Annotated in this window: 50 protein-coding genes and 2 pseudogenes; 11 read left to right on the top strand and 41 right to left on the bottom strand. The window is 43.7% G+C overall.

Annotated features, from left to right (window positions below):
* Positions 1 to 221: 221 nt before the first annotated feature.
* The gene (locus ACTNBR_RS10725; RefSeq protein WP_427807595.1) at positions 222 to 953 is read left to right on the top strand and encodes a TraX family protein; all 732 of its coding nucleotides are present in this window, start codon (positions 222 to 224) and stop codon (positions 951 to 953) included.
* A gap of 130 nt (positions 954 to 1083) precedes the next feature.
* A complete protein-coding gene (locus ACTNBR_RS10720) occupies positions 1084 to 2259 on the top strand; it encodes a M20 metallopeptidase family protein (protein WP_441018109.1) in 1176 nt (391 codons plus the stop codon).
* Positions 2260 to 2382: 123 nt separating this feature from the next.
* On the opposite strand, the pseudogene ACTNBR_RS10715 reads toward ACTNBR_RS10720, so the two are convergent.
* The 3 genes and pseudogenes from ACTNBR_RS10715 to ACTNBR_RS10705 all read right to left on the bottom strand — a co-directional run.
* Positions 2383 to 2826: pseudogene (locus tag ACTNBR_RS10715) on the bottom strand (glucuronate isomerase); the annotation flags it as partial.
* Positions 2827 to 3198: 372 nt separating this feature from the next.
* Positions 3199 to 3543, bottom strand: coding sequence for a hypothetical protein (locus ACTNBR_RS10710; protein WP_441018113.1), 345 nt, complete (start codon positions 3541 to 3543; stop codon positions 3199 to 3201).
* Between the two features lie 15 nt (positions 3544 to 3558).
* Positions 3559 to 3927: pseudogene (locus ACTNBR_RS10705) on the bottom strand (glycosyl hydrolase); the annotation flags it as partial.
* A gap of 71 nt (positions 3928 to 3998) precedes the next feature.
* Between ACTNBR_RS10705 and ACTNBR_RS10700 the strand changes: the two are divergent.
* Positions 3999 to 5456 carry a DDE-type integrase/transposase/recombinase gene (locus ACTNBR_RS10700; protein WP_441018115.1) on the top strand — a complete coding sequence of 486 codons (1458 nt, stop codon included), beginning with the start codon at positions 3999 to 4001 and terminating at the stop codon, positions 5454 to 5456.
* Between the two features lie 112 nt (positions 5457 to 5568).
* On the opposite strand, the gene ACTNBR_RS10695 is transcribed toward ACTNBR_RS10700, so the two are convergent.
* The 3 genes from ACTNBR_RS10695 to ACTNBR_RS10685 form a co-directional block, all read right to left on the bottom strand.
* On the bottom strand, positions 5569 to 5775 hold the full coding sequence (locus tag ACTNBR_RS10695; protein ID WP_441018117.1) for a helix-turn-helix domain-containing protein: 207 nt from the start codon (positions 5773 to 5775) through the stop codon (positions 5569 to 5571).
* A gap of 128 nt (positions 5776 to 5903) precedes the next feature.
* Positions 5904 to 6227, bottom strand: coding sequence for a helix-turn-helix domain-containing protein (locus tag ACTNBR_RS10690; RefSeq protein WP_427819598.1), 324 nt, complete (start codon positions 6225 to 6227; stop codon positions 5904 to 5906).
* 30 nt (positions 6228 to 6257) lie between these two features.
* Positions 6258 to 7106: a patatin-like phospholipase family protein gene (locus ACTNBR_RS10685; RefSeq protein WP_441018121.1), complete on the bottom strand. Its 849-nt coding sequence runs from the start codon at positions 7104 to 7106 to the stop codon at positions 6258 to 6260.
* Positions 7107 to 7411: 305 nt separating this feature from the next.
* Here ACTNBR_RS10685 and ACTNBR_RS10680 point away from each other — a divergent pair, with 305 nt between their 5' ends.
* Both ACTNBR_RS10680 and ACTNBR_RS10675 read left to right on the top strand, forming a co-directional pair.
* Positions 7412 to 8131: a gamma-glutamyl-gamma-aminobutyrate hydrolase family protein gene (locus ACTNBR_RS10680; protein WP_427819597.1), complete on the top strand. Its 720-nt coding sequence runs from the start codon at positions 7412 to 7414 to the stop codon at positions 8129 to 8131.
* A 395-nt stretch (positions 8132 to 8526) separates the two neighbouring features.
* Positions 8527 to 9396, top strand: a complete 870-nt coding sequence (locus tag ACTNBR_RS10675) for a hypothetical protein (protein WP_441018172.1) — start codon at positions 8527 to 8529, stop codon at positions 9394 to 9396.
* A gap of 129 nt (positions 9397 to 9525) precedes the next feature.
* Here ACTNBR_RS10675 and ACTNBR_RS10670 read toward each other — a convergent pair whose 3' ends face one another.
* From ACTNBR_RS10670 to tig, 5 genes are all read right to left on the bottom strand, one after another.
* On the bottom strand, positions 9526 to 10053 hold the full coding sequence (locus tag ACTNBR_RS10670) for an alpha/beta hydrolase fold domain-containing protein (RefSeq protein ID WP_441018123.1): 528 nt from the start codon (positions 10051 to 10053) through the stop codon (positions 9526 to 9528).
* A gap of 462 nt (positions 10054 to 10515) precedes the next feature.
* Complete coding sequence (locus tag ACTNBR_RS10665; RefSeq protein ID WP_427819595.1) at positions 10516 to 11607, bottom strand: M42 family metallopeptidase; 1092 nt, start codon at positions 11605 to 11607, stop codon at positions 10516 to 10518.
* 22 nt (positions 11608 to 11629) lie between these two features.
* The gene (locus ACTNBR_RS10660) at positions 11630 to 12406 is read right to left on the bottom strand and encodes an HD domain-containing protein (RefSeq protein ID WP_441018125.1); all 777 of its coding nucleotides are present in this window, start codon (positions 12404 to 12406) and stop codon (positions 11630 to 11632) included.
* A 71-nt stretch (positions 12407 to 12477) separates the two neighbouring features.
* Positions 12478 to 13128, bottom strand: a complete 651-nt coding sequence (locus ACTNBR_RS10655) for an HAD family hydrolase (RefSeq protein WP_441018127.1) — start codon at positions 13126 to 13128, stop codon at positions 12478 to 12480.
* Positions 13129 to 13155: 27 nt separating this feature from the next.
* Positions 13156 to 14226 carry a trigger factor gene (gene tig, locus ACTNBR_RS10650; RefSeq protein WP_427819592.1) on the bottom strand — a complete coding sequence of 357 codons (1071 nt, stop codon included), beginning with the start codon at positions 14224 to 14226 and terminating at the stop codon, positions 13156 to 13158.
* A gap of 247 nt (positions 14227 to 14473) precedes the next feature.
* Between tig and ACTNBR_RS10645 the strand changes: the two genes are divergently transcribed.
* Positions 14474 to 14926, top strand: a complete 453-nt coding sequence (locus ACTNBR_RS10645) for a hypothetical protein (RefSeq protein WP_427819591.1) — start codon at positions 14474 to 14476, stop codon at positions 14924 to 14926.
* A gap of 26 nt (positions 14927 to 14952) precedes the next feature.
* On the opposite strand, the gene ACTNBR_RS10640 is transcribed toward ACTNBR_RS10645, so the two are convergent.
* The 12 genes from ACTNBR_RS10640 to ACTNBR_RS10585 form a co-directional block, all read right to left on the bottom strand.
* A complete protein-coding gene (locus ACTNBR_RS10640) occupies positions 14953 to 15453 on the bottom strand; it encodes a DUF1934 domain-containing protein (protein WP_427819590.1) in 501 nt (166 codons plus the stop codon).
* A 21-nt stretch (positions 15454 to 15474) separates the two neighbouring features.
* The gene (gene pfkA, locus ACTNBR_RS10635) at positions 15475 to 16452 is read right to left on the bottom strand and encodes a 6-phosphofructokinase (protein ID WP_427807623.1); all 978 of its coding nucleotides are present in this window, start codon (positions 16450 to 16452) and stop codon (positions 15475 to 15477) included.
* 84 nt (positions 16453 to 16536) lie between these two features.
* On the bottom strand, positions 16537 to 20013 hold the full coding sequence (locus ACTNBR_RS10630) for a DNA polymerase III subunit alpha (RefSeq protein WP_427807625.1): 3477 nt from the start codon (positions 20011 to 20013) through the stop codon (positions 16537 to 16539).
* A 163-nt stretch (positions 20014 to 20176) separates the two neighbouring features.
* Complete coding sequence (locus ACTNBR_RS10625; protein WP_427807627.1) at positions 20177 to 20410, bottom strand: polya polymerase; 234 nt, start codon at positions 20408 to 20410, stop codon at positions 20177 to 20179.
* A gap of 143 nt (positions 20411 to 20553) precedes the next feature.
* Positions 20554 to 21375 carry a CvfB family protein gene (locus ACTNBR_RS10620; RefSeq protein WP_441018129.1) on the bottom strand — a complete coding sequence of 274 codons (822 nt, stop codon included), beginning with the start codon at positions 21373 to 21375 and terminating at the stop codon, positions 20554 to 20556.
* Positions 21376 to 21472: 97 nt separating this feature from the next.
* Positions 21473 to 22174, bottom strand: a complete 702-nt coding sequence (locus ACTNBR_RS10615) for an acyl-[acyl-carrier-protein] thioesterase (RefSeq protein WP_427807631.1) — start codon at positions 22172 to 22174, stop codon at positions 21473 to 21475.
* Positions 22175 to 22199: 25 nt separating this feature from the next.
* Positions 22200 to 23375, bottom strand: a complete 1176-nt coding sequence (locus ACTNBR_RS10610; RefSeq protein ID WP_441018131.1) for a cation diffusion facilitator family transporter — start codon at positions 23373 to 23375, stop codon at positions 22200 to 22202.
* 149 nt (positions 23376 to 23524) lie between these two features.
* A complete protein-coding gene (gene spoIIR, locus ACTNBR_RS10605) occupies positions 23525 to 24205 on the bottom strand; it encodes a stage II sporulation protein R (RefSeq protein ID WP_441018133.1) in 681 nt (226 codons plus the stop codon).
* Positions 24206 to 24299: 94 nt separating this feature from the next.
* Positions 24300 to 24971, bottom strand: a complete 672-nt coding sequence (locus ACTNBR_RS10600; RefSeq protein WP_427807637.1) for a GntR family transcriptional regulator — start codon at positions 24969 to 24971, stop codon at positions 24300 to 24302.
* A gap of 2 nt (positions 24972 to 24973) precedes the next feature.
* Positions 24974 to 25849: a 4-(cytidine 5'-diphospho)-2-C-methyl-D-erythritol kinase gene (gene ispE, locus ACTNBR_RS10595; RefSeq protein ID WP_441018134.1), complete on the bottom strand. Its 876-nt coding sequence runs from the start codon at positions 25847 to 25849 to the stop codon at positions 24974 to 24976.
* 35 nt (positions 25850 to 25884) lie between these two features.
* The gene (locus ACTNBR_RS10590; RefSeq protein WP_441018136.1) at positions 25885 to 27444 is read right to left on the bottom strand and encodes a DUF3794 and LysM peptidoglycan-binding domain-containing protein; all 1560 of its coding nucleotides are present in this window, start codon (positions 27442 to 27444) and stop codon (positions 25885 to 25887) included.
* A 3-nt stretch (positions 27445 to 27447) separates the two neighbouring features.
* Positions 27448 to 27870, bottom strand: coding sequence for a protease complex subunit PrcB family protein (locus ACTNBR_RS10585; protein ID WP_441029823.1), 423 nt, complete (start codon positions 27868 to 27870; stop codon positions 27448 to 27450).
* A gap of 209 nt (positions 27871 to 28079) precedes the next feature.
* Here ACTNBR_RS10585 and ACTNBR_RS10580 point away from each other — a divergent pair, with 209 nt between their 5' ends.
* Genes ACTNBR_RS10580 through ACTNBR_RS10560 form a run of 5 tightly spaced genes read left to right on the top strand, consistent with a single transcriptional unit; the run spans position 28080 to position 33607 of the window.
* Positions 28080 to 28814, top strand: a complete 735-nt coding sequence (locus ACTNBR_RS10580) for a lysophospholipid acyltransferase family protein (protein ID WP_427807645.1) — start codon at positions 28080 to 28082, stop codon at positions 28812 to 28814.
* 30 nt (positions 28815 to 28844) lie between these two features.
* The gene (locus ACTNBR_RS10575; RefSeq protein WP_427807647.1) at positions 28845 to 30299 is read left to right on the top strand and encodes a nicotinate phosphoribosyltransferase; all 1455 of its coding nucleotides are present in this window, start codon (positions 28845 to 28847) and stop codon (positions 30297 to 30299) included.
* Between the two features lie 45 nt (positions 30300 to 30344).
* Positions 30345 to 31400: a D-alanine--D-alanine ligase family protein gene (locus tag ACTNBR_RS10570; RefSeq protein ID WP_441018138.1), complete on the top strand. Its 1056-nt coding sequence runs from the start codon at positions 30345 to 30347 to the stop codon at positions 31398 to 31400.
* A 16-nt stretch (positions 31401 to 31416) separates the two neighbouring features.
* Positions 31417 to 32796 carry a UDP-N-acetylmuramoyl-tripeptide--D-alanyl-D-alanine ligase gene (locus ACTNBR_RS10565; RefSeq protein WP_441018140.1) on the top strand — a complete coding sequence of 460 codons (1380 nt, stop codon included), beginning with the start codon at positions 31417 to 31419 and terminating at the stop codon, positions 32794 to 32796.
* Between the two features lie 4 nt (positions 32797 to 32800).
* Positions 32801 to 33607 carry a Cof-type HAD-IIB family hydrolase gene (locus ACTNBR_RS10560; RefSeq protein ID WP_441018142.1) on the top strand — a complete coding sequence of 269 codons (807 nt, stop codon included), beginning with the start codon at positions 32801 to 32803 and terminating at the stop codon, positions 33605 to 33607.
* 71 nt (positions 33608 to 33678) lie between these two features.
* On the opposite strand, the gene ACTNBR_RS10555 is transcribed toward ACTNBR_RS10560, so the two are convergent.
* From ACTNBR_RS10555 to ACTNBR_RS10470, 18 genes are all read right to left on the bottom strand, one after another.
* Positions 33679 to 34050, bottom strand: coding sequence for a transposase (locus ACTNBR_RS10555; RefSeq protein ID WP_441042706.1), 372 nt, complete (start codon positions 34048 to 34050; stop codon positions 33679 to 33681).
* 177 nt (positions 34051 to 34227) lie between these two features.
* Positions 34228 to 35193 carry a substrate-binding domain-containing protein gene (locus tag ACTNBR_RS10550; protein WP_441018144.1) on the bottom strand — a complete coding sequence of 322 codons (966 nt, stop codon included), beginning with the start codon at positions 35191 to 35193 and terminating at the stop codon, positions 34228 to 34230.
* 61 nt (positions 35194 to 35254) lie between these two features.
* On the bottom strand, positions 35255 to 36217 hold the full coding sequence (locus ACTNBR_RS10545; RefSeq protein ID WP_441018146.1) for an ABC transporter permease: 963 nt from the start codon (positions 36215 to 36217) through the stop codon (positions 35255 to 35257).
* The gene (locus ACTNBR_RS10540; RefSeq protein WP_441018148.1) at positions 36210 to 37712 is read right to left on the bottom strand and encodes a sugar ABC transporter ATP-binding protein; all 1503 of its coding nucleotides are present in this window, start codon (positions 37710 to 37712) and stop codon (positions 36210 to 36212) included. The genes ACTNBR_RS10545 and ACTNBR_RS10540 overlap by 8 nt, the downstream gene beginning before the upstream one ends.
* Positions 37713 to 37730: 18 nt before the next feature.
* Positions 37731 to 38129 carry a D-ribose pyranase gene (gene rbsD, locus ACTNBR_RS10535; RefSeq protein ID WP_441018150.1) on the bottom strand — a complete coding sequence of 133 codons (399 nt, stop codon included), beginning with the start codon at positions 38127 to 38129 and terminating at the stop codon, positions 37731 to 37733.
* An 11-nt stretch (positions 38130 to 38140) separates the two neighbouring features.
* Positions 38141 to 39061 (bottom strand): ribokinase, encoded by a 921-nt coding sequence (gene rbsK, locus ACTNBR_RS10530; RefSeq protein WP_441018152.1) that lies wholly within the window; start codon positions 39059 to 39061, stop codon positions 38141 to 38143.
* Positions 39062 to 39072: 11 nt separating this feature from the next.
* Positions 39073 to 39708 carry a deoxyribose-phosphate aldolase gene (gene deoC, locus ACTNBR_RS10525; protein WP_441018154.1) on the bottom strand — a complete coding sequence of 212 codons (636 nt, stop codon included), beginning with the start codon at positions 39706 to 39708 and terminating at the stop codon, positions 39073 to 39075.
* A 106-nt stretch (positions 39709 to 39814) separates the two neighbouring features.
* Entirely contained in the window at positions 39815 to 40837 is a 1023-nt protein-coding gene (locus ACTNBR_RS10520; protein ID WP_441018176.1) for a LacI family DNA-binding transcriptional regulator, read from the bottom strand.
* A gap of 340 nt (positions 40838 to 41177) precedes the next feature.
* A complete protein-coding gene (locus ACTNBR_RS10515; RefSeq protein WP_427819577.1) occupies positions 41178 to 42134 on the bottom strand; it encodes a carbohydrate kinase family protein in 957 nt (318 codons plus the stop codon).
* A 14-nt stretch (positions 42135 to 42148) separates the two neighbouring features.
* Positions 42149 to 42421 (bottom strand): TIGR04076 family protein, encoded by a 273-nt coding sequence (locus tag ACTNBR_RS10510; RefSeq protein ID WP_441018156.1) that lies wholly within the window; start codon positions 42419 to 42421, stop codon positions 42149 to 42151.
* Positions 42421 to 43239: a pyridoxamine kinase gene (locus tag ACTNBR_RS10505; RefSeq protein WP_427819574.1), complete on the bottom strand. Its 819-nt coding sequence runs from the start codon at positions 43237 to 43239 to the stop codon at positions 42421 to 42423. The genes ACTNBR_RS10510 and ACTNBR_RS10505 overlap by 1 nt, the downstream gene beginning before the upstream one ends.
* Before the next feature lie 216 nt (positions 43240 to 43455).
* Positions 43456 to 45504, bottom strand: a complete 2049-nt coding sequence (locus ACTNBR_RS10500; protein ID WP_441018158.1) for a glycoside hydrolase family 31 protein — start codon at positions 45502 to 45504, stop codon at positions 43456 to 43458.
* A 139-nt stretch (positions 45505 to 45643) separates the two neighbouring features.
* Positions 45644 to 46177: a P1 family peptidase gene (locus tag ACTNBR_RS10495; protein ID WP_441018160.1), complete on the bottom strand. Its 534-nt coding sequence runs from the start codon at positions 46175 to 46177 to the stop codon at positions 45644 to 45646.
* Complete coding sequence (locus ACTNBR_RS10490) at positions 46156 to 46374, bottom strand: hypothetical protein (protein ID WP_441018162.1); 219 nt, start codon at positions 46372 to 46374, stop codon at positions 46156 to 46158. The genes ACTNBR_RS10495 and ACTNBR_RS10490 overlap by 22 nt, the downstream gene beginning before the upstream one ends.
* Positions 46375 to 46426: 52 nt before the next feature.
* A complete protein-coding gene (locus ACTNBR_RS10485) occupies positions 46427 to 46621 on the bottom strand; it encodes a hypothetical protein (protein ID WP_441018164.1) in 195 nt (64 codons plus the stop codon).
* A 247-nt stretch (positions 46622 to 46868) separates the two neighbouring features.
* A complete protein-coding gene (locus tag ACTNBR_RS10480) occupies positions 46869 to 48017 on the bottom strand; it encodes an amidohydrolase family protein (protein WP_441018166.1) in 1149 nt (382 codons plus the stop codon).
* Positions 48017 to 49132 carry an amidohydrolase family protein gene (locus ACTNBR_RS10475; RefSeq protein WP_441018168.1) on the bottom strand — a complete coding sequence of 372 codons (1116 nt, stop codon included), beginning with the start codon at positions 49130 to 49132 and terminating at the stop codon, positions 48017 to 48019. Before ACTNBR_RS10475 ends, ACTNBR_RS10480 begins: the two co-directional genes overlap by 1 nt.
* An 89-nt stretch (positions 49133 to 49221) precedes the next feature.
* A complete protein-coding gene (locus tag ACTNBR_RS10470; RefSeq protein ID WP_441018170.1) occupies positions 49222 to 50925 on the bottom strand; it encodes a peptide ABC transporter substrate-binding protein in 1704 nt (567 codons plus the stop codon).
* Positions 50926 to 51059 lie beyond the last annotated feature (134 nt).

Below are 51059 nucleotides of genomic sequence, written 5' to 3'. Positions count from 1 at the left end.
AGATAAACATACGATAACTTATCAACAATCAACTAAATACGAGCGGCCGTTCTGCTCCGCATAGCGGCCGTTGAAAAACGCATTTGCGACCGCCAGAGGGCGCAAACTGCACAAAAAGACGGATTCATCATTTTTCGCTTTCTTTTTAACACTTCATACTGTATAATGGAGCCACTATCCAAAACTTTTTAACATTTTTACTTGAATACCATGAAAATAATATGAAAGAAAAAATCAACAATCTATGCAGCAAAGTTCAGTTTCTTTCGGGGGCATGGCTAAAGCTGATCGCCATCACATCCATGCTTATTGACCATGTAAACAAAGCACTGATTTATCCAAATCTGACTTCAAATGACGGAGTCCTTACTGTTGTGAGTAATCTATTTGACATTATCGGCAGAATTGCATTCCCATTGTTTTGTTTTTTGCTGGTTGAAGGTTATTTCAAAACCCGAAGCCGAAAGAAATATCTGTTTAATTTACTGTTATTCGGTGTAATATCAGAAGTACCTTTTGATATGTTTACAACGGCATGTTTTTTTAATATGAACTGGAATAACGTCATGTTCACCCTGGCGTTTGTTCTCATGACAATATGGAGTATAGACATTTTAAAAGAAAAAATGCAGAAGCTGCCAAAAGTGCTTTGGTATTTTGTATCGTGGATTATTATTATCATAATGTGCATAGCTGCCATATATTTGAGTCTTGATTATGAGCACCACGCTATTTTAATCGGTTATTTCTTTTATCTGTTCCATGATGTGCCGCTCTTTGCCATTCCTTTTGGTTACGCTTCCATGTATACACAGCCTTGGTCACTTTTAGGCTTTGGTCTGACACTTACATATAACGGCGAGCGTGGCAAACAGAATAAAATGCTTAACTATTGGTTTTATCCTGCCCATTTGCTCATCCTTGGAATACTCCGCCTTTACCTTGGTATTTAGTACAATGAAATACCATCGCTGCTCCGTTACACTCTTAAGGACTTATTATATTATAAAAATTTTATAATTGTACCCTGCAAATTGTGCTACAATACAATTGTTCACCAATTTAAGAACAGGAGGAGATTTCATGATGGGAAATGAATTATTAAAAGAGGCTGCCGAACTGCAGGGACAACTTGTTGAATGGAGAAGATCGCTTCATCAGATTCCGGAGACGGGAACAACTCTCCCTCAGACAATTGCATTTATCAAAGCGAGATTAGACGAGATGGGAATTTCATACAAAGTATACGAAGATATTTCATGCATTGAAGCAACGATCGGTTCGGGGAAAAAGTGCTTCATGCTCCGCAGTGATGTAGACGCACTTCCTGTGACGGAGGAAGCTGATGTACCGTTTAAATCCACCAATGGCTGCATGCACGGATGTGGTCATGACATGCACGGAACTTTCTTGCTGGGTGCGGCAAAGCTCTTAAAAGCGCATGAAGATGAATTAAAAGGAACGGTTAAATTGTTATTCCAGTCAGGAGAGGAAGTATTCCAGGGTGCTAAAAAAGCTGTAGCGGCAGGTGTGCTGGAGAATCCGCATGTGGATGCTGCTTTTGCAATGCATGTAATCGCAATCATTCCGAAGGGTATTATCATGACCGGCAAAGAGCCAATGTCTTCTGTAGACGGTTTTAAAATCACACTGATCGGTCATGGCGGACACGGCTCTATGCCGGAAGCTTGTGTTGATCCGATCAACGCAGCCGTTCAGGTCTATCTTGCCCTTCAGTCACTGATCGCACGTGAGATCGGCGGAACGGAAGAAGCTGTTCTTACAATCGGCCAGCTTGCTGCAGGCGATGTATCGAATGTAATTCCTGAGCGTGCCGTTCTTCAGGGAACTCTTCGTACCTTTAAGAAAGAGGTTCGCGAAAGACTTGTTAAACGAATTGAAGAGGTTGCCAAAGGTGTTGCCATGACTTACCGCTGCCAGATGGAATATGAAACCTTAAGTTCGTGCCCAAGTGTCGTTACAGATGATGCCGTAACTGCTCTGGTAGAGGATACCGTTAAATCCATGCTGCCGCAGATTCAGGTCATTCGTGGCGGCCACGGAATGGGCTCAGAAGATTTCGCTGAAATTACCGATAAAGTGCCTGGTTCTTACTACATGATCGGTGCCGGACCGGAAGATCCTTCCAAACGTGTTGGGCAGCACAATCCAAAGGTTTTATTTAACGAGGATATCTTATCCACAGGTGCGGCAATCTACGCTCAAGTAGCAATGAACTGGCTAGACAAGAACGCATAAATTCTTTGTAATTTGAATAAAAAAAAATTTCCTTGCAGGCCATTTTGAATCATGGCTGCAAGGAAATTTTTATTTACCGGTCTTCTCTCCCCTCATTTTTCCTTTCGTCATATCCTGCATGGTTTATAACTCAAATCCAAAGTATTTTACTGCATTATTATAAGAAATTCCGCATACGATCTTTTCCAATGCCTTGTAGTCCGCCGGGTATTCTCCGTTTTCTACCCATCCTCCGATCAGTTCGCGCATGATTCTATGGAAATACTCATGTCTTGTGTAGGACAGGAAGCTTCTGGAATCTGTCAACATTCCCACAAAGTTTCCGAGCAGCCCGAGATTTGCCAGGGATGTCATCTGCGCGATCATTCCCTGCTTGTGATCGTTGAACCACCATGCACTTCCCTGCTGGATCTTGCCGGCAGCCTCTGTTCCCTGGAAACATCCGAGGATCGTTCCGATCGCCTCATTATCATTCGGATTCAGGGAGTAGAGAATCGTTTTCTGAAGTTCATCCGTCGCGATCAGTGAATTCAGGGAATCTGCCGTCTCGGAACTTGGCGCATGGGAGAAATAGGGACGTTGCATCTTGACACGATGTTGGGGGCAAAAGCCATGTCTTTAAACAAATGTATTAATTGTTTGTGAATTGCACGAAATATTACGTCAAAATCCTTTGCAACGTCCCTATTTCTCTCCTTCCGGAAAGATAATCTTGAATACAAAGAAGAAGATTACCATGGAAACTCCTCCTGTAATGAAGGTTACGAGCAGATTATAAACTGCAGGCGGAACATATGCTGATGCGATCGGCATCCATAAATTATTGAATCCGTTACATACCAGCGATATTACTACCCATGCGATAAAGTACCACATTGCCTGGTAAAAAGGATTTCCTTTACTCTTAAAAGTGATATTTCTCTGCAGAGGAAAATTAATTCATTGCGCAAGAAATGAACCCGTTTCGTAACTGATAAAATATCCAAGTCCGCCCCCTATCATAACCGCTCCGCTGGCATCACGAAGTACGTTATATCCCAAAAGGCTCCATGTAAAATCCACTCCGAAGAGATGCATTTCTTTTTGTGGCCACATGAATTCTGTTCCGGCAAGGCCGATTCCGAGGATCCCCGGCATGAATGTGAAGACCAGATACTGGAATACGGTAACGCCCATGCTGAACACAAAGAAGTAAAAAATCTGATATACCCATTTTGCCAGTTTGGGATGTTTTTCTTCAAATCCACCCCAAATGCTCATCCATTTTTCTTTCAAATTACCCATTTTTATACCTCACTTTTACTTACGGGAAATTTTTGCTGTGTAGGCTTTATTTTCCTTTGAATTTTTAAAGAAGCCTGATATGATCTGTTTCATTCCCCGGAAGAAATGTCCGTTGACTGCTGTCACCATTCCTCTGACCATGTCCATGCTTACCATTCCGTTTGTCATTTTGGCAATTCCACGGAGCGGCATATTGTAAATGAAGAGAATATTCAGATCCGGTTTTCCTTTCTCTTCACTTTTTTTCTTAAGGTTGGTTAATATCTTATATATCAGGCGTGCGGCCGGACTCTTTGCGTAATACATCTGACAAATCGCATCGTTCATTCCCAATTCTCCGCCCCATTTTCCGTCCGGAATCTCATGCCCGAGAAGTTTTTTGAAGAGCATTGACCTCCCTTTTCGTGTATAATGAGTTCACCACAAATCCATTACCTCAAAAGGAGCCAATGCTCATGGACATTATACAATACTTACTCTCAATTATTCAATATCTTTACCAGCAAAACTGCTGGCTTCTCAACTTTATCTGCAGATACATTCCTCTTAAGCAATGGGCTTTTGATGATTCCCATTCTCCCAAATACCAAAAGTTCAAGATTGATGAACTCCCTCTGATCACCGACTTCCGCCAGGACTGGACTTACAAGGATCTAATCCCTTACTACGAAAAACGTTATGGTAAGAAGATTCGCCCTGTCATCCGCCGATCAGAATGTAATATTCCTGATGACTGCACCTGCCCCCGCTGCAATGCACCGAAACCATTCCTATACAAAAACAACGGTTCCAAAGGTCAGCTGCTCTGTAAGGTCTGCGATGCAAGGTTCTCCCCGGATGCAAGTCGATTCTCCTCTGTGAAACTACGCTGTCCGCACTGTGGCAATACTCTAGTCCCAAAGAAAGACCGCAAGCACTTTATCGTCCATAAGTGTGTCAATCCCAAATGCCCTTACTATCTCCACAACCTCAAAAAAGTGGATAAGGAAGATCTAAAAGAGGATTACGGCAAAAATAAATATAAGCTCCACTATATCTACCGTGAGTTCACGATGGATTTTTTCAGCATGGATTTGTCTACCCTGCCAAAGAATGCCTCTTCCTTGAAATTCAGCAAGCACAACGCGCATGTCATGTCCTTATGTCTGACTCTTCATGTTAACCTCGGTCTTTCCCTGCGCAAAACTTCTCAGGCTCTCAAAGACCTATATAACATCAGCATCTCCCATCAGCAGATCGCCAACTACTGCAAGACTGCCGCCGTCTGCATCAAACCTTTTGTTGATCAGTATCCCTACGAAAAGGGGGATGTGTTCACAGCTGACGAAACCTACATAAAAATCCGTGGTATCAAGACCTACATCTGGCTCATCATGAATGCCGCCACCCGATCCATCATCGGCTACCAGGTTTCTGACAATCGTGGTGTCGGTCCCTGCATCCTCGCCATGCGTATGGCTTTTCAGGGGCTTGCAAAGCTTTCGGAAAACTTTAAATTTATCGCTGACGGATACAGCGCCTACCCACTTGCCGCAATGGAATTCGGAAAGAAGTTCGGAAAAGACTTTACATTCAAAATCACTCAGGTTATTGGACTTACCAACGACGATGCTGTTTCTACAGAACACCGACCATTCAAACAAATGATTGAACGGCTGAACCGCACCTATAAGGCTTCTTATCGTCACACAAATGGTTTTGACAACATCGACGGTGCCAATTACGACCTTGCTCTCTGGGTTGCTTACTATAACTTCCTTCGTCCGCACAAACACAATAAATACAAAGTTCTAAACGAAGTGGATCTGTTGCAAGGTGCTGACAACATGCCAGGTAAGTGGCAGCTTCTCATCTTCCTTGGCCAGCAGACCATCCTGAAACAACAACACGGTGAAGCTGTTAACTGTTCTTAGATTCCGAGCCGGAAGGGAAAACAGCCACCGGAAGGGTGGCGTACACTACCAATCACTAACATATCTGCAATTTTCAAGGTTCATCTGAGCCTATTTTTATTACTCAGTTTTTTCATAGATTACTTGACACTACCATTAATTGATCCAGAGAAAGGCCAAACACTCTGGAAATCGTAATGATCATTTCCAGATCGGGAAGATTCTTATTGTTCTCCCAGTTTGAGACGGCCTGCCTGGATACATTCAGCTTTGCCGCCATCTGCTCCTGTGTCAGTTTGGCGTCTTTCCGAATCTGTCTGATCTGTTTCCCGAAATCCATCGTTCTTCCTCCTCTCTACGTTTCAATCTTACCCTTTGGCGTACCGTTTTATCAAGTAAGCCACTCTTGCATCGCCGATTTCCGGCGCTTTCGTCACTTGCGTGGTTCCTCAATCCGTATAAATACAGCTAAACCATTCTGCCCTGAATCCTCTCCACCAACTTCTTATAATAACACTGTACTCTTTTAGCAAAATTCCTCTGCCCATCATTTCTCTTCAACTCTCTATTCCCACACAGCATATCATCGATCGGCACCTGCAGTAGTTCACTCAGCGCATAAAGATTATCGATGGTGGGCATACTGCTGCCATCCAGCCAGTGATAGACACTCTGCACACTGCCAAGTCCAAGGTATTCCTTAACATTTTTCACATTCAATCCTCTTTTTTTCATAAGAGCCTTGATTCTTCTTCCTGTTTTTACTTTATCTATTGTTGGATATGAATACAAATATGTCCCTCTTTTCATTGAACTTATCGTTTAAATGTCAAAGCAAACTTCTTTTATCTTCTCCAGATTCTTCACCGTCTCATCGTATCCATACTGATAGATCCTGTCGATTTTCTCCAGATCTTTTTCAAATGAATCAATCTGTACTTCTTTCGTCGGCCTTAAGATCACGGCTCTTCCTTCCCGCTCCAGCTTCTCGCAGTAGACAACCGTCTCATTATACATCATGTGCCTTGTCATCAGCGGACGCACCAGTTTAGGGAACTTCTTGCGGAGCGCCTTCGCTGCCGCGACATTCGCCTTTGACAGTGTTTTTATATATCCTTTCGGCCTTGTAAGAACGATCAGCATCTTCGGATGTCCGTCCGCCTCCGCCTTGCGCACCGGAATCGGATCACAGATCCCGCCGTCATAATACTTCTTCCCATTCAGTTCAATTGCCGGGAACACGAACGGGATCGCGCAAGTTGCCTTGAGCATGCCACAGGTCTCTTCCAGATCTTTTCCATCCAGATATTCCGCTTCCCCGGTTTCGACATTCGTAACGCCCACACGCACTTCTGTCGGATTGTTCCGGTAAGTCTCCCAATCAAACGGATAAATCTCTTTCGGTATGGTCTCATATGCATACTTCAGGCCAAACAGGCTTCTGTCCGTCAGGTAATTCCGAAGCCCCACATACCGTTTGTCATGTCGGTGATTCATCAGAATATGATAGTTTCTCTTTTTCTGCTTTGAAACATACGAAACTCCATCGGTGATCCCCGCCGAAACTCCAATTACATAATCAAAATTTACATCGTTATCCAACAGTGCATCCATGACACCGCAGGAAAATATAGGTCGGAAGGTTCCCCCTTCCAGTATCAGTGCGTTCATTTTCTGTCATTTCTCCTTCGTTATAGCCGAGCAGCTATTTCTTAGCCCCTCTGCCCTTCCTTATTTCAAGATAAATTGTCTATTCTCCACTTCTTCAACCGGGTCATACTGGTCCAGCGAACGATCCGTAATCAGATTAACTGCCAGTGAAATACACAAGACTCGCCGTCCTACTTGAACAGTATAACATTTATAAAACATAATAAAAACAAAATTTCTGTGAAATCTTTTCGGACTGACACACATATTTCCTCTGTGAAAGACATATTCTGTAACAGCCTACAGCAAAAAGGAGGTCTTTGGAAATGAATCCTGTGATTGGAATTCTGACATGTGGAATGAAGGATAAACAACATTTTGTACCAGACAGCTATGTGACTGCTATCCGGCTCTCAGGCGGACTTCCCATACTGATCCCCGCATTTCCGCCGGACTGGGATGTCACCGGTATTCTTTCACTCTGTGACGGTTTTCTTCTTCCAGGAGGCGGCGATTTCACACCACTTCTTTTCGACGAGAATCCTCTCCCGGGTATCGGAGAAACAAACCTGGAACTGGATGTATTCCAAATTCATTTCACAGAAGAAATTTTAAAATTGCGAAAACCACTATTAGGTATCTGTCGTGGTATGCAGCTTATAAATCTGGCTGCCGGAGGAACCATATATCAGGATCTCTCACTCCAGCCCGGAACTCCATTTCTGCATACGCAAACCTCGCAGAACAGAAGTGATGTCAGTCATCAGGTATTTATTGAAAAAGAAAGTCTTCTGCACACGATCACAGGAGACTCTCTTTATACCAACAGTTTTCATCATCAAAGCATACATCTGACCGGAGAAAATGTGATTGCCTGCGCACATACCTCAGACGGAACGGTAGAAGCTATAGAACTTATTGGACATCCCTTCGCCGTAGGAGTACAGTGGCATCCGGAAGCCATGTTCTTCCATTCTTCGGCCATGAGGAAATTATTTTCCTGCTTTGTCCGGAAGGCGTTACAATTGGCACGTAGCCCGCAGTAAATGCTGGCTACTGTGTGAAACATAATTGGAAAACATCTAATCAGTAGATAAACCTAAAAATACCTATAGCATTTCCTAATTCTATGTGATACAATTTCTTCAAAGCATTAAATCAGATTCTTTTATGCGTAATCATCGCATCTGAACATTCTTGAAATTTTCTAATTCATGAAATCTCGATGCTTTTATTCCCATACACCAGCAGAGAGGTTTCAAAGGAAACGGCTTTCGGTATTCTGTTTTTTGGCCTCCTGCACAATTTCAAAGGAGGTTATTATATGAACAAAACAGGAAAAAACGAGCTCCAAAACAGCTTCCAGACAGAAACGGTCCCTGCGGAAGCTGCGCAGGTGCAGCCCCATGCAAACCGCATCTATAAAGCCAGAATCTTCGAGATGTTGTTTAGTGATAAGAAAGAACTGCTTGGACTTTATAATGCAACTGGAAAGACCAATTACACAGACCCAGAACTGTTGGAAATTAACACACTGGAAAATGCAATCTATATGGCAATGCACAATGATATCTCATTTATCATTGATTCCAGATTGTCACTGTATGAGCACCAATCCACTTATAGCCCGAACCTTCCGCTTCGATATCTGATGTATATAGCAGACTTATATTCAGTTCTTACCAGGAAAGAAAATTTATACGGACATAAGGCAGTTATGATTCCTGTTCCATTTTTCGTAATATTCTACAATGGCGAAGAGCAATTGCCTGACAGGGTTCTGCTGCCACTGTCAGACTTGTTCAAAACTCCGAAGTCGTTTCTGAACAATGAGGAATATAAAGAACTATATCCTGCACTGGAATTGAAAGCTCTTCTTTTGAACATCAATCCGGGCCATAATCAGGAACTTATGAATTCTTGCAAAACGTTAAAAGATTATTCTGAATATACAGCAAGAGTAAGACAGTACGCGAAAGTAATGAATCTGGAAGATGCAGTGGAACGAGCAATTACAGAGTGTATTGCAGAAGGAATTCTTTCAGATTTTCTGGAGAAAAACAGAGCGGAGGCGAAGAGTGTGAGTATTTATGAATATGATCAGGAACGGCATCTACGGCAAGAACGTGAAGAAGCCAGAGAAGAAGGTGAGAAAATCGGGAGAGAAGCTGGCATACGGGCATTCGTCATCGATCATATTGAGGAAGGCATGCCCCCCGAAAAAAGCATCTTAAAATTACAAAAGCTTTTTTCTCTGACAAACGAAGAGGCGAAAAGCTATTACGAAGAGTATTCACAGACGAATTGCTAAAAATGACGCGGAGAAAGATAAAACTCCTCTCCGCGTCATATATTTTCGCAATATTTATGATAACCGTATATCTCTAGAGGAACTTCCGAGTGAATGAATTGATATGCTTTTCATATCATTATTCCCATTTTAATGTTCCGGCATAAATCTGGCCATCTCATCGATACATTCTTCACACTGAGGATAAACTCCCGCGTTATCAAAATATGCATGGCCAAATCCCTTATACAATACCGCCGTAGTATCCACCCCGGCATTATGCAGCTTCATCGCATACCCAAGTGTCTCCAGCTTCAGGAAATCATGTCCTCCGACCGTCACAAATGTCGGTGGATTTTTCTTCGTATCTCTCGTATATGGATTCAGATAATCATTCTTTACATCGCCCGTTCCGAGTATGGCTTCCAGCCCGTCCGTCATTCCTCCGAACATGCCGATCATTTTGGTAAGTCCTCTTTTCTGTTTCGGTGCCATCTCAAACTGATCCATGGACGGATGATAATATTCATCTTCCACCTTTGCCATGTTGAGCGTCGGATACAGAAGCATCTGTCCTCTCACCATATGCGCACCATCTTCCCAGTCTCTGGTTGTACAATACTGTGTCAGATTGCCGCCTGCGCTGTCTCCGCCTACAAAGATCCGTCTTTGCCACAAACATTTTTACGGACTCTTCTACGATGTCCGGATGATCGCCAAAGAAACCGCCTCCGTGAATGTAATAGAGGATTGATCCGTTCTTTTATTTTCTGAAGCAAATCTTCTGAATATTTTTTCATCTTACTTCGTTCCTATTCGATATTTTCCGACACGCTCATCGCAAATGACTCCACTATAATTCATTCGAAATGCAAAATCATATGTATTTCCTTCACTGTCCGTATTTCTCCTCCTTTTATGAACACTTATTCACGTTCTATTCATAATTCTTTTAAATTCTTATCACAGTTTTATCACATTTTTCCCGTATACTAATAATCAAACAAAGGCAATAACTTTTTCATATAAATTTTTTCTTTTTCATAAACGCCGATGCTCAGTTCGCTGGGCATCGGCACTCCTCATTTTATAGGGTTTTCTTTGTAAAACTCTTATTAAAAAGACATTTCATCTGTTCCACTAAAATGACCGAATCACTTCTTCCGACATAGAACGCACCACTTCAACCGCGAGCTGAACCGTCGCCTCAAAATCATAATAAGACGTAATTCCATTTGGTGAATGAATGTATCGCACCGGAACTCCCACAACGATTGCAGGGATTCCATCCATTGCGGTGTTGATGATCGCTCCGTTGTTTCCGCCTCCTTCCCGTACGGAAGCCTGAACGGCCAGGTGCTTTTCTTCTGCCAGATCCAGCACATATCTCTGATACCGCGGAGAGCAGATTACCGAGCAGTCCATAAAGCGGAGCATCGGGCCTTTCTTCAGCGCCGTCTGAATCGCATAGGGTTCTGTAAAGGTATCGTCGGCCGGACAGCCTTCAAAGCAAAGTGCGATCTGCGGCGCAACCTTGTTCACCGCAACTCTTACGCCTCTTTCTCCGACTTCTTCCTGAGAAGAAAGGACTCCGACCAGATCCACCGCCAGTTCTTCTTCTGCAAGCCTTCGCATCGTCTCGATCAGCGCCGCACATCCGATTCGGCAATCAAATCCTTTGCCCATCATAATATCATGCTGCTCATCATAAGTAAATGAGACATCCGGAACTACAGGTTCGCCGATCCGTATTCCGAAATTCTCCACTGCATCCTCTTTGCTCACAGCTCCCACGTCGATCACCAGGGACTGGATATCCGTGCTTCCTCCTGCCTGACGCTCCGCCGGGGTCATAAAATGTGGTGGTTTCGATGCCACAATGCCCGGTATATATTTCCCATAACGATTGCGTACCAGTACCTTCGATGCCGGAAGTGCCTGATCGGTCCATCTTCCGAGGGTCACGAAGCGCAGTGTTCCATTCGGCTTGATGGAATGAACCATCAAGCCCACTTCATCACTGTGGGCATCCAACATCATAACCGGCTTATTTCCTGTATTTTTTCTACGATACAAATAGAGATTTCTCAGACAGTCTTCCTCAGTCTGTGCGAATTCTTCTCCGTATTTTTTTGCAGTCAGGATCACCTCATCCTCAAATCCGGATGCCCCCGCCGCATCCGTCAGCTCCTGAATCATGCGTATGGTGTTCTCGTTCTTTTCTCTTTCCATTTTTCCTTCACCTCGTAATATTTTATATATGATCATCCGTCATCCGACGGGCATATTCCAGAATCTGCTGTTCCAGTATTTCCATTTTAGCACGGGTTTCCGGATTCTTATATGTGATCCGGTGTATGATCTGTGAAATATAATCGTTCTCCAGAATGATTTCCATCGTTTCCTTATAATTTATATCATAAAAATACGCTACATAAGACACCCAGTAGTCCATGGATGTTTTTCGACTTTCTGAAAGAATGGATTTCTGTTCCTGGCAGGATCTCCAGACTTCGTCACTGATCACATCCTGCCCCGGCACATCAAGCGGTTTCTCCAGAAGTGTTTCCAGTTTTTCTTCCAGCTTCACACGGCAGTTATCCAGTTTGTCTGCATCACGGATTATTTTAGCGTGCATGAGTGTCCGCTCATCTTCTATTCCTTCCAACTGAAAATCACTGTGCCGGTCGATCGCCGTGTAAATGATGTCATCCCAAGTGTCTTCTTCAAGAAATTCCCGGATCATTCCCTGCCGGAACAAAATCTCAGCTCCGTATTTTGCATGGTTCATCATCCCCGGATCAAAACTATTGAAACGTTTTAACTGTTCAAAACGCCCGATGTCATGAAGTAATCCTATCATTTTCGCAAGATCTGTATCCTCTTCGGACAGCTTCATTCTTCGCGCGATTTCACCACTGCATTCTACCACCTGATACGTATGTATGATTTTCAGATTGATCTTATCGTCCGCACGGTCATAACCGTCCAGATACTCCTCGAATTTCTGTTTTGCTCTTTCAAAATCCATCTCATCACCTCAAAAATGCAGGAGGCTTCCGGCATACATCGGATGCTGTTCCTGCATTTTACTCTTTCCTTTTATTTTAACATCAGAAGTTCCGGAATCTCTCCCAGATTCTTTACCACATAATCCGCCATTTCTGCAGTCTCTTTCGTCGGTCCGGTGAGATCCGGCACCATCACGACATGGCAGCCGGCACTCCATGCAGCACGGACACCATTCGGTGAATCCTCTGCCGCAAGACATTCCTCCGGTTTCTTTCTGATCTTCTCGCAGGCATGAAGATATACATCCGGACAGGGTTTCCCATTTTCCACCATGGAGGCGCTGATAATTTCATCAAAAAGATCCGCAAATCCGACCATCTTCAGATAGCGCACTGCCCGCGTCTCCTCTGTCGCAGTCACGACCGCAATCTGAAAACCTCGTCTTCTCAGTTCTGTGAGCGTCTCTCTCACAAACGGCTTCGTCTCAAGTCCATATTTCTCAATATGTTTTGCCATAAGCTGCTGCCTGCGTCCCCGGATCCCGTCATAATCAAAATCCGCCCCGTACATTTCCTTTGCTTTCACTCTGGCAAATTTTGCATCCAGACTCCGAAACAGATACGCGTCCTCCAGAGACATCCTGTATCCGGCTTCGCGCATTGCCTTCTGCTTGTAGACCGTCAGGTATTTCTCCGTATCGATCAAAATCCCATCCATATCGAATAACACTGCTTTTATCATGAATTGTCCTCTTTCTTCCTGTGAGCGCTAATTCTCGTCCTTCTTCTCAACCTGTTTACAATTATCTGCGAGATAGTCCTGCACAAGATCCATCTTTGCCATCTGCTCTAAATCTTCCAGACTTCCGTAAGATTCCATAACGGATTTCAGCTCCTCAACGCTTCCGTAACCGGTCTGCTGGGCATATTCTTCGTATTTCTTATCGAGCGCTTCATCCGAAACATCGATCTTTGCTTTTTCAATCACCAGATCCATCACCATCAGCTCTTTCAGGCGTTCCTTCGCTGCTTTTGTCAGCTCTGTCTGATAGGTTTCTTCATCCATTTCCAGATACGTATCTCTGTACTCTTCGAATTCCACACCATAATAAGCCGCATTCTGTTCCATCTGGCCCTGAATGGTATCCATCATTTCCTGAAGTTCTTCCTTCGGATATTTTGTCACCTGTGCATTCTCCATCAGCGCATCCCACGCACTGCTCTTCAGCATGTTTCTGGCTGACGATTCGTTATTTTCTTCCAGAAACTCACGCACTTCCTGTTTATATTCTTCAACGGTTGAAGCGGTATCAGAAAGCGTCTTCACAAGCTCATCCGTCAGCTCCGGCACATGAACTTCAGTGATTCCTTTTACCGTAACAGTAAAGACAACCGGCTTTCCTGAAAAATCCGGGTTATTCGGGTATGGGTCCGGGAATGTCAGATTCAGATCAAATGTCTCGCCGATCCCATGTCCCACAATTCCTTCTTCAAAACCATCTATAAAACTGTTGGATCCTAACGTCAGAGGAGCATCCACTGCCGAACCTCCATCAAACGGCACTCCATCCATCTTGCCTTCATAATCAATCGTAACAGTATCTCCGTCCAGCGCTGCACGGTCTGTTACTTCTGTGGATGTAGAATTTGCTTCACACATACTCTGAACATAGCTTTCCACATCTTCATCCGTTACTTCTTCCGCTTCCTGCTTCTCAACCTCCAGCCCTTTATACTGGCTGATCGTTACATAATCATTGGAAATTTTGCCGGAGCATCCGCCAAGGATCACAGCCGATACACACAGTCCTGCAACCAGCGAGGAAAATTTCTTTTTCATATTTTACACCTCATAATCTTCTTATTTGTATCTGTTCGAAATGAGACCCAAATCATCGTTGTTCCACATATCGACACACTTTTTTTGCAGACACACACATTTTGATTATATGACAATTTTTTTAAAATGGAAAGGGATTTCATGCTAATTTAATAACTGTATTTTTGCGAATCACGAAACAGCTTGCACCCCCCGACAAATAATGTTACAATGTCATATGGATAATATGTATTAGGAGGACGGGATCATGAGCAAAGTGACAATCGTTTTACTGGTAGTTCTGGTAATTTTAATCATTGTTGTAGTTGCCTTATATTTCCTGGGCAAGAAAGCGGAAAAGAAACAGGCAGAGCAGCAGGAGATCATGGATGCTGCCGCACAACAGGTGACTATGCTGATTATCGATAAAGGTAAGATGCGCCTTAAAGATGCCGGTTTTCCTGCAGTTGTAATGGAAAGCACACCGAAATATCTTCGTCGTTCCAAAGTTCCGGTTGTTAAAGCCAAAGTCGGACCGAAGATTATGAACCTGATGTGTGACGCTGCGATCTATGACCTCATTCCGGTCAAGAAAGAGGTAAAAGCAACCGTAAGCGGCATTTACATAACAGCCGTAAGAGGACTGCGCGGACCACTTGAAGCACCAAAGAAAAAGAAAGGTTTCTTTGCACGTTTCAAGAAAGACGAGACACAAAAATAATAGCACAGAAAAATGGCGTCAATGCACTAGCATTGGCGCCATTCTTTTGATGATCTATTCTTTTCTTTCAGCACACTGTCCGCCGCTTCTTTCGGTCGGATATTCATGGATATCCGGCAGTCGGCCATAGCCTCATGATTGATGTCCAGACCATATTCCACTTCCACCTGAATCAGATCTTCCGTCACGTTGACATCCATATCACGGGTATGAATTCCTACCTGAATCTGCCCATACGGCGTGTCATAATAAGTCAAGTTCGACTTATTCTTCTCAAACACCATATGTGCATTGGTAAGGCCGCTCTTCATAATCTCGAGCGTATCATCTCCGGTAATCTTAACCTTGTTCTTGATTACTCCCGGGAGTCCTTCAACCACTTCATCATATATGACATAGTGCCTGTCGTTCTTTAAATAATAACTCGCCGGAGTAATCACTTCGATCGGTTCATTCTCTTCATCCCCGTTTTCCATAAACTCCATCTGATGGAGTCCGGAAATCGTAAGTAAAACCTCTTGCGTCATACAATCTTTCCAATCAATTATTTATAATGCGAGCTGCTGCGCGATATCGTACTGGTACTGCGGAATTCCTTTCTGCATTGCCAGTGCTTCATTGATGTCGAAATCAATGTACTCGCCATGTTTATATCCTACTACTCGGTTCGTCTTTCCTTCCAGAAGGAGATCTACGGCCATCGCGCCCATGATGGAAGCGTATACACGGTCTTTCGCTGTCGGGCTTCCTCCACGCTGCATGTGTCCGAGGATCGTTGCACGGGTCTCCATACCTGTCTCCTCTTCGATTCTCTTAGCCATATTCATAGAATCTCCGATACCTTCGGCATTGATAATGATATAATGCTTCTTACCGCGCTTTCTGTTTTCCTTGATATCTGCCACGATCTTCTCTTCGTTGTAATCGTGTTCCTCCGGAAGAAGAATTCTCTCTGCACCATTGGCGATTCCGCACCATAATGCAAGGTATCCGGCATCACGTCCCATAACTTCGATAATACTGCATCTTTCATGAGATGTGGACGTGTCACGTACTTTGTCGATTGCTTCCATGGCTGTATTCACAGCGGTATCAAATCCAATCGTGTACTCTGTACAGGCAATGTCGAGGTCGATCGTCCCCGGAAGTCCAATCGTATTTACCCCATAATCAGAAAGCTTCTGTGCTCCTTTGAAAGAACCGTCTCCTCCGATAACCACCAGACCGTCGATTCCGTACTTCTTACAGATCGCTGCTGCCTTCTGCTGTCCCTCAACGGTGCGCATCTCTTCGCAGCGTGCTGTCTGAAGAATCGTTCCGCCTCTCTGGATTGTATCCGATACATCTCTGGCACTTAAATCAATAATCTCTTCGTTGAGAAGTCCTGAATATCCTCTTCTGATTCCGCGTACCTTGAGGCCTTTTCCTAAAGCTGTTCTTACTACCGCACGGATCGCTGCATTCATTCCCGGTGCATCTCCACCGCTGGTCAACACTCCGATTGTTCTGATAATTTTTTCTGCCATGATATGTTTCCCTCCGTCTCCTCCTGTTGTAGGATTTTAAAGTTTGCCAAATTATTCACATTTTCAAGCTACATTGTACTCTATTTAGTACATCTTTTCAATGGGTTTTTCCACTACTTTTGCACAAGATTCTCCAAAATAATTCGTCAACCTGCTCAAGATTCCCGGCTCGATTTTAATGTTCCTGTTCTTCGGAAGACGCTTGACAACGCGTTCTGCCTTACAGTAAATGACCACCTCATCATCCCCTTCGCTGTCTGACAGCATGGCGAACAAATGCTTTTCATCCGCAAGATATGCTGCTTTATTCTCATATTGGAGCCAGAGCTCTTTCCTGGTTCTCTCGAACGGAATAATCTCCTCACAGATCAGCTTGCTGGCATTATCATCTTCTTCGGAAACTCTTCCCTTTACAAAGACTTTGCTGTCTTCCTGAAGGTATTGCTGGTTTTTTTCATAATCCCGGGGAAAAATCACGACCTCCACCGTTCCCATCAGATCCTCTATGGTAATAAATGCCATGGTCTGGTTCTTTTTTGTGTATTTGATTGTTTTCGAAGTGATCATTCCTCCGATAATCTCTTTCGCACCGTCACGCACCTTTGTCACACCGGTCTCCTCATCCAGCTGAAAATCCTGTGTGGTAGCCGAAATATTGTTTCTCCATTTTTCTTCGTATTCCTCCAGTGGATGTCCGCTCAGGTATACGCCCAGAACTTCTTTTTCAAAAGCGAGAAGCGTCTCCTTCTGATATTCTCCCACATCCGGCAGAGTTATCTCGAATTCTTTCTTCTGCTCTTCATCAACAATATCGAACAGTGACATCTGACCGGTCATAGAATATTTCTTCTCCTGATTCACCTGATCCATAACACGGATATAGATCATCATGAGCTGCTTCCGGGTTCCTTTCAGACTGTCAAACGCACCGGACTTAATGAAATTCTCCACGGTTCGTTTGTTCACTTCTTTGTTGGAAAGCCGTTCAATGAAGTCTTTCAGATTTTTAAATTCTCCCCTCAGTTTTCTCTCTTCGATAATAGATTCGATGACCGGACGCCCAATGCTTTTAATCGCAGCCAGACCATAACGAATGTTTCCGTTATCCACTGAGAAATTACCTACTCCGCGATTAATATCCGGAGGCAGGATCTTAATTCCCATCTGCCTGCAGCTGTAAATATATTCTGCCACCTTTCCGGGATTATCGATAACGGATGTCATAAGAGCCGCCATGTATTCCACCGGATGATAATATTTCAAATAGGCCGTCTGATATGCGACAACTGCATATGCCGCCGCATGCGACTTGTTAAATGCGTACTTTGCGAAATCGATCATCTCATTGTAGATTTTATTTGCAATCTCCTCCGAAATTCCATTTGCCACGCATCCCGGAACGTTCTCTTCCGGATTGCCGTAGACAAAATTCTGGCGCTCTCTCTGCATCACATCCGCTTTTTTCTTACTCATCGCACGGCGCAGAAGGTCACTTCGCCCCAGCGTATATCCGGCCAGATCCCGCACGATCTGCATAACCTGTTCCTGATAAACGATACAGCCGTATGTAGGTTCCAGGATCGGCTCCAGCTGCGGGCAGTCATAGGTGATAAGTTCCGGGTGATTCTTTCCTTTTATATATTGCGGAATGAAATCCATCGGCCCCGGGCGGTACAGAGAGATTCCCGCGATAATATCTTCCAGACTCTGCGGCTTCAGTTCCTTCATGAAGCTCTTCATCCCCGCACTTTCCAGCTGGAAGACTCCGTCCGTCTTGCCGCTTCCCAGAAGCTCCATCACCGCCGGGTCATTGTAATCCAGCTCTTCCGGAATGATCCGCTCTCCGGTACTCTCCTCCACCAGGTTGATCGCATCCTGAATCACAGTCAGTGTGCGCAGTCCCAGAAAATCCATTTTCAGAAGTCCCAATTCTTCCAATGTAGTCATGGTAAACTGAGTGATCACCGTATTATCCGCCCCCAGAGCCAGCGGAACGAATTCGTCTACATTTTTCTGGCAGATTACAACACCTGCCGCATGCATGGATGTATGTCTCGGCAAACCTTCCAGGCGCTTTGACATATCGATCAGTTCCTTCACCTGCGGATTCTCATCATATAACTTCTTAAGTTCCGGATTCATTTTCAGGGCTTTGTCCAGCGTAATATTCAGTTCCTTCGGAACCATCTTGGAGATGGAATCCACAAATGCATACGGAAGGTCCATGACACGTCCCACATCGCGGATCACGCCCCGGGCCTGCAGAGTACCAAAGGTAACGATCTGTGCCACCTGATCTTTGCCATATTTGCGCACAACATAATCAATGACTTCCTGCCTTCTCTCGAAGCAGAAATCCACGTCAATATCCGGCATGGACACACGTTCCGGATTCAGAAAACGCTCAAAAAGAAGCTGATACCGAATGGGATCAATATTCGTGATCCCCAGGGTATACGCCACGATACTTCCGGCCGCCGATCCACGGCCCGGTCCTACCATGATTCCATTTTCCCTTGCGAAATGAATAAAGTCCCAGACGATCAGGAAGTAGTCAACATATCCCATGTTTTTGATGACACCCAATTCATAATTAAGGCGGTCCACCAGTTCCTGTCCCGGCTCACCATACCGTTTTTCCAATCCGTCAAAACATAATTTGTTCAGATATTCCCAGGAAGTAAACCCATCCGGCACGTCGAACTTCGGCAGCTTCGTCACACCGAATTCAATCTCTACATGGCACCGGTCCGCAATCTTCTGTGTATTTTCCAGCGCCTGAAGCGCATAGGGAAAGAGTGCCGCCATTTCTTCCTTCGATTTCACATAATACTGTCCGCCTTCATAGCGCATCCGGTCTTCATCGGCAAGCTTCTTTCCCGTCTGCAGGCACAACAGAATATCGTGGGGCTTTTCATCCTCCGCGTAAGTATAATGTACGTCGTTTGTCGCCACCAGTTCAATTCCGGTTTCCTCCGCAAGCCTAAGAAGCTGCTGATTCACGATCGACTGTTCCGGAATTCCATGGTCCTGAAGTTCCAGAAAGAAATTCCCCTTTCCGAAAATCTTCTCATAACGAAGCGCTGCCTTTCGTCCTTCGTCGTAAAGTCCTCTAAGCAGATTTTTCTGAACCTCTCCCGCAAGGCACGCGCTGAGTGCAATGATTCCCTCGTGATATTGCTCCAGAACCTCATAATCCACCCTCGGTTTATAGTAGTAACCCTCTGTAAATCCGCGGGACACGATCTTCATCAGATTGGAGTATCCCGTATTATTTTCGGCAAGCAGCACCAGATGATAGTATCGGTCTTCATCCCGCCCCACCGCTTCTTTATCAAAGCGGGAACCGGGAGCAACATAGACCTCGCATCCCAGCACCGGATTAATCCCTGCAGCACGCGCGGCACGGTAGAATTCAATGACGCCGAACATCACGCCGTGATCTGTGATCGCGGCGGCTGTCATACCAAGTTCTTTCACTCTGTTCACATATTCTTTGATCTTATTGGAACCGTCCAGCAAACTGTATTCTGTATGGACATGTAAATGCGCGAAATTCATAATGAACCACCTGTTTTCCTTTCTTTCCCTATTATAAACAATACCGGATTTTATTACAATCAAAACAGACATCCATTTTGGGAAACATAAAAAAACCGCCGCCCCGCAGAATATGCAGGACAGCAGCCTTTTATCACTTTTATATGATTCAATCTATGATCTATTAGCCGTTGATCATGAACGAAACCAGTTTATCGATATCTTCTTTCTCATATGCGATGATTTCCAGTTCCGGAATTTCTCCGTTAGAGAAGATATTTGCCATGGAAACATACTGAGATAATTTTGATTTCAGATTCAGTCTGTCGCCTTCTCCTGTAACAAGTTCTACCTTTCCTGAACAGCTGTCAACTACCTTAAAAAACTTTTCAATGTTCGTAATATTCTGTACCTTCATATTGCACATCTCCTTTTCTTTTTCACCATTTCTTCGCCTTACAAGTTCAATATAATCAAAAATTTAACAAATTGCAAGCGCTATTTTTAATTTCAGCGTTTTATGAAATATACACAAATTTATGATTTAATTTTTATGCATTATTACCTAATCACAATCTTATCTGCCAGAATCTCAATCTTTCTTTCTTTATAAAGATGTCCCACTGCCCGTTTAAATGCGTTCTTGCTGATTCCAAATTCTTTCTTGATCCGTTCCGCATCAGCCTTGTCGTTAAACGGAAGCGTGCCTCCGCATTCTTCGATCTTTTTAAGCACCATCAGGGCATCTTTATCCATCTGGATAAATGCCTTCTCCCGCACACTTAAGTTCAGCTTCCCGTCCGGCTTCACTTCCGTTACTCTGGCAGTGATGCGCATACCCGGCCGAAGTCCCGGAGTTACCTCCCTCTTCGGAATCAGCGCGGAGTACTGATCATCCACTGCAACAAACATACCGAAATTATCGCTGCCCTCGTAAATGATTCCTTCCACCCGGTCATCCTTCTGATATGGTGAATCTTTTCTGAGATGCTCATATACTTTCATCGTCGCGCAAAGTCTTTCACTTTTATCCACGTAAAGTGTAACCAGACATTCATCCCCCGGCTTTACTTTAAATGTCTGTTCCCGGAACGGAAGAAAGAGATCCTTCTCCAGTCCCCAATCCAGAAACGCGCCAAACTTTCCTACCTGCAGAACACTCAGTACCGCCAGCTCGCCCAGCATCAGCTTCGGCTCATTCGTTGTTGCGATCAGCCGGTCTGAGGAATCCTTATAAAGGAAAACCTCCACCGGATCTCCCGGTTCAATTCCTTCCGGAACCTGTTTCTTCGGAAGCAGTACTTTCTCCTTTTCACTTCCGAGATATACGCCAAAATCCACCTGCTTAACTACAGTTAATACCTGCTTTTTTCCTAATTCCATTTCTCTTTATCCTTTCACAAAACAGGCTTCTTCTGTGCCCGGTTTGATTCTATTTTATATTACACTGTTCTCTCCATAATGGCAAGGCACTTCTTACCTATTCAAACTCCACCACCGCAAAAATACCACCGTTTTCATCGCAGAGTTCTATGACTTTTCGCAGCGCTTCCACAGCCGTTCTCGGGTAAATAACATCCCCCATAACCGCTGATCTCTTATATTCCACCCGCACCTGTGATGCGCGCTCACACTCCGGCATGACTTCCAACGCCATCTGGATATACTGACAGTTATTCACATGCTCATTCGTATCGATCTGGGAACGCCGTACCGGAAACCTTTCTTTTGGAACGGTCTCTTTGGGCAACGCGATTTTCCGGGATGCGTATTCCATTTTCAGAGGTTCTTCCTCTCCATATGCAGCAATTTCCTGTTCATCCGGCCTTGCAGGGCGTCCTTTTCTGATATCCATATATACCCAGATGGAGTTGGCGTATGCCAGCACTTCGCCATCTTTGGTACGCATGCGGAAATTACGTGTCCCGCACATTTTCTCAAATCCCGTAGGCCATGTCTCGATCTGGATCTCTTCTCCCATTTTCGGATAACGCTCCACAACGATCTGCCAGGATGACAGGATCCAGGCTTTCCCTTTTTCCTTCAGTGCTTCAATCCCTAGTCCGAGAGACTCGGAGTGGAACGTACTGCAGTCCTGAAAATAATTGACAAGCGCCGGAAGGGTCATCATCTCTGTATGATCGATCTCACTGAACCGTACTCTGCTTTCAAATCTATACATTCACATTCTCCTCTTTTACTTTCTTCTACTCTGCGACAAAACTATTTTCCAGTGTGATCACGCATTGATAGCGCTTATCAATCTCCTGCATTCTCTCGATCACACGTATCATCAGTTCATCTCCCTTTTTTTCCGAATATTCTCTCGGGACCACCAGATCAAAAATAAGATTGATCTGATCCTCACCTTTTACCATTCGGAAATCATGAATACTGCAGCGGGAGTCTAACTCTTCTACTGCTTTCTCCGTTTTCTTTCTGACTTTCAGTACTGTCTGATCTTCTGTCTCCAACGGATCCATATGTATCACAAGGAAAATGCCGAGTTCCTTTGCCGCATCCCTTTCGATCCGGTCAATGATCTCGTGGGAAACCTCAATCGACACATTATTTGGAACCTCCGCATGAATACTTGCCATGCTTCTTCCCGGTCCGTAATTATGTACGATCAAGTCGTGGCTCCCCATGATCCCGTCATATTTTTCCACAAATTTCTTGATTCTCCGATAATCTTCCGGTGTCGTTGCCTCTCCGATCAGCGGTTCCAGCGTATCTCTCGCAATTCCGATTCCTGCCCACATCACTACCAGGGAAACGCCCAGACCTACAAAGCCGTCAATGTTGATCCCCGTCACTTTCCAAAACACGATGGAAACTACCGTAGCCGCAGTTGCAATGACATCTCCAAGAGAGTCCGCCGCCGTTGCCATCATAACCTGAGAATCTATTTTTTTGCCAAGCTTCTTATTGAACATTCCAAGCCAGAGCTTAACCAGAATGGACATTCCAAGGATCACGATAGAAACCATCTGGAAACGGAGTTCCTCCGGATGTCTGATTTTACTGATCGAGTCTTTAAAAAAAGTAAATCCCACTTCAATTACAAGAAAGGCCACGATTAACGCCGCCACATATTCGATTCTGCCATGTCCAAATGGATGTTCTTCGTCTGCCGGCTTTTCTGCCATTTTCACTCCGACAAGTCCGATGATCGAAGATCCCGCGTCGGAAAGATTGTTAAATGCATCCGCCATGACAGAAACACTGTGCAGGAGCATTCCAACCATCATCTTTGCCAGGGACAACAGCACATTACAGGCAATACCCACACCGCTGGCAAGCACCCCGTAAGCTGTACGTACAGAAATATTATCCGTATCCTCATAGTTCTTTACAAACATCTTCACCAACAAATCCGTCATTATATTTTCCCCTTTCGTAAAAGGACCGTCAACCCGGTGGCTGACGGACACATTATTTCATTATTATCTTATTCATCATAAATGACCAAAGGTATACACATTTTACCACCTTTTCCTGAAATTGCAAATGACTTTCTTCGGGATTCTTTTTATTTTTCTCCCAGGAAGAACCATTTAATCTTGAATTCTGTTCCGACTGTGATCAATTCATATTCTTCTTCTGTAAGCACTGATTCCAGTTCTTTTTTTCCTTCTTCCGGAACGATTGCATGCACGCAGTCTACAAAACAAAGATTCGGATACAATGCACACCACCAGTTTTGTCCTTTGGCCTCTCCTATTTCGATACGCAATGCTTCATATTCTCCCGCAGGAAATGTAACATCTCCGTATGTTTTATCCGGGAAACTGTACCAACCTACACTTGCCCGGACCGGGTATGCATATCCCTCGTCCAGTAAAGTCTGTTTGGCAGCCTCTTCAATGTCATCTAAATGTTCTTCTGCCCACACTTTCGTTTCCTTCGCATTTTTAGCATCCGGCAATTCTTTTTTCATATACGCAATTGCGGAATTTTTAACTTTCAGCTTCAGCTCCTGATCCTCCTGGCTGTCACTGTTGGCAAGTACATGAAAGCGAAACACTTCCCCAGCCAGACTTTTCTGCACTTCCTGTACCTTGTCAGTAGTCTGACCGATCCGCATCACGCTTCCGGTCAATAGCAACCCGAGAAGAGCCGCCAGCATCAGACGCACTCCCACCTTAAGCCAATGTTTCCATCCCGTATGTTCTACCTTATATTCTTCCGGCAGATAGATTTTCCTTTCCATCGTTATGTACCTCCCGATAAAACAGCTTTCATTTCTGATATTTTCTATCCGGAGTATACACAAAAAAGACAGGTCTTATTCAGACCTGCCCTCACTATTTTTCTTCCAGCACATATCCTACCGATTTTGCCTGATAATCAATATGTCTTCTGACGATATCTTTCGCTGCTTCTTTATTTCTCTTTTCCACACAATCAATAATCATATCATGTTCTGCCAGAAGCTGCGGATAACATTCTTTTAATTTCAAATGTTCCACTCTCAGACGATACATTTGTTCTCTGAGATTGTTCAGCAAAAGAATCAGTCTCTGATTATTCGTTGCGATATACAGGATATCATGAAACTTTTCATCCGCCTCGGCAATCTGTGTCACATCACCAGTTTTCAATGTACGCTCAAATTCTTTCGCAGCCACTCGCATCTCAGCGATCTGTTCCTTGCCGATCCTTTCACATGCCAGCTCAGCCGCCAGCTCTTCCAGCGCCTTTCTTACTTCCAGAACATCCATCATATTCTTTCTGGTGATCTCGGCCACTTCAGCTCCCTTTCTCGGGATCATTAGTACAAGTCCTTCCAGTTCCAGCTTCCGAATGGCCTCCCTGATCGGGGTCCGGCTCACTCCAAGCTTATTGGCAAGCTGAATTTCCATCAGACGTTCCCCCGGCTTCAATTCACCACGCAGGATTGCTCTGCGGAGTGTATTAAATACCACATCTCTGAGTGGCAGATATTCATCCATATCCAGCCTTAAATTCGCATCCATATTTAGCTCCTCCTGACATTGTGTACATTAACGACATATGCCTGACGCGCCAATCCCTGCTTTTTCAAATGGTTATATGCCGCTTTTGCCGTTTTCCTATCCTTGAAGATTCCGAAGACTGTCGGTCCGCTGCCACTCATCATCGCCCCCAGAGCTCCTTTTGCCAGCATACACTTCTTGATGCGTGCAATGACCGGATACTCTTCAATCGTGACATTCTCCAGAACATTTCCCATTGAAGCTGCGATTGTTTCGAGATTCCCCGTCTCCAGTCCATCCAGAATCCCATCGATATCCGGATGCACTGTGATTTCTCTGGAATCCAGCTTCTCGTATACCATTTTTGTGGAAACACTGATCGGTGGTTTTGCTATGAGGATCTGGCATTTCGGCATAGGCGGAAGCGGTGTCAACTTCTCTCCGATTCCCTCCGCAAGCACCGTTCCCCGCATGATACAGTACGGCACATCCGCCCCCAGTTTTACGCCCCGATCCATCAGTGCCTTCTGATCAAGCCCCAGTTGATACATGCGGTTCATTCCGTAAAGCACAGCCGCCGCATTTGAGCTCCCTCCTGCCATTCCGGCCGCTACAGGGATACGTTTTTCCAGCGAGATCTTAATTCCTCCCGGAAGCTGGAATTCGTCCATCAGCATCTGGGCCGCTTTCCAGGCAATGTTATTTTCATCCGTCGGGAGATAGAACAAATTAGACTCGATCTCAATCCCGGGTTCCGGCTTCTTCTGTAAAATCACATTGTCATACAGATACAATGTCTGCATGATCATCCGTACGTCATGATATCCGTTCTCACGCCTGCCCAGAACATCCAGTCCCAAATTAATCTTCCCCAGTGCCTTCAGTTCCAATTTCTCCATGAGATTTCTCCTTTTGTATCTTGTATACATTATGCTTATAGTATACTCATATTTTCCTTAAAAATCAATATTTTTTGACCTTCTTTTAGTGTTTCAGAGGTCATTTCATTGATTTCCATAATCCCCTCTTTGGTCGTGTAATAACGCTTCGCAAGGCTCCACAGATCATCACCTTTTTTTACAATATATCCTGTGATTCCGGGACGTTTTCCCATACGCACTTCATCGAATGGCTGAAATGCAAGTGCAGTGATGACATCCGTTTTTACCGGACGTCTAAGGAAACTGTTGAAGCTCAGGACTGACTTGATTTCCACCTCGTCATTTCCGGAAAGATCGATCGCAAGCTGCTCCATCCTGCAGGTAATGTCATAACGCAGATCCGGGCATGTTTTTCCACCCTCAAGCAAATAGGAAAACGGGACCATTCCCTGCCACATATCAAACGGAACCAGATCATTCGCTTTTACATAAAGAAAATTTACATGCAGGATTCCTTCAATCTGTACCCCGTCCGGGACCACTTCCATGTGTTCTACCTGCATCGTTCCGCTGCTGTGGCAGATCTGCAGAATTTCATCTTCCAGTTCCGGCAGATTCAGGCGTTCATTGATCTTGCACCTGGACTGATTTTGCAGGATCAGTTCCTCATAAACAGTCTCTCTGCGTTCCGGAATGCATTCCTGTTCTAAAGAGTATACGTCTTCCAGTATCGCCGTTTTTTCTTCCTCATAAATCAAGATCCGAAGCTCCAGCGCGGCCTCAATTCCAAGTGCACGCATCTCTCCATCTTCGTCCATCCGCATTTCCACACCCACATCTGAAAGATCGGCATATACATGATGATAGAGGCTTTCATCTGCCCCCATGCATTCCACTCTGCCCTCAAATGATACCGTCTGCTCCACCCAGTCCAGCTTGCTTTCCTGAGATTCATAAAAGCAGAAGATCTGCAGATCCCCGTCAAGAATCAGCGCATCCTGAGATAATTTCGTATCCAGTTTTCTCAGTGCGGTGTCCGTCCACAGCAACGTACCGATATTCTCTTTCGTTCCGGGAATGGTGATTTCCTCTTTGATGCGGTAGACATCCCTCTTACTGGTATGCAGCTGGAGCAATTCCAGCGGACGCATTTTCTTATATAAGTTTCCTTCTTCTTCCACATCGATCGTCGTCTCTTCATCCGTCACACACTCTGTATGTACCGAAAGCTCCGCTACAGCCTTGACTGACAACTTCCGTGAATGGATCACCGATGCCATAAACTCAACTCTGGAAGGCTGAACGATATAGTCCCCCTGCCCTTCTTCTTCCATATAAATCATTTCCTCAAACGGGATTCTCCCTTCCAGAGAAGACAGCTGCATCTCTCCCGTATCTGCCGCGTAAAGTACACGGAAATATAATTTTCCCGCAACACGCAGATAATTTTCTACTTTTCTGACCTCTTCTATCTTCAGTCTTCCTTCTCCGTAGATCACTCTTCCAACATCATTTTTACTATCCGGTACGTTAAAATCATCATCGATTGTAAATTGATCCACCACTGTTTTGCCCAAAATATTTGTCCTTATTCGCTTCTTAATTAATTCCATATCCTATTCCTCCTTGTTTTCCTGAAATACAACATGTTTCTCCTCCCAGTCCACTTGAATCACCACATATGGAAAAGAAGGCTTTTCACTGACTTTCTCGCCTTGCGCCGGTCCCTGCAGTGTCGTATGAATATAAATAGCATTTTCCGTCTCCTGACATCTATCAACCAGAATCTGATACCCCCCGGTTGTTTTCTCTCCGTATCCCTGTCCTATATAGAGGTACTCGCCATCGCCCCAGGTCAGTCGGAACGGTTCCTCTTTTTTCGCTTCAATCAATGCCTTCATTTCATCCGGTATGTCATCCTCTTCCACAATGGCAAATTCCAATTTCTCCATTCCTTCCCTCTCTTTTCTCTCAATCGAACATCCCGCACACAGACCAAGCATTAACAAACATACCATCACACCAACCCTGCCCGCCACAACTCGACTCCCACGTTCAATTTCCAATCTCCCTAATATCATATTATCTTTCTTGTATTTTCATTCCTCGGATAGTATAATGTAAAGATACTAGGTTGCAGGATCAATCCGTGGTAGCCCGGAACCCCAAGCACTTTGGTCATGCTTGCATGATACTGCAGGACCTTGGCAGCCACCATCATCCATCCCAGAAAGAGAGGATTCCACAAATGATACGTTTCTTGTGCGTAGCAATTTTTTTGATTCTTTATTTAATCTTATCCATTCCCGTTTTTCTGATTGAATGGATCATCGGAAAATTTAACCGGGAAGCACGCGATCTCAGCTCACTGCGCATCGTCCAGTGGGGATTCAAAGTCATTTTAAAGATGACAGGCGTTAAAGTCACAGTCATCGGCGAAGAAAACGTTCCTGACGAACCGGTACTTTTTATCGGAAATCACAGAAGCTTTTTTGATATTCTTCTGACTTATTCGCGCTGTCGCCGTCTGACCGGCTATGTTGCCAAAAAAGAAATGGAGAATATTCCGCTTCTTTCCACATGGATGCGGTATCTCTACTGCCTGTTCCTTGACAGAGATAATATAAAAGAAGGGCTCAAAACGATCCTTCAGGCAATCGACTATGTCAAAAAAGGAATTTCAATCTGCATTTTCCCGGAAGGTACTCGTAATAAAGGGGAAGAATTAAGTATGCTTCCTTTCCATGACGGTTCCTTCAAAATTGCTGAAAAGACAGGCTGTGCCATTGTTCCGATAAGCATGAACAACACCGCTGAAATTTTTGAAAATCATTTTCCCCGTATTAAAAAAACACATGTTGTTCTGGAATACGGGAAACCCATTTATCCAAATGAACTGGATAAGGATACAAAAAAGCATCTCGGTAAATATTGTCAGAACATCATTCAGGAAACAATCAACCGAAATGCCAAATTAGTCTAACTTCAAAGACAAGGAAAAGAGGTAATGGATATGAACAGTAGAAACCTGACACTATTGACCGACCTGTATGAACTGACCATGATGCAGGGCTATTTTGAAAGACAGGAGAACGAAGTCGTTGTCTTCGATGTTTTTTTTCGCAACAATCCCTGTAATTCCGGCTATTCGATCGCAGCCGGGCTGGAACAGGTCATTGAGTATATTAAGAATCTGAACTTCAGTTATGACGATGTGGATTATCTTCGCAAACTGGGGATTTTCTCAGAAGACTTTCTGCAGTATTTAAGCGGTTATCATTTTACCGGAAGCATTTATGCGATTCCGGAAGGCAGCGTAATCTTCCCGAAGGAGCCGCTTCTCAAGGTAATCGCTCCGATCATGGAAGCTCAGCTTGTGGAAACTGCGATCCTGAACATCATTAACCATCAGTCCCTGATTGCAACGAAAACCTCCCGTATTGTATTTGCTGCCGGAGACGGCGGTGTCATGGAATTCGGGCTTCGCCGTGCCCAGGGGCCGGATGCGGGAATCTACGGTGCACGTGCGGCGATGATCGCGGGCTGTGTCGGAACTTCCAACGTTCTCACCGGTCAGATGTTTGATGTGCCTGTTATGGGCACGCATGCGCACAGCTGGATCATGAGCTTTCCGGATGAATATACTGCATTTAAAACTTATGCGGAAATGTATCCGAACTGCTGCACACTTCTGGTAGATACCTACGACACCCTGAAATCCGGTGTCCCGAATGCGATCCGTGTATTTGATGAAATGAAAGCCGCCGGAGTGAGCCCGATGAAGATCGGAATCCGACTGGACAGCGGAGACCTGGCATACCTCTCCAAAAAGGCACGTAAAATGTTAGATGAAGCCGGTCATCCTGAAGCAACGATCTGTGCATCCAACGATCTGGATGAATATCTGATCCACGATCTCAAGATTCAGGGTGCGGCCATCGATTCTTGGGGTGTCGGAACCAATCTGATCACCTCCAAAGACTGCCCGTCCTTCGGTGGCGTATACAAGCTTGCCGCCATTCAGAATAAGGACGGTGAATTTATACCGAAGATCAAGCTTTCTGAAAATACCGAGAAAATTACCAACCCGGGAAATAAAACGATTTTCCGTATTTATGAGAAAGAAAACGGCAAGATCAAAGCTGACCTGATCTGTTTTGCCGATGAGACCATCGATACTTCCAAGGATCTTCTCCTTTTCGACCCTGTCGAGACCTGGAAAAAGACAAAGCTCAAAGGCGGCACCTATACGGTTCGTGAAATGATGGTTCCTATTTTCATCAACGGAGCATGCGTCTACGATTCTCCGAGTGTCAAAGAAATTGCCGCATACTGTCGCAAGGAGAAAGACACCCTCTGGGATGAGACAAAACGTCTCTTCTATCCACACAATGTTTATGTGGATTTGTCAGACCGGCTGTATGCAGTCAAGAAAGAACTGCTTGACAAAATGAGTGTGACTGACTAACCAACTTAAAAGAAATTACTGACTGTTCAAAGGAGTGACTATATCATGAAAATTATCGTTTTAGCCGGAGGGCTCAGCACCGAACGTGACGTTTCCTTATGTTCCGGCGCCGGCATTTGCCGCACCCTGCGCGAACGCGGGCACAAAGCAATCCTTCTGGATGTCTTTCTGGGACTTCCTGATGCACCTGAGAATCTGGAAGACGTTTTCGATCTTCCGGACGGAAACCTGGGCATCGCCGAAAATATCAGCACGACGGAGCCTGACATTGAAGCGGTCAAAGCTTCCCGTGAAGATAAATCCGACTGTTTCCTTGGACCGAATGTCATTGAACTCTGCCGTATGGCAGACATCTCCTTCCTCGGACTTCACGGCGGTGTGGGCGAGGATGGCCGTCTTCAGGCAGCTTTTGATATTCTGGGCATCCGTTACACCGGTCCTGACTCTCTTGGAAATGCACTCGCCATGGACAAGAGTGTGACCAAACAGATCTTCCAACTGAACCACATCCCGACTCCGGAAGGGACCTGGCTGTATAAGAAATCCAAAGATAAACCGTTATCCGAATTCGGGCTCTCTCTTCCGGTTGTTGTAAAACCATGTTCCGGCGGTTCCAGTATCGGTGTTTACATTTGCCATACGGAAGAGGAATATCGAGATGCCATTGAAAAATCCTTCCAGAACGAGACCTGTGTTATTATTGAGAAATATATCCGCGGCCGCGAATTTGCCTGCGGAATCATTGACGGCAAGGCACTTCCGGTCATTGAGATCATCCCGAAGAGCGGGTTCTTTGATTACGCCAATAAATACCAGGCCGGCGGTTCTGAAGAGATCTGTCCTGCCAATATCCCGGACGAGGTTGCCGCTAAAATGATGAAGGCGACCGAGCGGGCATTCCGCGCTCTCAAGCTGAACGTCTATTCCCGTGCCGATTTTCTTCTGGACGAAGACGGAAATATCTATTGTCTGGAAGTCAACACACTGCCGGGTATGACCGCCGCCAGCCTTCTCCCGAAAGAAGCCGCTGCTGTTGGAATCAGCTACGGTGAGCTGTGCGAATTGATCATTGAGAAATCTCTGGATGCAAGATACCGTTAAGAAAGAGGAATGACTTATGAAACATATGACAATACAGAATGTTACCGAAGCCTGTCATGGCACATTCCATGGAAATGTCCCTTTTCTCGAACAGGAGATTCAGGGAGTAGCAATTGACAGCCGTAAAATAAAGCCGGGCTATCTGTTCGTGCCGATCAAAGGTGCAAAAGTGGACGGTCATACTTTTATCCCGCAGGTAATGGAAAACGGAGCTCTCGTTACTCTTGCCGAACATCCTCTGGAAGACGGACCGCATCCGTATATTCTTGTAGATTCCTGTGAACAGGCGCTGAAAGATATCGCTGCCTTCTACCGAAACGCACTGGATATCAAAGTTGTAGGAATCACCGGAAGTGTGGGCAAGACCAGCACCAAGGAAACCATTGCCTCTGTTCTTTCTCAGAAATATAACGTGTTAAAAACAGAAGGTAACTTTAATAATGAGATCGGACTCCCGCTGACCATTTTCAACATCCGCGAGGAACACGAGGTTGCCGTTCTGGAAATGGGGATCGATCATTTCGGCGAAATGCACCGCCTCGCATCGATCAGCCAGCCGGATATCTGCGTCATCACCAACATCGGACTGGCACACATGGAAAACCTGGGCAGCCGTGACGGAATTCTGAAAGCAAAAACCGAAGTGTTCGATCATTTGAAACCAAATGCATGTGTCATCCTGAACGGTGACGATGACAAGCTTTGCACTGTTTCTTCTGTACAGGGAAAGTCTCCCGTTTTCTTTGGACTTTCCCCGGAAAGAAATGCTTACGCCGATGAGATTGAGAACCTCGGACTTCGCGGAACAAATTGTATTCTGCACCTGTCCGCCGGTTCCATCCGTGTACATATCCCGGTTCCGGGCGAACACATGATATACAACGCCCTTGCCGCAGCCTGCACCGGACTCGCACTTGGACTTACACCGGAGGAAATCAAGTCCGGAATCGAATCCTTAAAGACCATTTCCGGAAGAACCAATCTGATTGAGACCGATTCCCTGCTCATCATTGATGACTGTTATAATGCGAATCCAATCTCCATGAAAAGCTCACTAGACGTACTTGCAACCGCTTCCGGAAGAAAAGTTGCCATCATGGGCGATATGTTTGAACTGGGTCCAAACGAATGCGAACTTCACTACAACACCGGTTCCTACGCCGCCGAAAAGCAGATTGACATCATCTGCTGTATCGGCGAACTTTCCCGTCATGCTTACAGCGGTGCAAAGGCACATGCTACGCAAAGTGTAGTACTCTATTTCGAAACACGGCAGGAATTCCTTGAAAAAATCCAGAATGTCATTCAGAAAGGGGATACGATTCTTGTAAAAGCATCCCACAGCATGGAATTCCCGGAAATCGTTTCGGCACTGAAAGAAATGAAACTGAGGTAAAACGATGAACTATCAGATTCTTGTACTGGATTTAGACGGCACCCTGACCAACTCAGAGAAAAAAATCACGCCTCCTACCTTGGAGGCGTTGATCCGGATTCAGGAGAACGGTAAAAAAGTTGTCCTGGCATCCGGACGCCCTACCTATGGAGTAGAACCACTTGCCAGAGAGCTTCATCTGGAACGCTATGGAAGCTATATTCTTTCTTTTAACGGCGCTCGGATCACCGACTGCCGTTCCGGACAGATTATTTACAACAAAGCACTTCCGGCAGATTCCATCCAGCCGATTTACGAAATCGCTTCCCATTATCCGGTCGATATCCTTGCATACGGTTCCGATAAACTGATTTCCGGGTTGAATCTAAACAAATATACCGAGCTGGAATCCCGGATCAACCATATGCCGATTCACCAGACATCTACTTTTCCGGAAGAGATCTCCTCCTTCTCCAATAACAAGTTTCTTCTCACCGGAGAGCCGGAGGACATCGAAAAGGCACGTAAAGAGATGAACGCTTACTTCCGCGGCTATCTGAACATTTACTGTTCCGATCCATTTTTTCTCGAGATCATGCCGCAGAACATCGATAAAGCATACTCACTCCAGCATCTCCTCAACAGCATCGGCCTGACTGCAGATGAAATGATCTGCTGCGGTGACGGGTATAATGATATAACGATGATCGAATATGCCGGACTCGGCGTTGCCATGCAGAACGCACATCCCCCAGTCCTCGAAAAAGCAGACTTTATCACACGCTCCAACGATGAAGACGGCGTGTTATATGTAATCGAACAATTTCTTTAGGGACGTTTCTTTTGCCACGATGCTGGGGTCAAAAGCCCTGGCATCGAACGTCCCTTTTTTGCTTTTTGTTGCTATTGCATGTTTGAATTAATCATCAAGGAGTCCATTCGACGAATCTTGCCATCAAGCTCCATCATTTTGGCGATTTCTTTATTATAGTTTTGGATGGCAGCTTTGTATAAATCAACTCCGTGAGTTTGTTCATAATCATAACATCTACGGCGAAAACGGCTCAGTGTTTTATCACTCAGAGGCTGTTCAGTAAAGCTTGTAGTATGGAGTGCATACTGTAAACGTAAATCAAGCATAAGGCCTTCAACCAACTCATCGTCAGAGTAATCAAACAATTCTTTGATGATGCATGCTCCGATGATTACGTTAACAGGAGTGTTTGGCCGTGAAGCTTTATCACTATATAAAACAGCAAAAGGTTTTTCATCAATAGTAGTTATTTAATTAGTTGGAAATACCTTTTGACCCCAGCATCTTGCCACGAGCAGCGCCCATTGGCCTGGTCGTGGCAAAAGCATTAATAAAGTGTTCAATAGCTCCATAAAAGGCGTCCCGGTTCAATTCAAGAACCGGGACGCCTTTATTAAAATTAATGCAACTGATCGTCATTACTCTTTTGTCACAATGCTATCAACATTGTCTTTTGTCACTAACTGATTATCAAGAATAACTGTCTTTTCAGGTGTCTCACCTTGCAGATACTTATATGCTGCTTCTACAATAGCTTTTCCAAGGAAGAATGGAGGCTCAGCAATTGTTCCTTCAACACTTCCGTTTCTAATATCGTCCATTGTTTCATCAAGTGCATCACAACCACATTTTACAATTTTATCAGTTCTTCCTGCTGCTTCAATCGCCTCTAATGCACCTAAAAGCATTTCATCATTTGCAGCATATAATCCGTCAATTTCCGGATTTGCCTGAAGGATATTTTCCATAACGCTCATAGCCTTCGCACGATCAAAGTCTGCCACCTGGCAAGCAACGATTTCCATATCAGGATTTGCATCCATAACTTCATTAAATCCTTTTGATCGGTTCTGAGCAACATTTGTACCAATGATACCCTGAAGTTCTACAATTTTACCTTTACCACCAAGTTCATCAACAAGGAACTGTCCTGCAAGTTTACCTGATTTAATTGCATCGTATCCAATGTGAGAAACAACTTCGCCGCCATTTGCTTCTCTGTCCATTGTAAACACTGGAATTCCAGCTTCGTTACAAGCTTCTACAGAAGAAACAATTGCATCTGAATCACAAGTATCAATGATAATCGCATCAGGTTTCTTTGTAATTAAGTTCTCAATGTCTTTCTGCTGAATTGCCGGATCATCCTGTGCATCTGTTACAATAAGTTCAATTCCATACTCATCCGCTGCTTTCTGGCATCCTTCTTTTACAGTTACAAAGAATGGATTTGTCTGAGTATTCATCGCCAATCCAATCGTATAACCATCTTTCTTTTCTTCAGAAGTTGACTCCTCTTTTTTTGTTTCTCCTGCTCCGCATCCTAACAGCATGCTTGCTGTCATAGCAACTACTAATAAAGCTGCAATTACTCTTTTTTTCATATTTTTTCTCCTTCCTTTTATGGATGTATATTTTTTATTGCTTCGCAATAAAATTCTAATATTACTCAGCTTTTGCAGATAAGTCCTTCACCTTCTTATCTACCATTACTGCCAACAGTACGACTGCTCCTTTTACAATGTTTGTTGCATGTGGGTTAACATTCATTAGGGTGAGAATATTATCAATAATACCCATGATCATTGCACCGATAACAGTCGGTAATACAAACCCAGTGCCGCCGCTAAGGCTTGTTCCGCCTAAAATAACTGCCGCAATGGCATCCATCTCAATTCCTTCCCCACTCGTAGACTGTGCTGAGCCAAGTCTGGCAGTTAAAACAATCGCTGCTATACCACTCATCAAACCGTTAAAAATATAGACTATCCACTCACTGTATTTTACTCTGATACCAGACAACCTTGCCGCTTCTTTATTTCCGCCTAATGCATAAATACTTCTTCCGAAACCAGTCTGAGTCAAAATATAATGAGCAATTAAATATAATATAACCAGAAGTAAAATTGGTACAGGGATTCCTAAAATCGTTCCTTTTCCAATAAACTTATATGCATCTACCTTTATAGCAATTGGTGCACCCTTTGTATATACAAGTACACATCCTCTTAAAAGTGTCATCATACCAAGTGTTGCAATAAATGGTGGGATTTCACATTGTGCCACAAAAAATCCATTGATTGCTCCGCACACAATTCCAATACCCAGTGCCGCAAGAATTGCAAGGAAAACATTCTCAGTAGATACCAGAATTCCTGCTGCAATCGCCCCTGCCAATCCAACAATAGAGCCTACCGACAAATCAATTCCACCCGTTAAAATAACAAATGTCATACCACATCCTACAATACCGGCAACTGTAATCTGCTTTACAACATTAAACAGGTTTGATACACTTAAGAAACTGCTTGACAAAATACTTGCAAATATACAGATTACAATCAAAATTAAGACAGAACGATAAATGTTAATCTGATTTATAAGCTTTTTCTTTCTTTCATTATTCATCTTCGTTTACTCCTCCCGATGCCTGAGCAAGAATAACTTCTTGACTCATCTCATCTTTTGATATCTCTAATACTGTTCTTCCTTCCCTCATAACAACAACTCTGTCACTTACTCCAATCAACTCAGGAAGATCTGTAGAAATAATAATGATGCTTTTTCCTTCTTTTGTAAGTTCATCCATAATCTGGTAGATTTCTGCTTTTGCCCCTACGTCAACACCACGCGTCGGTTCATCCAAAATCAGAATTTCCGGTTCTGCTTCAAGAACTTTTGCAAAAACAACCTTCTGCTGATTTCCTCCGCTCAGCTTTCCTACAAGTTGTTCCGGAGAACTCAGTTTAATATTTAACTTCTGGATCTCCTTTCCAATATTGCTGCTTTCTTGCTTCTTATCTAAACGAATACCCTTAGTAAGCTTTTTCAACGATGACATGGAAATGTTTTCTTTGATGCTTCGTATTAAAACAAGCCCTTCCTGTTTACGGTCATCCGAAACGAAACCGATTCCTGCCTCCAATGCCTTCCTCGGTGTAGAACAATCTCTTTGCTCTCCATGTATATAGATTTCTCCGCCCTCTTTCGGAAGTGCACCGTAAATGATTTTTGACAATTCTATTGTTCCCGATCCAAGCAAGCCTGTTATTCCTAAAATTTCACCTTTATGAAGTGCAATACTCACATCATTTACACCCCTGCTTTTCATATGTTTTGCTTCAAAAACAACTTCTTGCTGCTTATAATCACGCTTCGGGTACAAATTATCTACACTACGGCCTACCATAAGCGCAACTACTTCGTCATAATTGGTATCTTCAATATTCTTAGTAGCTACATATTTTCCATCTCGGAATACAGTAAGTCGGTCTGATATCTCAAAGATTTCATCCATTCTATGTGAGATATAGATAATAGCAATTCCTTTCTTCTTCAAATCATCGATAATATGAAAAAGAATCTTTATTTCTTCTTCTGCCAAAGCTGCCGTAGGTTCATCCATAATGATAATTTTGGCTCCAATGGTAAGGCATTTTGCAATTTCAACCATCTGAGATTCCGCTACAGATAGATTCTTTACTTTCATTTTTGCATTAATTCTCAATCCCAGCGAATCCAACTCATCCTGCGCATCCTTATAAAGCTTTTTCCAGTCTACTTTTCCAAATGAATTTTTTGGTAATCGGCCCAAATACATATTTTCTGCAACAGATAACTCTGTTACCATATTAAATTCCTGGTAAATCATAGCAATTCCTTTTTCTTCAGCTTCTCTGGTATTTCGGAATGCCACTTCTTTTCCATCGATATAAATATGCCCGGATGTATAAGGTTGTGCACCTGCAATAATTTTCATAAGCGTAGATTTACCTGCTCCGTTTTCTCCGCACAATGCATGTACTTCTCCTTCAATAATATCCAGCTTAACACCATCAAGTGCTCTTACACCCGGAAATGTTTTTACGATGGAATCTAATTTTAAAACAACTTTTCCTTCCATACTCTTCCTCTTTCCTGTTTAGTATGCACAGCCACATACGAGAATCACATTTGTATATCCCGTAAACTCTCCTGTCAGGACAATTGCTTTTGCATCTTCACTTCTTTTTTTCAGTTCAGTATGCGGCACATATTCTAATGGAAGATTTTCTGGCAAAAGCGCCAAAGCTTTTTTATGGAATTCTGGTGTTACTTCCAGCGCCTCATCTGCAAATACAGCTTTTTCAACCACAATTGCTTTTAAGATTTCTTCCAGTACTTCCAGATATCCCGGACTTCCTTCTTTCCATCCCAGATCTACCCTCTCTACTCCCTTCGGAATCGGCAGACCCGCATCGCCAATCACAATCATATCTTTATGCCTTAACTCCGCCAGTACCCTGCAAAGCTGCGGATGAAAAATTCCACTCTTTAACATCTTCTTACCTCCTAATTGTTATTAATAAAATCTTCAATTTCTTCTCTGGTTGGCATTGCCGGTGTTGTTCCAAGTCTCTGTACCGCTACAGCCGCCAGCGCATTTGCAAATCTTGCAGCTTCCCAAATATCTTTGCCTTCCGCTAACGCCGCTACCAGACCTCCATTAAATGCATCTCCGGCTCCTGTCGTATCAATTGCCTTCACTTTGTATGCCGGAATAATTTCCCTCTTTTCCGGTGTTGCGATATACACGCCTCGTCCGCCAAGTGTGATCAAAACGTTCTGTACTCCTTTAGCAAAGAACCAGTCTGCCGCTCGATCTGCATTTTCCTTCCCATCAACCGGAATTCCTGTAAGGATTTCTGCTTCAACTTCATTCGGAGTAATTAAGTAAACTTTTTTTAACACTTCGTCACTAATCGGCTGAACCGGAGCCGTATTAAGAATTACTTTTACGTTATTCTCTACTGCCATATCCACGATTTTCTCCACTGCTGATACATTGGTCTCAAGCTGTGTAAGTAAATACTCAGATTCTTTCAATTCGTCAGTCAATGATTCTACTTCTTCATCTGTAATCGTATTGCATGCACCAAGAATAACAACGATTTCATTCTGACTGCTATTCTCATCAACCATTATCAGCGCACATCCGGTTTCCTTTTCATCCGTGATAAAAACTTTATCCTTTTTCATTCCCAGCTCGTTCATTGCGTCCAGTGCAACATTTGCAAATGCATCTTTTCCAAGCTTTGTTACCATCGTTACGTCTGCGCCTGCTTTATGTGCAGCAACCCCCTGATTAAACCCTTTTCCTCCGGGGCCCATTTTAAAAATACTTCCTTTTACAGTTTCACCCGGCACTGGCAAGTGTGGCGTTCTTCCCATCAAATCAACAACAAAACTTCCAAATACTGTTACTTTACTCATTTCTGATTCTCCTATAATAAAACAATTCCATTACCTGCTCCGATTCGATCAGCTCCTGCTTCGATTAATGCCTTTGCATCTTCCGGAGTGCGAATTCCGCCACTTGCTTTTACCTTTGCCCTATCACCTACTGTTTCTTTCATCAATTTCACATCCGCAACTGTAGCGCCCCCTGTAGAAAAACCTGTCGATGTTTTTACAAATGCAGCGCCGGCTTCCACTGAAAGTTCACAGGCTTTTACTTTTTCTTCATCTGTCAGTAAACAAGTTTCAATAATCACCTTTACAATTGCAGGTTTTGATGCCTCTACTACTGCTTCAATATCTTTTTTCACAAAATCAAATCTTGCATCTTTCATGGCTCCAATATTAATAACCATATCAACTTCTTCTGCTCCATCAGCAACTGCCTGTTTTGCTTCAAAAGCTTTGGCCGATGTGGACATAGCTCCTAACGGAAAACCTACTACACAACATGTTTTTACACCAGACCCCTTTAATTCTTTAGCAACTAATGGCACAAAACAGGTATTGACACAAATAGATGCAAAACCATATTCCTTTGCTTCCCTACAATACCGTAAAATAGTTTTCTCACTTGCGTCAGCTTTTAACATTGTGTGATCAATCATTTTTGCAATACTCATTTTTATTCTCCTTTATCTACCTTATTTTTTATTAAGTAAACGTTTACATATCGTTGCAAAAAAATATGTACACGTTTACATTTTTTTGGGAAAGAAAAATATGTAATTATTTTACATATTTTTCTGAACCTCTGAGTTGAATTTTATATGGAATGACAACTTTTCTTACCTGTTTCATTCCATTTTCATTTCCAGCTGTAAGCTTCTGTAAAAGTAGCCGAACAGCCTCTCTTCCCTGTCTTCTGGCATCACGCTCTACTGCCGAAAATGGATACGCAATCGCATTTAGTGTTGTAATGCTATCATATCCTAGTACAGCTATGTCTTTTCCAGGTATCAGTCCTTGTTCTGTAATATATTTCAGGCATCCCAATGATGTTAAGTTATTAACCGTAAAAATCGCAGTTGGTTTTTCATCTAAAGACAATAACTCTTTTGTTGACACATATGCTTTATCTATTTTAAAATCACCAGAAACTATATATTCTTCTCGAATCGGTATTTCAAATGATTTTAAAGCTTCTTTATAACCTCTCAACCGCTCTCGTCCCGGAAGCGATGTCACAGGACCTGTTATAATCGCAATCTTCTCATGTCCTTCTTGAATTAAAGCTTTTACACCGTCATATGCTCCGTGAAAATTATCAGCAAACACTCCATCAAGTTCTACTCCCTCCATATCTCGATCCAGCAAAACAATTGGAACCCCTGCCTTCTCCAACCGCAAAAGCTCTTTTCTGCTTACCTTGTCTTTGGCAGAAACCGGTGCTATAATAATTCCTTTAAGTCTTTCACTCTCTGCTATCTTCAAATATGAATGCTCTCTGCTTTCTTGCTCGTCAGTATTAAATAGAAGAACATTTAAAGCATTTTCTTCAACTGTCTCTGTTATTCCTCTAATAACTTCCGCAAAAAATTCATTGCTAATATCCGGAACAATCACACCAATATTAAACGTATTTTGCATGCATAAGCTTCTTGCAATTGCGTTGGGAACATAATCATTCTCTTTAATAATATCTGTTATTCTCTTTTTTGTTTCTTCTTTCACATAACCGGAATTATTAATAACTCTGGATACTGTTGCAGTTGATACACCTGCTAATTTGGCAATGTCTTTAATATTCATATATTTATCCACTTCATTAGGTAAACGTTTACATATCTTGTATCCTGATATTATCACTCTTTTCATTTTTTGTAAATAGTTTTTTATGCATTCTGTTATAATACACATTTTTCTTTGTGCTTTTTTATGCATTATATACAACAAATCAGAGGGGTTTATCCTAATACCGAGATCAAAGGTAGCTTTACAATAAATTGTTCAATGATTCCACAAAAGGCGCCTCGGTTCAGTTCAAGAACCGGGACGCCTATAATAGAATTAATGTAAAAAGGCCAATGGGCGCTGCTCGTGGCAAGATGCCGGGGTCAAAAGCCCTGGCATCGTGGCAAAAGGAACGTCCCTATATCATTGCTTCAATCTCTTCTTTTTCAGGCATAGAACGAATCGCACCTTTCTTGGTGGTAATCAGAGAAGCGGCCGCATTTGCAAAAGTCAGCATCTCTTTCAGATTCTCTTCGCTCAAATCTTCGATGCCATGTTCCAGCACATAGTTCAGAACGCTTCCACAGAAGGTATCTCCGGCTCCTGTGGTGTCAGCTACATGTTCCTGAGCAAATCCCGGAACTTCGACGCGAAGATCTTTATAATATGCGCGGCTTCCGTCTTTTCCTAATGTCAGGCATACCAGTGGAATCTGGAAGCGGTCACGGATGATCTGAATTCCTTCGTCATAATCCTCTACTCCTGTAATAAACTGAATTTCATTATCAGAAATCTTCAGAATATCGCAGTGTTCCATTGCAGCCAGGATCTGTTCTTTAGCCAAGTCAAGTGAACTCCACAGCGGCGGGCGAAGATTCGGATCCAGTGAAATAAGAAGTCCGTTCTTTTTCGCAAGTTCTACTGCTTTCTTGGTTGCTTCTCTTACATCGTCATGTGTCATGGAAAGTGTTCCGAAGTGGAAGATTCTTGCTTTGGCAATCGCTTCCTCGTCAATTTCCTCTTTCTTCAACATCATATCTGCTCCCGGTTTCCGGTAAAATGAGAATTCTCTATCGCCATCCGGGAAAGTATGTACAAACGCAAGTGTTGTATTGATTTCTTTGTCAACTAATAAGTTGTCAGAATTAATCCCTGCCTCTTCGATTGTTTCCCGAAGCAGACGGCCAAACTGGTCATCCCCTACTTTGCCGATGAATGCTGTCTTCTTCCCAAGCTTACGCAGTATTGCCAGAACGTTGCAAGGTGCTCCACCCGGATTCGCCTCAAACAGATTATTTCCCTGTTCACTCTTTCCATTCATCGTGAAATCGATCAACAATTCTCCCAGTGCAATTACGTCAAATTCTTTTTCCATGATTTTTCTCCTCCTTAAATTTCTTTTTCCGTGATGCGCTCTATTTTAAATACGTTCAGCGTATCCACATCCGGACAGGCAAACACAGCCGTCCCTTTCTCCTGCCCGGGTATTTCTCCGCCATACCGCAGAATATCAACATATGGAAATGCAACATGCATCGCCATCGGACACAGTTCCCCTCTCTGGGTGTCAAAATCAAAGCTTTCTCCGATCTGGTGTCCTCGATGGCATCCTTTAGGACCTTTTCGGTCTATCAATGTTATTTTTATTTTTGGTCTTCCCATCAGTCCAATACCTCCAGACAGCTTTCAATCGGAATTCCTTTAAATTTGTCCTCATTGTTTTGATTCATGGAAATCAATGCTTTTGTGGCATCCATTGCTTTCTCGGTACTTTCAATCAGCGTTTTTCCTTCTAATAATTTCCCCATAAACACGGAGGAGAAAATATCTCCCGTGCCCGGGAAGCGTACCGGAATGCTGGTAAATGGACGAATACTTCTTTCCTTCGTCTGATAATCATATACGATCACCGCTTCCTTGTGATCGACCACCGCACTTGTAACCACAATCGAATGAGCTCCCTGGGCAAGCAGCTTCTCAATCAGACAATCCGCTTCCTCTAGCGTCATGCCATCTTCTTTATACTGCTCCCCGGCAAGACATGCTGCTTCTGTATAATTCGGCACGATATAATCTGCCACCTTTACCAGTTCCTTCATATGGGATATGGTCTGCTCCGTCACGCCGTTATAAAGCTTTCCTTCGTCCCCCATGATCGGATCCACAAAGATTCTCGTTCCTTTCCTGCTCTGCTGTCTGCAGAATTCTGCCACAAGCTTTGCCTGCCTTTCCGATACGATAAATCCGGTAGATACCGCATCAAAAGAAAATCCCAGTTCATCCCAGATCTTCATGGTATGCTCCATGTAATCCGTCGTTTCCAGTATATCAAATTTTCCGTAGTCAAGGGTATTTGACACCAACGCGGTCGGAAGATTATAAATATGATGACGCATGTGGGAAAGTACCGGTATCATTGCAGATAAAGCAACTTTACCGTATCCGGCCATATCATTGATCAGTAAAATCTGTTTACTCATAACTGTCCGCCTCTCCTTTTGCCTAAATTCATATGATGTAGGGATCAAAAGGTATTTCGCCCCCTATGATACACGGATTTCTCCGCGCTTTGTGCTCTCGAAATCCTATCATCATTCATATACCTAGATTATAAAATACATTTCCGCTCAGTGCAAGCGTCAGGTTCCTAAAACAGGCTTCACTCCTTCCTTTCGGAAAGAATAAAGCCTGTTTCTTTATCTTGATAATTCTTCTTTTGACCGTCTTACTAATTTCCACTCTTCCTGTGGTATATACTCTTTGGAAATTCCATCGTCCGTATAGAGCACATACTCCGCATACTCATCCGCAAATCCAATCCATTCCAGACGATTTTCATCCACGTCGGAAACGGATTTTACATTTTCATCAAGAACCGCAAACGGAAGCATATGATTTTTCTTTACAAAAATAACGACCTCATCCAGCGCAACATCCACATAATGATGTCCCTTTCCCAGAACCTGACTGGTTCTGTCTTCCGGTGACTTCATACGCACCATCAGCATTTCTTCCGGCAGGTATACATAACGTCCCTTTGCATTCTGCGTATAGACCGGAGCAATCATGATGCTGTCACCGACCAGAAGCTGGTCTTCCACACGATAAGCCTGTGAATCTTCCGGATAGTCAAATGACAGCGGTCTGAAATACATCTCATCGCTCAGTACAGCCTTCATATATTCACTGTAAAGATACGGAACCAGGCTGTACCGGATACGGATGATATTCCGGAATTCCGGAATTCTGTCAAACTGGTAAACTTCCTGTTCTCTTGTTCCAAGTGCCGCGTGATTTCGCATCAGTGGTGTAAACATGCCGAATTCCAGCCAGCGCATGACCAGATCTTCTGTCGTATCACTTCCAAACCCTCCGATGTCGGAGCCGGTGTACAGGATACCGATCATGTTCAGTGCCGGCATCTGCTGCATACTTGTCAGGATCTGACTCCACCAGGAATTGTTGTCGCCGGTCCAGATTCCGCCGTAACGGTGCATTCCGATATAGGAAGAACGCGAGAATAACAACGTTCTCTTTTCCGGAGCAATTTTGTCAAATGCTTCCGCTGCCGCTCTTGTCATATTGAATCCATAAAGGTTATGCACCTTCTCATGACAGATCCATTTGCCATCCATATTATGGTAGAAGCTCCGGTAGTCTTCCGGGCTGTTGGACAATCCTGTAACCAAATCTTTGAGATGGAAAAATGAATAAATATCCAGATTTTCATCCTTCATGGAGATCAGCTCTTCGAACACCTTCTTAATCCGGTCTTCCGAATAGAAAATAGCCGGTTCATTCATATCATTCCAGAACCCTTCGATTCCCTGTTCCATCAGCCATCTGTATTTTCCGCCGAACCATTCTCTGGCTTTTGAGTTCAGAACATCCGGAAAATGTACTTTTCCAGGCCATACTGCTGCCACAAAATCTTTTCCATTCTCATCCTTGCAGAAATAATTTTCCTTCACACCTTCTTCGTAAATCGGATAGTCTTTCTCAATTTTTACGCCGGCATCGATGATCGGCACAAGATGTACTCCCTCTGATTTCATCTCAGAGGTAAATCCCTCAAAATCAGGAAACTTTTCCGTGTCTACCGTAAAATCTTTAAATCTTTCCATATAGTCGATATCAAGATATACTGCATCCAGCGGAATTCCGTTTTCACGATGTCCTTCTACAACTTTCCGAATGTCACTTTCGCTTTGATAACCCCACCGTGACTGCTGATAGCCAAAAGCCCACTTCGGAGCAACATAACTTTGCCCGATCAGTTTACGGAACTGTTTCACAATATCCTTCAGGTTTTCACCTTCAATGACATAGATTACACAATTTTCTTCTGCCGTGATCACAAGCTCATCCAGATGTGTTTCCCCTACATCAAATACAACTTTTCCCGGATCATCCACAAAAATACCGAAAGATTTTTCTTTCTTTTCTGCACGATTCTCTCTGCATAAGATCATAAAATTATGCACACCATATAAAGAATGCTTATTTTCCGTATGTACCGGATCATCCGTGGCATCGCTGACATAAGAAAATCCTCTTTTGTTGATGCCGCGCACCTGTTCGCCAAGTCCATACACAATATCTTCTTCATCCATTCTGCAGCTGAGTCGGACCATATCATCTTTCACTTCCAGATCCATCACCGTAATCCCCTGCTCGCATTCCGGAAGCTCCATCACAACCGCTCCCGTCTCAATCGGCTCTCCGAATATATATTTCCTGATCATGTTCTTTCCCTCCTGAAATGACAGCTCATCATTTAATCTACATTCATTATACACGGCACATAGGACGATTTCTTGTATTATTCGTTCTAAAAATAACACAATATTATCCTTTTTCTACAATTTCAGACTTCTTGCCGCCTTATACCCATATTTTTCTTCCGCCTCCAGAACCGCACGGTTTACCGCTTTCCCAACCACATGCGCCGCCAGCGTTCCTACAACGTCCGGATTTGATTTTACTTTTCCGACCGAAAGCGCATAGATGGAATCCCCCATCCATAGAAGTATTCACCGGGCGAATGGTCCGGGCAAGTCCGTTGCTTGCCATGGCCGCCACTTTATTCATCTCTGCTTTATCAAGCCCTGCATTCGTAATAACAGCGCCAATAGAAGTGTTAAACGCGAACTTACTTGCAATCTGAAGCAGTTTTACCATTTCCTCCTCGCTGGAAATCATTCCGTCTTTTTTGCTGTTGAGAAGCCCTGCAAGCTGTTTCTGGGAATCCATTTCAAACACATCTCCGATTGCGTTCACGACAACGATCGCTCCCACCTGAAGGCTTCCAACCTTCAGGCAATAGCATCCAAGTCCGGACTTCATGGCAAATTTATCCCCATGAATCTTACCGACAGTGGCGCCCATTCCGGCACCTACATTTCCATTACGCTCCATATTTTTCTCACTGTCCAAACAGGCCGCGTAACCCATCGCAGCATCAGGACGCACTTTCCCGCTCGCACATCCACGCCGCAAGGTGCTTTTTTATCACAAATAATAACACTGCATCCCGTGCCATGTTCTTCATCCTGCGCATGGCCGATGCGTATATTTTTTATACTGTTAAGACTTATTTCCTTCCACTGGCTCATATTAAATCCTCCTTAATCTGCCATTTTCTCGGAATGTAAACGCTTCACTTATCTACTTCAAATCCATCTCTCTATTAATGTGATATTCCTTATATAATGCATTTCTGAATTTCAAATCACTCGTTGCCCTGCCAAGATCATCAATCCTGGAATCTTTGAGCAATTTCTCCGTTAATGTAGCAAAATAATTCTCATGCTTTTTAACAAAATTCATCATCTGTTCTTTCTGACTTCTATATTTTAACATGCTGAAAATCTCTTGTAAATGCAAGGGATCCCATTGACATTACAGCCATCTTATTCTGTTTTTGATGATTCATATTTCCTCCTGAACTCTGTTATTATTTGCATACAAAACGAGACAAGCGCTCATTTTCTGATATATTGCATCAAAAAAGCGCAGGCGTAAATCCATTTTATATCCGGACTTACGCTTGCGCTGCTTCGATAACACAAGTATAAAAGAAAAAAATTATTTTGTCAAAAGTATTTTTCTAGGCTGTATATACAACTTCTCCGTCGATCATGGTCACCTGTACTTTTGCATCGGTATCCAGTCCCAGTCTTCCTTTGACCACGATGATATCCGCATCTTTTCCTGCTTCCAGGCTGCCTAAACGATCTTCCAGACCGAGCTGTCTGACCGGATTGATCGTTACCATGCGAAGGACACGCTCCGGTTCCACACCTTCTCTGACCGCTTCGCCCATGTGATGATACAAAGACTCTTCACTCAGGATCGGAGAATCCGTAATAAGTGCAACATTCACTCCGCGATCATCCAGCATTTTCACCGCTTCCACATCAATTTTACGGCGTTCCCCAGCCGCACGGTAGGTCGCGATTGGGCCATAGCAAATATCACATCCACTCTCTACGATCTCATCCAAATAATCGGTGGCTCCCCATGCATGCTCCAGTGAAAACCGTACGCCATATGCGGTTGCAACCTCGATCGCCGTCAGCATATCGTACTGTGTACAGTGGATTTTACAAGGAATTTCTCCCCGAAGTGCCGGTATGATTGCTTCCATATTTGCATCATATTCCTGCTCTTCGCCTTTTTCCTGCTTTTCAAGATAGTCTTTTGCCTTGCGGAAGGTATCCCAAAGAACATTTGCCACACCCATTCTCGTCATCGGCAGACGGTTCAAGTCTCCAAACGTATTTTTCGGATTTCCGCCAAGTGCGATCTTTACTGCTGCCGGCGCTTTTACCGTCATATCAAAAATATTATTTCCATAAGTCTTTGCCACAAACGGCTGTCCGCAAAATACATCTCCGCTTCCCGGCGTAAATAACATGGATGTGATTCCATGTTCATAAGCCACTTTGAGTTCCCGTGCCTGCGGATTCATACCGTAACGGGCATCCATCGCTGCTGATACCGGATTGGTCATCTCATTTGCATCATCCACTGCTTTATCATGATTAAAATCAAAAAGCCCGATGTGTGTATGTGCATCAAAAAGTCCCGGCATAACATGGCATCCACAAGCTTCGATCACATTAGCATCTGCTGCCTGAATTTCCGGAGCCACTTCCAGAATCTTTCCGTTCTCCACCAGGATATCTCCCTGAAAACTTTCCTGCCCGTCAATCATAGTATGCAGGATTCCGCCTTTAATCAGTGTTCTGCTCATTAGAAAATCACCTCCCCATTTACGATACTATGCACAACTTTCGCCGCGTAAGTTGTAACCGGATGTCCGGTAAAAATAGAAATATCCGCATCTTTTCCTTCTTCCAGCGTACCGATACGGTCTTCTGCCCCCAGCATCTGCGCAGGATAAATCGTCATCATCTTCACAACATCCTCAGCTGAAATTCCGGCTCTGTACGCTTCAATTGCAGACCAGATGAACACTTCCCGTCCTTCTGAATATCCACCGCATGAATTCGTAAATGCAATCCGGTTCCCATTCTCAACCAGATCCTTCAATTTACTCAGATCCATTCTGTTCTTTGCAATCTGGGACATATTGTTCACATTCCCCAGGATAATTCCTACTTTCTGTTCTTTGATTTCTTTCAGTGAATCTTCAAAACAGAATCCGTCTACCAGATTGATCTGTACTTTTTCGTCCTTCATCATGTGAAGAATTCCGTCAATCTCATTTTTTGTAGAAGCTGCTACAAATACCTGCATGCTCTGCTCATCAAATACGCTGCAGATCACGTTCTGTTTTTCAGTTCTCTTTTCCTTTTCTGTCGCGCGTGCCGTGCGAAGTGCTTCCTGAAGGAGGAAGAAAATTCCCATTTTTGTCATCGGGACCTGACTGTTCTTCCCATAAGTTTCCTTAACACTTCCCGTTACACTGCATTTAAGTCCTGCATGTTCTTTCACGATACGTTCTTTCATTTTCTGCGGTGCGGTCTTGCACACAGCGATCTGTCCGCCCATCACATTACTGTTCGCCGGCGCAACCCCGATCGTGGTAATTCCGCTTCTGTAAAATTCCTGAGCATTCACCTCATCCGGATCAATACTGTATTTCAGATTCATTTCCGGTGTAATCGGATCGGAATGTTCATCGTTATCCAGATGGCGGGAAGGCATCCCCATTCCGCCTACTGCCGATACCGGGTCAATAAATCCCGGAAATACTTCACAGCCGGATGCATCAATGATCTCTGCTCCTGCTTCTTCAAGACCGCTTCCGATTTTTCGGATTCTCTTTCCATCAACAAGTATATCACAATCCACGAGGACTTCTCCATTTCCAACATGCACTGTTCCATTTTTAATCAGGTACATTTTACTTTCATCTCCTCTCGTACTTTCAAAAAATGGGGAACAACCAAAAGATTGTTCCCCACATCTATCGGATGCCAGAAAACATCCTGTTATTTTTCTACTGATACCTCTGCCCAGTTAATATGTCCATTTGTAGATACATTGTAATTCTTTACATAGTTTGCTACGTATGTCGGGCTTTCTTCCAGATATTCAGGAGCAATAATTGCATTTTCTACAAGCAGTCTTTCTGCCTCCAGATACAGCTGTGCTTTTTCTTTATCATCAACCGTATTGGTTGCTGTATCGCAAAGCTCTTTGAATTTAGCTGAATCTTCATTATCCCATCCAGTCTTAGAACTGTTGAAGTATCCATTTACCGGATCAAACAGAGAAAGAAGAGCACTTGGTTCATTATAATATGGTCCCCATCCGCCTACTGCGATATCATAATCGCCGGCATCAATTTTTTCCCACATGATGTTCCATTCCATCATGTCGATCTGTACATTGATTCCAAGTGTTGATTCCCAGATCTGTTTATACCATTCAGCCATCTTCTTAGAAAGTTCTGTCGTTCCACGGCTCGCATAACGAATCGTTACCTGTGACGGATCTGCCGGTTTTCCAAGTTCTGCAAGACCTTCCTCAAGAAGCTTCTTCGGATCCGGATTTTCTGCCTGCAGTTCTTTTACAAAATAGTTCTGTCCATCAACCATTTCTGTATACGGTGTATCCCCAACCCTCATTGTGTCTGGCATCATAGAGTAAATCGGAAGCGCTTTTCCATCACGAAGTGTATCAACAAATTCCTGACGGTCAAATGCAACTGAAAGTGCCTGACGAATCTTTGTGTTAGAAAGATATTCATTTGACAGGTTGAACATTAAGAATTCCGGAGCACTGTTCGGAACGATGTTCTCTGTTGCATTACCTGCTTCATTGATCATCTTGCCCCAGTTCGCATCAGATGTAGATACTACATCGATTTCGCCATTGATAAATGCCTGTACTGCTGTTGCAGATTCCTGGATAACTTTCTGTACTATTTTATCCAGCTTGATGTTTTCTGCATTCCAGTTGTTCGGGTTCTTCACCGCAACAAGCTCTGTATTCTGGCTCCATGATTCCACCATAAACGGTCCACTGTAAACAGTCTTATCTGCAGATGATCCATAAGTCTCACCCCACTCTTCATATTTGTCCTGTCTTACAGGGAAGAGGTCTGCAAGTAATTCTACAAAATAAGATGCCGGATGTGTAATTGTGATTTCCAGTGTTGTATCATCAATTGCCTTTACCGCAATCTCATCAGCTGTCTTGCCATTGCTGTAAAGTGCTTCACCAAAATTCTGGATAATGCCGTCGAATAACCATGCATTTACTGCTGCTGTGTCTGGATTTGCCATCAACTTCAGAGTATATTCATAATCTTTTGCTGTAAATGGCTCTCCATCACTCCATTTCATTCCTTCACGAAGATGGAATGTATAAGTCATACCGTCTTCGCTTACATCCCACTTTTCTGCTGCTGCAGGAATCACATCATAAGTATTGTTTTCTTTTGTTACCTTTCTTACCAGTGGCTCACAAAGAATATTGTGTGCTTCATTATCCGGTGCAGTCGTATTCATGATCGGATTAAGACCAACTACAACGCTGTTAGTACTGTAGGTAAATACCTGGCCTGATCCGGTACTTCCGCCTTCTCCACCACTGGATTCCTTCTTTTCTCCTCCGCCGCAGCCGACCATAGATCCGACTACGAGCACTGCTGCAAGAAGTCCTGCAAGCATTCTTGTTCTCTTTTTCATGTTTTTCCCTCCTTACGGTATAGGGTAGTGTCAAAAACTACCTGTTTTTTTGTCCCAAAATTCAATAAAAACCTTGATTTTATGGGAGAATGCAAATAAAAAGAGCATTGACCTCCCTTTTTCTGGTATAATGT

Source organism: Bariatricus sp. HCP28S3_F11 (assembly GCF_052065395.1).
Classification (GTDB): domain Bacteria; phylum Bacillota; class Clostridia; order Lachnospirales; family Lachnospiraceae; genus Allocoprococcus.
This window is presented reverse-complemented; position numbering and strand designations above follow the sequence as displayed.

Bases quoted from the DNA above. Each gene is read 5' to 3' on its own strand.
- ACTNBR_RS10725 (WP_427807595.1), top strand. From the start codon at position 222: ATGAAAGAAAAAATCAACAATCTATGCAGCAAAGTTCAGTTTCTTTCG.
- ACTNBR_RS10720 (WP_441018109.1), top strand. From the start codon at position 1,084: ATGATGGGAAATGAATTATTAAAAGAGGCTGCCGAACTGCAGGGACAA.
- ACTNBR_RS10710 (WP_441018113.1), bottom strand. From the start codon at position 3,543: ATGGGTAATTTGAAAGAAAAATGGATGAGCATTTGGGGTGGATTTGAA.
- ACTNBR_RS10700 (WP_441018115.1), top strand. From the start codon at position 3,999: ATGGACATTATACAATACTTACTCTCAATTATTCAATATCTTTACCAG.
- ACTNBR_RS10695 (WP_441018117.1), bottom strand. From the start codon at position 5,775: ATGGATTTCGGGAAACAGATCAGACAGATTCGGAAAGACGCCAAACTG.
- ACTNBR_RS10685 (WP_441018121.1), bottom strand. From the start codon at position 7,106: ATGAACGCACTGATACTGGAAGGGGGAACCTTCCGACCTATATTTTCC.
- ACTNBR_RS10680 (WP_427819597.1), top strand. From the start codon at position 7,412: ATGAATCCTGTGATTGGAATTCTGACATGTGGAATGAAGGATAAACAA.
- ACTNBR_RS10675 (WP_441018172.1), top strand. From the start codon at position 8,527: ATGTTGTTTAGTGATAAGAAAGAACTGCTTGGACTTTATAATGCAACT.
- ACTNBR_RS10665 (WP_427819595.1), bottom strand. From the start codon at position 11,607: ATGGAAAGAGAAAAGAACGAGAACACCATACGCATGATTCAGGAGCTG.
- ACTNBR_RS10660 (WP_441018125.1), bottom strand. From the start codon at position 12,406: ATGGATTTTGAAAGAGCAAAACAGAAATTCGAGGAGTATCTGGACGGT.
- ACTNBR_RS10655 (WP_441018127.1), bottom strand. From the start codon at position 13,128: ATGATAAAAGCAGTGTTATTCGATATGGATGGGATTTTGATCGATACG.
- tig (WP_427819592.1), bottom strand. From the start codon at position 14,226: ATGAAAAAGAAATTTTCCTCGCTGGTTGCAGGACTGTGTGTATCGGCT.
- ACTNBR_RS10645 (WP_427819591.1), top strand. From the start codon at position 14,474: ATGAGCAAAGTGACAATCGTTTTACTGGTAGTTCTGGTAATTTTAATC.
- ACTNBR_RS10640 (WP_427819590.1), bottom strand. From the start codon at position 15,453: ATGACGCAAGAGGTTTTACTTACGATTTCCGGACTCCATCAGATGGAG.
- pfkA (WP_427807623.1), bottom strand. From the start codon at position 16,452: ATGGCAGAAAAAATTATCAGAACAATCGGAGTGTTGACCAGCGGTGGA.
- ACTNBR_RS10630 (WP_427807625.1), bottom strand. From the start codon at position 20,013: ATGAATTTCGCGCATTTACATGTCCATACAGAATACAGTTTGCTGGAC.
- ACTNBR_RS10625 (WP_427807627.1), bottom strand. From the start codon at position 20,410: ATGAAGGTACAGAATATTACGAACATTGAAAAGTTTTTTAAGGTAGTT.
- ACTNBR_RS10620 (WP_441018129.1), bottom strand. From the start codon at position 21,375: ATGGAATTAGGAAAAAAGCAGGTATTAACTGTAGTTAAGCAGGTGGAT.
- ACTNBR_RS10615 (WP_427807631.1), bottom strand. From the start codon at position 22,174: ATGTATAGATTTGAAAGCAGAGTACGGTTCAGTGAGATCGATCATACA.
- ACTNBR_RS10610 (WP_441018131.1), bottom strand. From the start codon at position 23,375: ATGACGGATTTGTTGGTGAAGATGTTTGTAAAGAACTATGAGGATACG.
- spoIIR (WP_441018133.1), bottom strand. From the start codon at position 24,205: ATGGAAAGGAAAATCTATCTGCCGGAAGAATATAAGGTAGAACATACG.
- ACTNBR_RS10600 (WP_427807637.1), bottom strand. From the start codon at position 24,971: ATGGATGCGAATTTAAGGCTGGATATGGATGAATATCTGCCACTCAGA.
- ispE (WP_441018134.1), bottom strand. From the start codon at position 25,849: ATGGAGAAATTGGAACTGAAGGCACTGGGGAAGATTAATTTGGGACTG.
- ACTNBR_RS10590 (WP_441018136.1), bottom strand. From the start codon at position 27,444: ATGGAATTAATTAAGAAGCGAATAAGGACAAATATTTTGGGCAAAACA.
- ACTNBR_RS10580 (WP_427807645.1), top strand. From the start codon at position 28,080: ATGATACGTTTCTTGTGCGTAGCAATTTTTTTGATTCTTTATTTAATC.
- ACTNBR_RS10575 (WP_427807647.1), top strand. From the start codon at position 28,845: ATGAACAGTAGAAACCTGACACTATTGACCGACCTGTATGAACTGACC.
- ACTNBR_RS10570 (WP_441018138.1), top strand. From the start codon at position 30,345: ATGAAAATTATCGTTTTAGCCGGAGGGCTCAGCACCGAACGTGACGTT.
- ACTNBR_RS10565 (WP_441018140.1), top strand. From the start codon at position 31,417: ATGAAACATATGACAATACAGAATGTTACCGAAGCCTGTCATGGCACA.
- ACTNBR_RS10560 (WP_441018142.1), top strand. From the start codon at position 32,801: ATGAACTATCAGATTCTTGTACTGGATTTAGACGGCACCCTGACCAAC.
- ACTNBR_RS10550 (WP_441018144.1), bottom strand. From the start codon at position 35,193: ATGAAAAAAAGAGTAATTGCAGCTTTATTAGTAGTTGCTATGACAGCA.
- ACTNBR_RS10545 (WP_441018146.1), bottom strand. From the start codon at position 36,217: ATGAATAATGAAAGAAAGAAAAAGCTTATAAATCAGATTAACATTTAT.
- ACTNBR_RS10540 (WP_441018148.1), bottom strand. From the start codon at position 37,712: ATGGAAGGAAAAGTTGTTTTAAAATTAGATTCCATCGTAAAAACATTT.
- rbsD (WP_441018150.1), bottom strand. From the start codon at position 38,129: ATGTTAAAGAGTGGAATTTTTCATCCGCAGCTTTGCAGGGTACTGGCG.
- rbsK (WP_441018152.1), bottom strand. From the start codon at position 39,061: ATGAGTAAAGTAACAGTATTTGGAAGTTTTGTTGTTGATTTGATGGGA.
- deoC (WP_441018154.1), bottom strand. From the start codon at position 39,708: ATGAGTATTGCAAAAATGATTGATCACACAATGTTAAAAGCTGACGCA.
- ACTNBR_RS10520 (WP_441018176.1), bottom strand. From the start codon at position 40,837: ATGAATATTAAAGACATTGCCAAATTAGCAGGTGTATCAACTGCAACA.
- ACTNBR_RS10515 (WP_427819577.1), bottom strand. From the start codon at position 42,134: ATGGAAAAAGAATTTGACGTAATTGCACTGGGAGAATTGTTGATCGAT.
- ACTNBR_RS10510 (WP_441018156.1), bottom strand. From the start codon at position 42,421: ATGGGAAGACCAAAAATAAAAATAACATTGATAGACCGAAAAGGTCCT.
- ACTNBR_RS10505 (WP_427819574.1), bottom strand. From the start codon at position 43,239: ATGAGTAAACAGATTTTACTGATCAATGATATGGCCGGATACGGTAAA.
- ACTNBR_RS10500 (WP_441018158.1), bottom strand. From the start codon at position 45,504: ATGATCAGGAAATATATATTCGGAGAGCCGATTGAGACGGGAGCGGTT.
- ACTNBR_RS10495 (WP_441018160.1), bottom strand. From the start codon at position 46,177: ATGGAGCGTAATGGAAATGTAGGTGCCGGAATGGGCGCCACTGTCGGT.
- ACTNBR_RS10490 (WP_441018162.1), bottom strand. From the start codon at position 46,374: ATGAGCCAGTGGAAGGAAATAAGTCTTAACAGTATAAAAAATATACGC.
- ACTNBR_RS10485 (WP_441018164.1), bottom strand. From the start codon at position 46,621: ATGTTAAAATATAGAAGTCAGAAAGAACAGATGATGAATTTTGTTAAA.
- ACTNBR_RS10480 (WP_441018166.1), bottom strand. From the start codon at position 48,017: ATGAGCAGAACACTGATTAAAGGCGGAATCCTGCATACTATGATTGAC.
- ACTNBR_RS10475 (WP_441018168.1), bottom strand. From the start codon at position 49,132: ATGTACCTGATTAAAAATGGAACAGTGCATGTTGGAAATGGAGAAGTC.
- ACTNBR_RS10470 (WP_441018170.1), bottom strand. From the start codon at position 50,925: ATGAAAAAGAGAACAAGAATGCTTGCAGGACTTCTTGCAGCAGTGCTC.